The organism is Brevibacterium sp. XM4083 (assembly GCF_006489205.2).
Taxonomy (GTDB): domain Bacteria; phylum Actinomycetota; class Actinomycetes; order Actinomycetales; family Brevibacteriaceae; genus Brevibacterium.
The window spans coordinates 286,115-343,785 of the sequence record NZ_VFYR02000001.1 but is presented as its reverse complement, the minus strand read 5'-3'; the positions used below and the strand labels follow the sequence as shown (position 1 = coordinate 343,785).

Here is a 57,671-nt window from a genome sequence, read left to right as displayed (position 1 = left end):
GCACCCCGCATGCCGAAGTCGACGCGATCACCACGGCGAAGCGTCACGGCATCGATCTGACCACCTCGACGCTGTTCGTCACGCTCGAACCGTGCGCGCACACCGGTCGGACCGGGCCGTGCACGCAGGCGATCCTCGATGCCGGCATCCCCGACGTCGTCTTTGCGCTCCCCGACACGACCGAACCCGCCGGGGGCGGTGGGGCCATCCTCGCCGAGGCGGGGGTCCGGGTCCGCTCGGGCCTCGGCAGCGAGGAGTCGGCCGACCTCAACGCCCGCTGGCGAGCGGCGACGGCGCAGCGGCGTCCGTTCGTCACGGCGAAGATCGCCCAGAGCCTCGACGGGAAGGTCGCCGCCGCGGATCGCACGAGCCGGTGGATCACCTCGGCGGCCTCCCGGATCCATTCGCACAGTCTGCGCACCGAGGTCGACGCGATCCTCGTCGGCACCGGCACGGCGGCCGACGACGATCCGCGGCTGAGCGCCCGCGACGAGGACGGGGAGCTCCTCGACCCGCAGCCGATCCCCGTCGTCATGGGCCTGCGCGACCTCGCACCCGACTCATCGCTGGCGACCAACCCCGCCACCATCCACGTGCGCACCCGCGAGGTCGAGGTCGTGCTCGCCGAGCTCACCGCCCGCGGAATCCGGCACCTCCTCATCGAGGGCGGGCCGCAGGTGCTCGGTGCGTTCTTCTCCGCCGGCGTCGTCGACGAGGTGTACTGCTATCAGGCTCCGCTCCTCCTCGGGGAGGGCCTGCCTGGCATCCGCGGGCTCGACATCCCCACCCTCACCGAGGCGGTCGGGCTCATCCCCGACGACACCGCGGTCCCGGCGGTGTCCGTGCTCGGGCCCGACGTCCTTCTCCACTTCACGACGAGCAGCCCATGAGCGCCCCGCTCGCCGTCCACCACCCGTTTCGACCACAGGAGGAACCCGTGTTCACCGGAATCATCGAGGGCATCGGCACCGTCGTCGACCTCACCACACACGAGGACTCGGCAGTGCTCACCATCGCCGCCGGTGACGTCGTCGCCGATCTGCCGCCAGGCGGATCGCTCGCCGTCAACGGCGTGTGCCTGACCTCGGTCGTCGAACCGACCGCCGGAGGCGACGTCGGCTCAGCCGGGGGCGAGGCCGCGGGCGGAGGCGACGCCGTGTCTGCGGGTGAGGCCGCGGCTGCGGAGCCCGTCGTGTCCGTGGGCGCGGAGCCCGCCGCCTCAGAGACCTCGGCTTCGGGGCAGGGCACCTTCGTCGCCGAGGTGATGGGTGAGACCCTGCGGCTGACCGGGCTCGGTGCGCTGACTCCCGGCGACCCAGTCAACCTGGAGCGCTGCACCCCGGCGGCCGGTCGCTTCGACGGGCACATCGTCCAGGGCCATGTCGACGGCCTCGGCGAGGTCATCGCCCGCACCGACCACGCCGAGTGGACGACCCTGCGCATCGGCATCCCCGCCCACCTCGCACCGCTGACGGCGGTCAAGGGCTCGATCGCGCTCAACGGCGTCTCCCTCACTCTCACGGCGGTCTCCGAGGCCGTCCCGCCTGCGGCCGGTGTTCACGCAGAGAGTGTTCACGCTGAGGACGGCATCTCGGACGGTGAGGGCACCCCGCGCGCCTGGGTCGAGGTCGGCCTCATCCCGGCGACGCTGTCGCACACGACGTTCGGCCGTCTCCAGGTCGGCGACCCTGTCAACGTCGAGGTCGACGTCATCGCGAAGTACGCCGCGCGACTCCTCTCCTTCACCGCCCCTGACGCTTCGACGCCCCGGCCGCTTGCGACGACTGCGTCCGCAGACACCGCGGCCACCACGGAACCACCGGTCGCCTCGGCGCCGTCGATGAGCAATCCCATCCCTGTCACCACCCCTGCACCACAAGGAGCCGATCATGACTGAGACCGTTGCACCGCTCGGCGAGCCCACCGCCGGGCTCGACACGATCTCCCGCGCGATCGCCGAGATCGCCGCGGGCCGCCCGATCGTCGTCGTCGATGACGAGGACCGCGAGAACGAAGGCGACCTCATCATCGCCGCGGAGTTCGCCGACGCGGCGACGATGGGCTTCATCGTGCGGCACAGCTCGGGCGTCGTCTGCGCCCCGATGACGGCCGCACGGGCGGCCGCGCTCGACCTGCCGCCCATGGTCGCTGCGAACGAGGACCCCAAGGGCACGGCGTACACGATCAGCTGCGACGCCGTCGGAGTGACGACGGGCATCAGCGCGGCCGAACGTGCGCTGACCGGCCGGGTGCTCGCCGCCGAGACCCCCGACCCTGCCGCGATCACCCGCCCCGGTCATGTCTTCCCGCTCGTGGCGAAGGACGGCGGAGTCCGTGAGCGGCCCGGTCACACCGAGGCCGGCGTCGAGTTCGCGCGCCTCGCCGGGGCCCGTCCGGTGTCGATGATCGCCGAGGTGGTCCACGACGACGGCTCGATGATGCGCTTCGACGCCCTCCGCGAGTTCGCCGATGCGCACGGCCTCGTCATGGTCTCGATCGAACAGCTCATCGCCTACCTCGACGAGGATGGCGAGGACGCCGACGGTCCGGCTGCCGCGTCGGCCGAGGTCGGACCTGTGGGGCTCGGGCCGGTCGGCCCCGAAACGACCGCGGAGGCCTCCCAAGAGGTCCCGCTGCCGACGCGCTACGGCCGTTTCACGGCACGGGCATTCACCGTCGACGGGCTCGACCACCTCGGCGTCTACACCGGACTCGACATCGACGGCCCCGCGGATGAGTCGGAGAGCCCCGCTCCCCTCGTGCGCGTCCATTCGGAGTGCCTGACCGGGGATGTCTTCGGGTCGCATCGTTGCGACTGTGGTGAGCAGCTCGATCAGGCGCTGCAGACGATCGCCGAGGACGGCGGGGCGGTCATCTACCTCACCGGACACGAGGGCCGTGGGATCGGACTGCGCAACAAGATCCGCGCCTACGCCCTCCAGGACTCGGGGCTCGACACCGTCGATGCCAACCTCGAACTGGGGCTCAGCGACGACGCCCGGGACTACCGGGCGGCCGCGGCGATCCTCACCGAGATGGGGCTGACCCGGATCCGTCTGCTGACGAACAATCCGGCGAAGACGCAGGCGCTGGCCGACCTCGGGATCACCGTCGAGGCGGTCGTGCCGCTCGAGATCCCCGCGCGGCCGGAGAACTCGAAGTACCTCGAGACGAAGCGCACCCGCATGCACCACACGCTCCACCTCGCGTGCTGAGCGCCCACGCACCTGCACCGCGCCGTCGTCGGCGCGGCAGCGGCCCACCCATCGACCACTGACCCGACTCACCACCAGCCGGTTCACCACCGGCCCGAACCGCAACCTTTCGGCTCACGACGTGTCGACTCACGACTTGTCGACTCACCGGCCGACTCACCACATCGAGACCCACCACTGAGGAGCATCACTCATGGCACATCACGGAGCACCCGACATCACCCTGGACGCCACCGGCCTCAACGTTGCGATCGTCGCGGCGTCCTGGCACACGGAGGTCATGGACGGACTCGTCGCCGGCGCCGAGCGCGCGGCCGCGGAGGCACAGGCGACGACGACGCTCATCCGCGTCCCCGGCAGCTTCGAACTGCCCGTCGCCGCAGCCCGCGTCATCGAGAGCTTCGATGCCGTCGTCGCCCTCGGCGTCGTCATCCGCGGCGGCACCCCGCACTTCGACTACGTGTGCTCGGCGGCGACCGATGGGTTGAACCGAGTTGCCCTCGACTCCCGCAAACCCGTCGGCTTCGGAGTGCTCACCTGCGACAATGACAAACAGGCCAGGGACCGCGCGGGACTCGAGGGCTCTCGCGAGGACAAAGGACACGAAGCGATGACCGCGGCCCTGGCAACCGCCTCGGCGCTGGCGGACTACCCGGTCTGACCCGCCGCACCCGGCGCACCCGGCGGAGCGTCACGCCACCCGCGCAGCGATAAACCACCCTCGGAGCGTCACACCACCCGCGCAGGTCGCGAAAGGCACCTCAAGTGAGAAGTCGAGGACGCAGAGTGACGATTTCCGATTCGGATTTCGACACTCTGCGTCCTCGACTCTGCACGGCCGCCGCCGGAACGCCGCCGCCGGAACACCGACGCCGCAGGAACACCGCCGCCGCGCGGTCTCACCGACCGGCGGCGACTCCGGGCGTCAGAACAGCTGCCGGACGTTCGTGCGCGCGAGGTCGATGAGTTCGTCGCCCTTGCCCGAGAGCACCGTGCGGATGGCGTAGAGCGCGAAGCCCTTCGCCTGCTCAGCGGTGATCGACGGCGGCATCGAGAGCTCCTGGCGCTCGGTCGTGACGTCGAGGACCGCAGCCCCGTCGTGGTTGAGGAACTCGGTGACGACCGATGGGAGGTCCTTCGACTTCTCGACGCGGAATCCCTTGATGCCGACCGCCTCGGCGATGGTGGCGAAGTTGGGGTTCTCCAGGTCGGTGCCGAAGGTGACGAACCCGGCCGCCTTCATCTCGAGTTCGACGAAGTTGAGCGAGGAGTTGTTGTAGACGACGACCTTGACGGGCAGGTCGTTCTGGGTGAGGGTGATGAGCTCGCCGAGGAGCATCGCCAGGCCGCCGTCGCCGGCCAGCGCGATGACCTGCCGCCCCGGGTAGGCGGCCTGCGCACCGACGCTCTGGGACAGGGCGTTGGCCATCGACCCGTGGCTGAAGGAGCCGATGAGGCGGCGTTTGCCGTTCATCGTCAGATACCGGGCCGCCCACACGACGGGTGAGCCGACGTCGGGGATGAACACCGCATCGTCGGTGGCCGCCTCGTCGATGAGCTTCGTCAGGTACTGCGGGTGGATGGTCCGCTTCGACGGCGTGGCGAGCTCGTCGAGATCCTTGCGGGTCTTCGCGTAGTGCTTCGTCGCCGTCTTGAGGAACGAGCTGCTGCGGCCGGTCCTGATCAGCGGCAGCAGGGCGTTGATGGTGTCGGCGACGGTGCCCGTGAGCGCGATGTCGACCTTCGTCCGCTTGCCGATCTGCGACCCGCGCACATCGACCTGGATGACGGTCGCCTCGTCGGGGTAGAACTGCTGGTAGGGCAGGTCAGTGCCGAGCATGAGCAGCGTGTCGCACGACTTCAGGGCATGGTAGCCGGAGGAGAAGCCGAGCAGACCGGTCATGCCAACGTCGTAGGGGTTGTCGTACTCGACGAACTCCTTGCCGCGCATCGTGTGGACGATCGGCGCTTGGAGGGCGTCGGCGATCGCGAGGAGCTCGGGGTGGGCGCCTTCGGTGCCGGCGCCGGCGAGGATCGTCACCTTCTTGCTCCGGTTGAGGGCGGCGGCTGCGTCCTCGATGAGCGGTTCGGCCGGGGTGACGTGCGAGGGGAAGAACTTGATCTCCTCGGCGGCGGCGTCGATGTCGGCGAGGCCGACGTCGCCGGGGATGACGAGCACGGCGACGCCGCGCTTCTCGATGGCCTCACGCATCGCGATGCGCAATAGGCGCGGCATCTGCGAGGGGTGGGCGACGTGTTCTGCGTAGACGCTGCACTCGCGGAAGATCTCCGTCGGGTGGGTCTCCTGGAAGTAGTTCGAACCGATCTCTTCGCTCGGGATGTGCGCGGCGATCGCGAGGACCGGGACGCGGGAGCGCTGAGCGTCGTAGAGACCATTGATGAGGTGGAGGTTGCCGGGACCGCAGCTGCCGGCGCAGACGGCGAGCTCTCCGGTCAGGGCGGCCTCGCCGCTGGCGGCGAACGCCGCGCCCTCCTCGTGGCGGACGTGGACCCATTCGAGTTCGGGATTGACGCGCAGAGCGTCGGTGAATCCGTTGAGCGAGTCACCGGGGATTCCGTAGACGCGCTTGACCCCACTCGCGACGAGTGTGTCGACGATGTTTCTGGCGACGGTGGGCATGGTGCTCCTTCCGTGGAAACACGAGCACCGAAGCTCTGGCATCTGCCCCGGTGCGAGGCGTGGACTGCTGGTGCCAGTCTAGACTGGGGCCGCAGCCGCGGAACTGTGAGTGTGGCGACAGGATCGGTTGTGCGTCACACGCGGTGAAGAGGCTTGTCGGCTGCGTGTGATCGTCGACCGCGTCGGTGGGTGATTGCCGCTCTGCGTGCCTCCGGCAACGTGTAAAGCGAGTTTCCATGTCAGTGGAACGTGTAAAAGTTTCGCGATTGTTTTACACGTTTCACGTACGTGGCCGCTGTCCGACACATCGATCCTGCCGCATCTCAAGCAGGACATCACTCGTTTCTGGGCAGGCACCGCGACACCCGTTCACGTCCGCGCCGACAGGGCGGTGGCGGCGGTGAGGAGTGCCGCCATGGCGATCGCCATGAGCGAATATCCGCCGAGGAGGTCGGCCAGAGCCGGGCCCGCGACCGGGGCGAGTGCCGTGCCCACGGTGATGGGGGCGACGAAGACGCCGTTGACGGCCCCGAAGTTCGCCGTACCCCACCGGTCGGAGACCGCCGTCGCCTGGAAGAGCGTCATGCAGCCGCGGATGCCGCCGGTGATCATCGCGATGCCGATGATGAGCCAGAGCGGTCCGGGCACGAGCGCGAGCAGCCACAGGCCCACTGCGCCGGCGGCGAAGAGGAGCACCGTGCGGGAACGTGCGCTCGTGTGCCGTTCGATGCTCGGGTACCCGAAGCGGCCGGCGACCTGACCGAAGCCGACGAGACCGAGCGCGATCGCCGCGAGACCGTAGGCGGCACCGCGTTCGATGAGGACGGGGATGATGTTGATCGTCACCGCGAAGAGGGCGAACGTCGCAAGTGCCACGGCCAGCTGCAGGATGATGAAGCGCGGGCTGCGGGTGACCGCGCGGATCTCGGCCCGGGAGGGGCGCTGGTACCGCGCGGCGGCGTCGTCGGTCCAGCGTGCGTTGAGGAAGATGAGCTGGACGGGCAGGGCGATGACGGCGAGGATGCCCGCGAGGACGAGGTAGGTCGGCCGCCACCCGACCGTGCCGATGAGCCACGCGATGATCGGCGCGAACACGGTCGAGGCGAGTCCGCCGACGAGCGTGAGCATCGTCAGCGGTCTGACGCGCTGAGCCCCGTACCAGCGGGTGACGACGGCGAAAGCCGGCGGGTAGAGCGTCGTCGCCTGAGCGAAGCCCGCGAGCGCCCACGCCACGTAGAACACCGGCAGATTCGGTGCCACCGCGACGAGCAGGAGGGCCGCGACGCCGATGCCCGTGCCGGTCGCCATGATCGTCCGCGGTCCGTGCGCGTCGAGGAGGCGTCCCACGCGCACCCCGGCGACCGCCGAGACGATGAGACCGATCGTCAGTGCACCCGTCACCGTCGTCTCACTCCACCCGGTGTCCGCCGAGATCGGGGTGACCGCAACGGGCAGCGAGTAGTAGAGGAGTCCCCAGCAGACGAGTTCGGCGATGCACAGCCCGACGAGGCCGCCCCGAGGTCTGTCCGTCACACCTCCCTCACGCTTCTCTGCCGCCGAAGGTCGCCGGGTCGACCGGCCGATCCCGGCGCGGCATCTTCGCGACGACGAGGCAGTACGACTCGAGGACGAGATCGTGGAGGAGGTCCTCATCGAGAGCCGCCCGCGCCGAGGTGGTCCCCGGGTCGGTCCCGGCTCCGCCGTCATCGCCACCGCCGTCGCCGGTGGTTCCGCCGCCGGCTCCCGTGTCGGTTCCGTCGGCACCGCAAACAGTGATCCAGTGCCGCTTGTTCATGTGATAACCGGGCGTGATCTCCGCGTAGGCGTCGCGCAGCACCTCACCGTCGAGCGGGTCGATCTTCAGGTTCATGCTCGGCACTCCGCGCAGCTCGTACTGCATCATGAACATTCTGCCGCGGACCTTGAACACCGCGTACTCGGGCCCGAAAGGGTGCTCGATGACGACGGACGGATACTGCACCGCCTGGTCGTGGGCGAGTCGAAGCACGGTCACCGAGTCCATGCGTGGATGCTAGCAAAGGGCGATGACACGGGTTCCGTCCTGTCCAACGAACGAAGACGCGAGAACACTGTGGCCTCCGCGAGGCGACCCGCACGGTCAGCGGCGCTGATGCTCGCGGATAGTGCGCCGTTCGTCCTTGTTGATGATGGCGAGGAAGACCACCGCAATGAGACACAGCGCAATGAGCAGAGCGAAGGTGACGTCCCAGCCGAAGTGGTGGACGACGAGGCCGACTCCGCTTGAGGCCATCGTGGCTCCGAGCACGTACCCGAACAGACCGGTGAACCCGGCAGCCGTCCCCGCCACCTGACGCGGAGACAGGTCAAGTGCCTGGAGTCCGATGAGCATGACCGGCCCGTAGATGAGTCCGCCGATGACTGTGACCGTCACCAGCGGAATCCACAGCGGAACACCAGCCGGCGCCAGCCAGTACACAGCGGTCGCCGCAGCCACGCCGATCATGAACACGATGCCGGTGACCGATCGGTTCCCGCGGAACACCCTGTCGGAGAGCCATCCGCACAGAAGCGTTCCGACGATTCCCGCAAGCTCGAATAGCGAGAACCCGGCAATGCCTCCGGTCAAGCTGGCATGCCGGACTTCGGACAGGTAGACGGGAGTCCAGGTGAGAATCCCGTAGCGCAGTGCATAGACGCAGACGTTCGCGAGGGCCAACAGCACCATCGTGCGGTTGCGCAGCACGTACTTCTCGATCGCCTTCCACGTGCTCAGCGACTCCTGTTCGACGTCGTCGGCGTCCACCTTGGCCGGGTCGTCACGGTACTCCTCGATCGGCGGGAGACCCTGCGACTCAGGAGTGTCGCGGATGAGCAGATAAGCGATGAAGGCGATGACGAGAGCGACGATCGCCGGCAGCCAGAAGACCGAGCGCCAGTCATCTCCGGTCAGCTGCAGTCCGAGCGCGGCAAGGACTCCGACGAAGAAGCCGCCCACGTTGTGCGCGACATTCCAGATCGATGTCTTGGTTCCCCGCTCACTGGTGGAGAACCAATGGACGAGGACACGGCCGCTGGGCGGCCACCCCATACCCTGCACCCAGCCGTTGACGAACATGACGGTCGCGAACATCGCGATCGATGACGACAACACCGGCACACCGGCGAGGAGCAGGTTCGCGACGGCCGAGAGCGCCAGCCCGATCGGCAGGAACAGACGGGCGTTCGAACGGTCGGAGACGATCCCGGAGAAGAACTTCGAGAAGCCGTACGCGATGAGGGCGACGTTCGCGATGATGCCCAAGCCGACGGCGTTCATGCGGCCCTCATCGATGAGCAGGCTGCCCACCAGCGGCACGTTGTTGCGGATGAGGTAGAAGCCCGCGTAGCCCACGAAGATCCCGACGAAGACCTGGCCTCGCAGCCGCGGATAGCGTCGTGTGATCGTCTCCTCCGGCAGCCGCGGTGCGGGACCCGGTGCCGCGAGCCAATTCCACCCGGACTTCCGCCGCTCCTGCACTGCCTTGACGTCGCTCATGCCGATTATCGTCACCTATCCGAAGTTCACCGATTGTTCCGTTGTGGTTCACTCTGCATTCATTGAACCTCGAGATACGCTACACGACGTTGAGACGTCGGAATCATTCAGGCAGGGGCCAAGAGAAGAGCGCCCACGGCAGGCGGCTCCCCGGGGCCGAATCAGTGCAGCGCGGAATCAGCGCAGCGCCGCGTCGACGGCGGCGAGCGCCGTGTCCCAGGGGATCCGCTCCTGCTCGAGTCGCACATCCCCTTCGGAGCGCAGTCGGTCGAGCGCCCGCCGCTCCGACCCGGTGAGGCCCGGCAGGCTCCCGCGATGCGGCGTCGGTTCCCGCACCCACAGATCGCGGTGGGCCAGCAGCGTGTCCTCGTCCATGAGCAGCGATTCCACCCCGGGCAGATGCGCCCGCAGGCGGTTGAGGATGGCGAATCCGTGCGAGTCGAGATCGCCCCAGTAGACGACCCTCGCCGAGGCGGCCCATCCCAACCGTGCCACGACCCCGACCGTGTAGCCGGATCCGTGGATCGCGACGGTGCCGGGACGATCGGGCAAGGCGAGCACCGATTCGAGATTCTCGACGATGAGCACGGTCCGCGGCTTGAGGTCCAGCCGGGCCAGCTGGTCGACCGGGGCGGCGAGGTCCCGCAGCGGACCGAGCGCCATCGCCGGGTCGAGGAGACGCAACCGCACATGCGCCTCGGCGTCGAGGATGTCGAGCCCACCCGAGACACCCGTCAGTGAGAGCAGAGCGCGGACAAGTCCCCGGTGCGTGCCGAACCATTTCGAGTCGACGCCGCGGATCGGCAGCTGTCGAGGCCGCATCGTGCCGAGCGGATTCTCCGCCAGCCAGCTGACGACATCGATGACCTGGGCGAACTCGTCGTCACCGAGTTCGAGAAGACGCCTGGCCAGCGATCTCACGACTGCCGTGAACTCACCCGGATCCCCCGCGCCGCCGTGCGCAGCGGCCGTGAACTCGCCCGCAGCCGAGACCTCAGTCGGATCCTCTGCGACCCCGTCCGGTCCCACGGTCGTCTCGGCACCCTCAGATTCGGGAACGCCGTCGCTGCCGGGAACAGCGGAGTGCCCGCTCGTCTGCGGCCACCGCTGTCGGATCGCGCGCACCCGCGCTGAGAGCCGCCGCCAGTCACGCTCCGCACCTCCGCCGACGAACACCGCAACATCGTCCGGCATCGGAAACCGCACCCGCACCGGCACGTCCTGCCTGCCCACGGACTTCCACGCACGGGACTGCCAGTCGAGGTCGAGAGGGTGTGCGGCCGCAGCGGCCCGCCACGACCGCACCCAGGCCTCAGCGCCGGCGAGGTCGCGCAAGACCTGATTCTCGGTCGGCGGTTTGAGCCCGAGCTCGAATGCCGGTGAGCCGTGCTCCGCCTCGGCGGGTCGTCCGCCATGGACAGCGTCGACCTCGGCGAGGACCGCCTGCTCCCCTGCCCACTGGCCCATCCGGGTGCGCAGGCGCTTCTCGGCGAGCCGGCGCGCCTCGGCGACATCGATCATGGCCTCACCCTACCGAGCACTGTCCGCAACGAATCGAGCCCGGCTCGCACCCCTATCGACTGCCGACCCCGTCGTCTCCGGTCGCGATGGCCTCCCCTGTCGCGAGAGCGTCTGCTGTCGCGACCGTCTCCGCAGCCTCATCAGTCTCAGCGCCTTTATCGGCCTCGGTGCTCACACCCGGTTCCACGGTTGCACCCGATTCGGCCGCCGCACCGGACTCGACGAGGACAGGGTTGCCCTCCCCCGCCTCGGCGCCGGAATCAGCACCCTCCCCGTCGGCATCGTCACCAGCATCCTTCCCAACAGCACCATCCCCGTCGGTCTCCCACACCATGTTCGCGACGACGGACTTCGCGCGGGTGGGGTTGTCAATCGCCGCGGCGGCGCCGACGTAGGGCTCGATCGTCTGGAGGAGCTTCTGCGGGGTCGCGAGCACCATGTGGAAGCCGAACTCGACGAAGATGTTGAGCGCCATCCGCGTGTACCGCGAATCCGCCTTGTCGAAGGCCTCGTCGAGGATGATCGTGCCGTACTTCGCGACCGGTTCGTCCGGATCGGCGAGCTGGTAGCGCAGTGCCGCCGCGAGACAGAAGACGACGAGCTTCTGCTGCTGCCCGCCCGACATCGCCGCCCCGGAATCGTACGTCGCCTGCGGGGTGCCGTCGCGGTCGAGCTCCTCGGCGAGGAACGTCACGTGCAGCCGCGTGTCGAGGCACTGTGTACGCCACACGCGGTCGATGTGCTCGCTCGAGGCGAACCGGCGCATGATGTCGGCGAGGAGCTCGTACTTCATCTCCGCCGTCTCGAGGTCCTCATCACCCCAGCTGCCCTCGGAGATCGTCGCGAGGTCCCGCATGAACGCCTTGACCGTCTCACTCCGCCGGGTCTTCACGCGCAGGTGGAGGAAGCGATCCGTGTCGAACTCCGACCGCTGCAGCGAGGAGTTGACCGGGTCGACGCGGTCCTGGATCTCCCGCGGCGCCCCGAGGATCTCCCCGCGCAGCTCACCGATGAGATCCCGCGAGCGCTTCCGCAGCAGGTCGAGGAACCGTCCTTCGTGCTCGGGCAGACCATGGGCCTGGATCTCGGCGAGCATGTCGAGGAAGCCCTGCCGGTCCTCGACGTCGGAGGTGAGGTTCGCCGAGGCGGACGGCCAGGCCGCTTGGAACTGCGCTGCCAGCCGGGTGACGTCCTGTCCGGCCCCGGTCGCCCGGTCCGCGGCGGCGTCCCGTTCGTCCTGCAGCTGGGTCATGACGGCCTGTCCGACGTCGCCGAGGATGTCGCGGGTGATCTTGCGCCTGACCGCCCGGAACCGCTCCTCGAGCGCCGTGCCCACGGCCGCTGAGACCTCCGGGTACTCGCCGGCGGCGATCGCCTCCCGCAGGGCGTCGGCCGCGGCGGCGAGGCCGTCGCGGGTGGCGCGGGCGGTGCGCAGCCGGAAGCTCACGTCGTCGGCGCGGGTGCGCGCATCGTCGAGGGCGGTCTCCGCCTCGTCGCGGGCGCGGTTGGCGGCCTGGAGGTCGCTGTCGCCGGCCATGAGCTCGTCGAGGCGCGCCTGGAGGGTGTCGATCTCCTTCTGCGCCCCGTCGGTGTCGATGTCGCGCCACGTCTGTCGGCGGACTCCGGCGAGGAGGCCCCGGCGTTCGTTCGCCTTCGCGACGTCGGCCTCGGCGGTCTCGACGATCGTGCGCACGGCCTGCAGGTCCGCCTCGGCGGCATTGAGTTCGTCGATGAGGGCCTCGAGCTTCGCGTCCCGGTCCCCGAGCACCCACTGCGAACGGTCGTCGATGCGGCGCCGGTCGTCCTTCTCGTACCGGGTGCGCGAAGTCTTGATCTGACCGTTGATCGTCACGGCCTTGACGTGGTCGTCCATCTTGGACAGATGGTCGACGCACGCGTAGTCGTAGCGCTCCGACAGTGCCCAGCTCACCCACTCACCGACCCCGGTCTCCGCCACTCGCACCCGGTTGACCAGGGAGATCGAGCTCTTCGCGGGGCGCGGGGAGGCAGCGGTCTGCGGCACCTCCTCGAACACGAGGCGGGTCGTGATCCGGTGCGAGTCGACCCAGGATCGGACCGTGCCGAGGTGGTCGGAGCGGACGAGGAGCGTGAGCGCGAGCGGGCGGAGCACGCGTTCGATCGCCCCCGTCCACGCGGCGTGCTCGGGTTTGACCTCGATGAGCTCGGCGCCGAAGGGCAGCGCGGATTCGGGCAGGCCGACCGCCTCGGCGAGCATCGTGCGCACCTCGAGGAGATGACCGGGCACGGTGGTGCCGCTGCGGCGCAGGGCGGTGATCGCGGCTTCGGCGGCGGCGACGCGGGCGCGGGCTTTCGAGAACCGGTCGTGGTCGGCGTGGCTCGGGCCCGCCGGGGCCTCTGATCCGTCGAGGATGCGGGCGATCTCGGCCTGGAGTTCGGCGAACTCGGCGGCGGTCGTCGGGGCGTCGTCGATGCCCGCCTCGCTCAACTGCGTGCGCAGGGACTCCCAGCGGTTCTTCGCGGTCCGGCGGGTCTCCTCCCCGGCGCGGATCTTCTCGTGGAGGAACGCGGTCTCCGACCCGCCGAGCTCGAGGGCGGCGCGCTCGGCCCGCTTGAGGTCGTCGGCGGCGGCGCGCAGGGTGCGGTCGGCGTCGTCGGCCTCGGCGTCGAGGGTGGCGATGCGCTCATCAAGGGTCGAGCGCTCGGCGTCGAGGAGGTCGAGCTCCCGACGCTTCTGGAACGGAATGACGCTCGCGGCGAGTTCGCGCACCTCGGCGACGGCGGCGTGCGCGGTGTCGTATCTGGTCGCCGCGTCGCGCAGGTCGAGGAGGTGATCGCGCTGGTGACGGAGCTGGACGACGTGTTCGTGGGCGTCCTTGAGGTCGCCGAACTCATCAACGGCGGTGTCGGCGAGGGCGAAGGTCGCCGGCGGTTCGAGCATGTGCTCGCGGAAGAGCTGATCGAGGCTGTCGAGGTGCTTGGCCGACTGCGTCTTGTGGAGGAGCTGGAGCGCGGATTCGTGTTCGATGTCGAAGAGCGAGCGCATCCGGGCGTAGAACCGGCCGTGGGCGCCGTTCGAGGTGATGACGGCGTCGGGGTGGGCGGCCTTGAGCGCCCGGGTCTGGATCCCGCCGAGCGCGTATTCCTGCAGGTCAGCCAGGTCGATGCCGGAGCGGTCGAGGAGGCAGAGGTCGGAGACGTCGGAGTTCTTCGTCCCGCTGCCCTTGACGAAGAACAGGCGGGCGAGCGTCACCGGCGGATCGATCTCGTTCTCGAAGCGCAGGACGATGCCGCTCCACGTCGCGTGCGGGCGCAGGTAGCGGCTGACGACGCGGTCCTCCTCGGCGTCGGTCATCCGCGTCCAGGCCCCGCGGACGTAGCTGATGATGCTCCGCTGCTCGGTCCGCGCGCCCGCGGTCTGGGCGGCGACGTTGAAGCGCAGCCATTTGTCGGGCGTGAGCACCGAGGCGATCGCGTCGAGCAGCGACGACTTCCCGGAACCGGAGGGTCCGGTGATGAGCTGGCCCTGCCGGGAGACGGGGATCGTGTGGATCTCCCCGTCGAAGGTGCCCCAGTTCGCGAGCTGGATGCGGCTGAGCCGCCACTGCCCCGACAGCGCGGCCGTGACCTCGGCGTCGGGTTCGGGGACGCCGTCGAAGACCGAGCCGCGGGCGTCCTCGGGCAGGATCGAGAGGAGGTCGGTCTCGTTCATTCCGCGTCCTCCTCGGTGGTGGTGTCGGGGTCTGAGGTGTCGGGGTCAGGGATGTCGGGGTCTGTGGTGTCGGGGTCTGGGGCAGGATCGACCGCCTCGGCGCTTCCCTCATCACCGTCGCCGGCTCCGCCGTCCTCGCCGGCGGCGATGCGCCGGTACGTGGCGGCGAGTTCGCGGACGCGGTCCTCGTCGATGAGGAAGCGGACCATCGGGGAGATCTCGAAGCGCTCGTCGCCGACCTTGTGGAGGACGCGCAGCCGGTTCGACATCCGCGCCCACGCGCCGTTGAGGTTGCGGAGGAACGTCGATTCGTCGCCGGTGCGGTAGATCATCAGGGAGTCGTAGACCTCGTCCTTGCCGACGATGACGCGCCGTTCCCCGGGGGCGGCGAGGAGGAGCTGGCGGAGGACGAGGAGCATCGCGGTGTCGATGAAGGTGAGCCGTTCGCTGCGGACCGCGCTGGGGACGTCGATCTCCTCGGTGACGACTTTCCGGGTGAACGCGAATTCGTCGACGGGGTCGATGACGAGGTCGAGGAAGAGTTCGTGGAGGCGCGAGCGCACACTCGTCTCATCGGCGATGAGCGCGGCCCACAGGCCGGGGTTCTGGGCACCGGAGACGTAGGGGCCTTTGAGGAGTTCGAGGAGGACGCGGCGGGTGCGTTCGTGGAGGGCACCGGTGTCACCCGACCACAGACCGGTCCCGGCGGGCCGATCGTCGAGCGGCTGCTCGTCGGGATCGGCGAACTCCGTGCGAGGGGAGGTCACGTCGTCCCGGGCGGTCGCGGTCGCCTCGGTGCCGGCCGGAATCTCCTCCCGGTGCAGATCGTCCTGGCTCAAACGGGGATCTCCTTCGTGAAGAGGCAGCGGTGGGTCGCCGCGCGGCGGGGCACACCGTCGGTGCCGGTCCAGGTGAGGACGTCGGCGGTGGTGGGGTCGACGGTGCCGTGGGTGGTCGCCAGCGAGACCAGCCCGACCACGCTCGCCAGGCCCTGGCTGGCGGGGAAGCGGTCGAGCACCTCGGCGACGGTGATGTCGGTGGCACCGGCCAGTGCGGTGTTGACGTTGTCGGTGAGTTCGGTGAAGTCGATCTCGGATTCGCGGGCGACGCGGATGAGCTCGCCGAGGTCGACGGTCGATTCGCCGGCGGCGCTCAGGGCGACGCCGGCGTCGAATTCGTCCGGGTCGTGCAGCGTGACCTCGCCGAGCGAGGAGATCGGCACGGTCGAGAGATCGAGGGCGACCCCGGAGTCCGCGTAGGGTTTGCGCTGCTGGGCGGCGGGCACCGCCTCGGCGAGAGCGTCTTGGAGGAGGGTGCGCATGACACGGTCGCGCTGGAATTCGTGGGAGTGGACGTAGCGGCGCAGGCCGCGGGCGAAGTCGGACAGCGCGCTGTGGACCTCGCGGCTGCCGTCCTTCATGTCGCGCATGAGTCCGCGCAGGGTGCGTCGGGTGGCCAGGGGCAGGGAGCGGGCGAAGTCGCGGTCGAGGATCGCCGAGACGTCGTCGTCGAAGGCCGAGGACTGTTCGGGGTCGCGGACGAGTCCGGAGAACGCGGTGAAGGTGCGGCCCTCGTCGGAGGATTCGATGAGGTCGACGCCGCGGAAGATATCGTCGAGGACGTGGGTCTGGGCGTCCTCGGAGCTGAGGATGCTCGTGCGCAGGTCGTGGTTGAGCTCTTCGAAGCGGGCACGGACGCGGGCGAAGTCGGCGGGCAGACCCTGGGCCTGGCCGAGGATGTCGCTGACCCTCTCACCTGCGCGTCTGCGGTCGAGCGTGGTCGACATCGCGTCGCCGCGGCGGACGCGGGCGATCTCGGCGTCGATGCGGTCGCGTTGGGCTTCGAGGGAGCGCAGGCGCCGTGAGGTGTCGGGGTCGGTGTCGATCGCGAGCTGGCGGACGGCCTGGGCAAGGGCGACGAGGCGGGATTCGGTGGCTGTGCGGGGCGGGGTGCGCAGCTGTTCGAGGATGCGGATCGCGTCGAAGCCGGCCGCGGAGAGTTCGTAGGTCTCGCCGCGGGCGCCGGTGGCAGGGCGGCGGATGATGATGTCGGCCCGGCGCCAATCGTCGCAGTAGGCCTTCGCCGTGCGGGTGCCGAGGTCGAAGTGGTCGCGCAGCTCTTCGAGGTCGGCGTCGATCGCCTCGTGGACGTCGTCGGTGGACAGGCGGCTGCCCGGACTGCCGAGGAGGCCGCCCAGGGTTGCGGCCATGATCGCGAGGTTGTCGGCCCGCAGCATGCGCAGGGTCGCGTTGTCGTCGATGAGGCGACGGAACGCGAGCGCGGAGGACAGAGCGGACATGGCCTCCATTGTCCCGCGCGGTGCCGGGGCGGGGAAATCGGGGCTCGTGCCTCGCTAGACTCAGGAGCATGTCTGACCTGCCGCCTCATCTGCTCGTCGCCGCGCTCGGCGGCACCATCGCTTCGACCGCTGACGGCAGCGGAGGGGTGGCCCCGGCTCTCAGCGGTGCGGAGATCGCCGCGGCTGCGGGTCTCGATGAGATCTGGCCGGATCTGCGCACGGATTTCACGCAGGTCGCGCAGGTCTCGAGCGCGAACGTCACCCTGGACATGCTCCTCGACGTCGCGCAGCTCGCCCGGGAGACCGAGGCGCACGGCATCGTCCTCACGCAGGGCACGGACACCCTCGAGGAGAGCGCCTTCGCGCTGTCGCTGCTCAATGACTCAGAGGTGCCGATCGCCGTCACCGGTGCGATGCGCAATCCGACCCTGCCCGGTGCCGATGGTCCCGCGAACGTCCGGTCCGCAGCGCTGACGGCGCTGTCCCCGCAGGCGCGGCATCTGCCTGTGACGCTCGTGTTCAATGACGAGATCCACGATCCGCGGCATGTCCGCAAGGCGCACGTGTCGTCGACGGCGGCGTTCTCGTCCGGTCCGGTGCTCGGCGCGATCGGGTGGATCAGTGAGGACGTCGTCCGGGTCCCCCATGCCCCGGCCGTGCTCACCTCGCCGTTCGCCCGGCGGGATCGCCCTGAGGCGATCGCCCCGGTCGCGCTCGTCGAGGTGGGGATGGGTGAGCCCGCGGAGACGTTCGCCCACCTCGCCGAGGCGGGATTCGCCGGCGCGGTCATCGCCGGGGTCGGCGGTGGTCACGTGCCCGAGCATCTCGTGCCCGCGGTCACCGGCCTCGGCGCACAGATGCCCGTCGTCCTCGCCTCCCGACCGGGGGCCGGGGCGAGCCTCACCCGCACATACGGTTACATCGGCGGGGAGATCGGCCTGCTCGAGGCCGGTCTCCTGCCCGCAGGCGTCCTCGATGCGCGGAAGGCCCGGATCGCACTGACCCTGGCGCTGAGCTTCGACGTCGACCCCGCCGAGGTGTTCGCACAGTTCTGATGAGCCTCGGCGTCCTTACGGACTTCTGGTTCCGGCGGTGTCGGCGATGCGCTCCTCGTCCTGACAGCTTCGACCCTCCGTGACGTCCAACGCCGCCGCGTCATCAATGGCCGTTTTCGAAACCGAGCGCCTGAGCAGCTGAACGGGAAAGACGTCGATGTCGTCTCGACCCAACAGTATGCGGGTCTCCTCCATGAGCCCAGATGCGCATCAGCAGATTCCCGTCGGCAGGGTCCATATCGACGAGAATGTCGATGTCACTTCCCTCGACGGCGGTTCCCCGTGCGACTGACCCGAACAACCTCGGATTCGTCGCAGAAAACTTCGTCAGCAGCTGCTCGAACTCCTGACGTTTCACGTCGATCAGCTCGCGCAGGGCAAGCGATTCGGGTGTCACGGCGTTCGTCGACATGCACCCAGGAAACCGGGCACGACCGGACTGATCGACGAAATCGGCCGCCTCATCCGGCCGCCAGGAACCGAACCGCGCCGACGATCAGGACCGCTCACACCTCCGCCACCAGCCGGCAGAGAAGGAGTGGCCCCGAGCCCGGAGGCTCGGAACGACGAGCCCCTACTCCCGCTCCCCCACGGCGACGACCATCTTGCCGAAGTTGCCGCCGGTGAGGAGTTCGTTGAAGTACTCGGGCGCCCGGTCGAGACCGGATCGGATGTCCTCCCGGTAGCGGATCCTGCCCTCCTGGATCCATGTGCTCATGTCGTGGAGGAACTGCTCGCCGAGGCGGTCGACGAACTCCGACTGGATGAACCCGCGGAAGGTCAGCGACTTCCGCAGGATCGCACTCATGAGCAGACCCGTGCGATCGGGCCCCGGCGGGAGCTCGGTGAGGTTGTAGGAGGAGACGAGACCGCACACCGGCACGCGCGCGAAGGGGTTGAGCAGCGGCACGACCGCTTCGAGGACCTTCCCGCCGACGTTCTCGAAGTAGACGTCGATGCCCTGGGGCACCGCCTCGGCGAGTTCCTCCTTGAAGTTCGGGGAACGGTGGTCGAGGACGATGTCGAAGCCGAGCTCCTTGAGGTGGTTGACCTTCGCAGGCCCGCCGGCGATGCCGACCGCGGTGGCCCCGACGATCTTCGCAATCTGCCCGACGACCGACCCGACGGGTCCGGTCGCGGCGGCCACGGCTACGGTCTCGCCGGGCTTCGGCATCCCGATCTCGAGAAGCCCCGCGTATGCGGTGAACCCGGGCATGCCGAGCACCCCCAGGGCGGTGCTGATCGGCGCGATCTCAGGGTCGATCCTGCGCAGCTGCGACGCCGGCTCGATCGAGTACTCCTGCCATCCGCCGTAGCCGAGGACGATGTCACCGGGTTCGAAGTCCGGCGACTGCGACTCGACGACCTCGGAGACCGTCGCCCCGACCATCACCTCGCCGAGCTCGACGGGCTTCGCGTACGACTTCGCATCCGACATCCGTCCGCGCATGTACGGATCGAGCGAGAGATAGAGGGTCCGCAGCAGCACCTCGCCGTCGCCGGGAGACTCGACCGGCACCTCGTCGTGGAGGAAGTCCTCGGCCGTCGGGGCGCCCACGGGGCGGGAATTGAGGCGGATGCGGTGGTTCGTCGCCATGTCAGTTCAGTCCTCTCATCTGCTGTCCGGTCTCCTGTAACAACCGCTGGGGATACGCTGATGTTCCCGCTGACCAGGAGAAATTGTGCTCGCCGAGGCGGTGGTGCGGTCCGCAGTCTCCCTCGCCGAGGCGGTGGTGCGGTCCGCATCCGGCCCGGCCGCAGTGCGTGTGGCGGAGTCGTCGACTGTCGCAAGCCCCAGTCGCAGTCTCGCCTCCGGTTCGTGCGGACCGAACCCCGCGAGGTCGAGGGCCACATCCTCCCATCGGGGATCGAAGGCCCACCGGAACTCCTCGAGACGATCGAGGATGAGCGCCCCGTTGGCCCGGACGGTGTCCGACCACTGACGCGGCCAGTATCCGTACGCACCCGCCGCCGCGATCTCGTGGACATCCTTGAACACCGCGCCTCGGGCGCTGAGGCTGCCGTCGGGCCGGTGGAGGGGCTCATCGGCGAGCGGGAACGTGATGTCGAGGATGAGATCGCACGTGTAGACCGCCTCGGCGGTGCGTCGGTGGGTCGTCTCGAGATTGACGTACCACTCGACGCGGACCGACTCGGCCGACGAATCCTCCGCAGCCGATGACACGGTGGGGGCCGGTTTGACGAGCACCCACACGGAGAAGGGAGCGTTCGGCGGGGCGAGCTTGAGCACGCCGTGGCCCTGCCAGCGGGCGGGGACCATGATCCGCTCGGGGGCCTTCCCGCGGGGACGGAAGCGGACGTCGAGCGGGACGTCGTGGGCGCTCATGCCCTCCCACCCGACGAGACCAGTGTCGACGACCTCGGTGCCGCCGGGCATCCACAGCACCGCACCGTTCGGGCCGTCGTCGATGACGCGCATCGGCCGGCGCACCTCGACATGGTCGAGGTCGTAGTCGAAGCGCCTGTAGGTCCAGGTCACCGCCTGACCCGGAGTCCAGAACGGAGGCTCGCCGAGGCGCGTGGCAGCCGCGGGGACCGGGATCTCGAACGGGTCGCTGAACTCCATGATCGCAGTCTAGGGTGGCTCACTGCGCGCACCCTGGGGATGGGATTCGGCCGTCTGCGCGCCGCGTCAGTGCTGCACAGTGTCGGTCCCACGCCGCGTCAGTCCCGCGCCGCGTCAGTCCCGCGCCGCGTCAGTCCCGCGCCGAGTCAGGGCTGCACGGAGTCGGTCCCGCGTCGCGTCAGTGCTGCGCAGTGTCGGTACCCCGCCGCGTCGGTACCGCTGGGTAAGGTGGGGACATGATCGCACCACCCCGCAGCGACGCGGAGATCCCGACCTACGTCGAGGCGCTCGGGCTGCCTGGGCTCGCCGACATCCATGTGCACTTCCTCCCGCAGAACGTCCTCGACAAGGTGTGGTCGTACTTCGACGACGCCGAGGCGAACTACGGCCGGCCGTGGCCGATCCACTACCGCTATGACACCGACACCCGCCTGCGGATCCTCCGCGAGCTCGGCCTCCAGGCGATTCCCGCGCTCACGTACCCGCACCGACCGGGCATGGCCGCATGGCTCAACGACTGGAACCGTGACTTCGCCGCCGACCACCCGGACGTCATCCACTGCGCGACCCTCTTCGCCGAGCCCGAATCCGCCGACTACGTCCCCGCCGCCCTCGCATCCGGGGCCCGCCTGTTCAAGGTCCACGTCCAGGTCGGCGGGTTCGCCCCCGATGATCGGGTCCTCGATCCCGCATGGGCGGCACTGTCCGAGGCGCAGGTGCCCATCGTCATCCACGCCGGTTCCGCACCGCTGCCGGGCACCTTCACCGGCCCCGAGGCGATCGCGCGAGTGCTCGAGCGCTTCCCCGCGCTCAACTTCGTCATCGCCCACATGGGCATGCCCGAATACGAGGCGTTCGCGGGTCTCGCGGAGGCCTACAGCGGCGTCCATCTCGACACGACGATGTACGTGTCCGGGTTCTTCTCCTCCCCCGCCGAGGTGACCCCCGCCTTCCGCGAGCGCCTGATCTCCCTGCAGGACAAGATCGTCCTCGGCTCGGACTTCCCGAACATCCCCTACCCGTACGCGGATCAGCTCTCCGGGCTCGCCGGCCTCGAGCTCGGCGACGAGTGGATGCGCGCGGTGCTCTGGGACAACGGCGCGCACCTGCTCGGGCTGAGCGGAAGGGAGGCCTCCCTCGCCTGACCGCCCTCACCATCGCTGCCGACGGTGAGGGTCGGGCTCACGGCCGATCTCACCCCTCGCGCGGCACGCGGTCGGCTCCGACGACTCCGCGCAGCAGGTCCTCGTCGATGGGGGCCCCGCGCCGGATGACGCTGATCTGGCCGGTGGGTTCGAGGATGACGCACGCGACTTCGGACAGCTGCCTGATCCCTGCCAGTCGCAGCTTCGAGATCACCTCGGCGCGATCGACGTGCGCCCTGGCCATGGTGTCGGCCAGGAACTCGCCGCCGGCCATGAGCACGACCGCGGGACTGTTGACGACGCCGTCGATCCGGGCATACCGACGCGCCTGGCCGGTGAGCGCCTGGAGGATGAGCAGGGTCCCGATCGCGAGCACTCCGGCGGCGAGCGTCGGAGTGTCCCCGAGGATGGCCCGGCCGACGATCGCCCCGAGGGCGATGATCGCGGCGAGGTCGAAGCTCGAGAGGTTCGCCAGCGCCCTCTGCCCGACGATCCGGACGAGGACGATGATCCCGAGGTAGAAGACGATGCAGGAGACGACGATGCGGACGGCGTCGACGCCGTCGAGTCCGAATTCCATCCAGTCCATCGCGTGCTCCCTCCCTGCGCGATCCTACTCGGGAGAGGACCGGGCGGACGCGATGAGGTCAGAGGAGCTCGGCCGTCCTCACCGGGTCGCCAGCCACTCGTCGACGGTCACCGCCGACAGCCTCGGCGCGGGCGGGATGAGTCCGTCACCGGAGCTGGGCCCGGGCACCGGGATGGGCACGACTCGCCGCGGGCGGCGACCGGCGGCGTCGACACGGGCGATCTTCGCAGCGATCGCGGCGAGGTCGCTGATCTCCGGACCGGCGACCTCGACTGTGCCGCGCTCACCGGCGTCGATCGCCTCGGCCATCAGCCGGGCGGCTTCGTCGGCGGACAGCGCCCGCACCCGCATCTTCGGGGCGAAGATCACCCGACCGACGCTCACCGAGGTCGTCTCCGCGAGCTCGTACCACTGGGCGGACCGGAACATGAGCAGCTGGTCGGCGGGCACGAGCCGGCGGTACACGCGTTCCTGCAGGTCCTTGCCCTGGTAATAGGCGAAGAGCCTCGACTCGGCGACCTCCGGACGGAACGCGATCGACAGACACACCATCGCCGCGCCGGGATTCTCGGCTGCGGCCAACGCGATCGAGCGGGCGCTGCGGGAGAAGAAGTCGAGAGCCCGGTGGCGGTTGTTCGTCATGAGGTTGACGCAGTCGACGAGGACATCGCTGCCGACGGCCGCCTCAGTGACGCCCTCACCGGTGTACGTGTCGACGCCGATGCCGCGGTGTGCGGCGATGACCGAGTGCCCCAGCGCCCGCAGTCGGGTGACGAGGCGAGCGCCGAACGTGCCGGTGGCTCCGTAGACCGTGACCTGCATGTGACTGCCCTTCCGCACTGCCGCGCTCCTGACCCCCCGGGACTGATCGCGTGGACTCGTCGGACTCGCTCCGATGCTCGAGCCCCTAGTTCTGATCGATCGACACCGCTCCGGTGTCCGTGGTCACCGAGACCGGGATGATCGCCTTGCCTTCGGCTTCCTTCGAGTCCTTCCCCGACTTGTACTTCTCGAGGTCCTTCGCCAGGTCGACCTGTCCCTGGTCGGACTTCGCATCGATGCGGTAGAAGAGGTCCTTGACCTCGGCGTCGTCACCGTCGTTCGCGGTCGCCGCGGTCATGTTGTCCTTGACGAGTTCGAGGCGCGGCAGCTGGAGGTCGACGGTGCCCTCGTCAGCGCTGAGACTGATCCCGGCGGTGGGCACCATGTCGTTGGAGAGGTCGAAGTCGATCGTGCCCGTCGTCGTCTGGACGTCGAGGCGATCGCGCACCCGCAGGTCGGTGCCGTCGATGGTGCCGACCTCGGACTTGGCCTCGATCGTGCCGAACGTGCCTCGGAACTCCGTCTGACCCCACTGCGTCGACGTCTGCACGCGGTCGAAGGTGCCGTTGAGGTCGATCGATCCGGCGTCGGCGTTGGCCTTGACCTCGTTGAACTCGCCGGTGACGCCGACCTCGCCGAGACCGCCTGCGAAGTCGATGTTCGTGTCCTTCGACGTCGCCCGCGGCACGGTGAGTTCGAGCTTGGCGTTCTCGAACGTCGGTTTGTCCTCGATCGAGATGACCGACGCGCCGTCGATCTCGTCGACCCGCAGCTGGGGCACGTTGTCACGGGGGCCGGTGCCGGTGAGCGTGACCGCGGGAGCGGCGACGTCGTCGGTCCGCACGCTGATCGACGCACCCGTGTCGAGGTCGAAGCGGAAGTCGGTCGTCTCCGCGGGCAGATCCTGGCTCGACTCGACCTTCGTGTAGTCGAGCCGTGACGCACCGTAGGCGACGCTGGCGACGATGGGAATGAGGAGGGCGATGACGGCCGCGATGATGAGGACCGCGCGCAGGCCCGAACGGGCTGAGGGGCTGACGAGGACGGTGGCTGGCATTCTAGGCTCCGAGGAATGTGAGGACGGCGAGGACCCGGCGGTTGTCCGAGGTGTCCGCGGTGAGTCCGAACTTGGTGAAGATCGAGCTGATGTGCTTCTCGACGGCGCCTGCGCTGAGGAAGAGGGTGCCGGCGATCGCAGCGTTCGACTTGCCCTCGGCCATGAGCTGGAGGACTTCGAGTTCGCGGGGGCTCAAGGTGGAGAGCCCATCGGTCTTGCGGGTGCGCACGAGGATCTGGGAGACGACCTCGGGGTCGAGCACGGTGCCGCCGGAGGCGACTTCGTCGACGGCGCCGAGGAAGTCCTCGACGTCGGCGACCCGGTCCTTGAGCAGGTAGCCGAAGCCGCCGGTGTTCTCGGCGATGAGCTCGGACGCGTACTGCTCCTCGACGTACTGGCTGAAGACGAGGACCTTGACGTCGGGGTTCTGCTTGCGGATGAGGACGGCGGCGCGGATGCCCTCGTCGGTGAACGTCGGGGGCATGCGCACGTCGATGACAGCGAGGTCGGGCGGTGTCGTGTTGACGGCGGCGAGGAGTTCGTTCGCGTCGGCGACCGCCGCGATGACATCGTGTCCGGCGTCGACGAGGAGTCGTTCGAGTCCGGCCCTGAGGATGGCTGAGTCTTCGGCGATCACGATGCGCATGGCACCTCCACAACGATGGTAGTCGGCCCACCTGCGGGGCTGGTCAGGTTCAGTGTGCCACGGGCGGCTTCGACGCGGTCGACGAGACCGGCGATGCCCGTGTGCCGACCGGAGCGGTCGACCCGCGCCCCGCCGTGGCCGTTGTCGGTGACGACGATCTGCACCCCGGATTCGGTGGGGGTGATGAGGACCTTCGCGGCGGTGGCGCCGGAGTGCTTGGCGATGTTCGTCAGGCATTCGGCGACGACGAAGTACGCGACGGCTTCGGCTTCGCGTTCGATGCGCCCGCCGAGGCGGACGTCGACGTCGACGGGAATCGGTGAGCGTCCGGCGAGCGCGGAGACGGCGGCGTCGAGTCCGCGGTCGGTGAGCACCGCCGGGTGGATGCCGCGGGCGAGCTGCCGGAGCTCGCCGACGATTCCCTTCGCCTCGGCGTGGGCTTCGGAGATGAGCTCCTTGGCGCGTTCGGGGTCGGAGTCGATCTTCGACTTCGCCAGGCCCAGGGTCATCGTCAGGGCGACGAGGCGGGGCTGGGCTCCGTCGTGGAGGTCGCGTTCGATGCGGAGTCGTTCGGCCGACGCGGCGTCGATTCCGGCCATGCGCGCCCGGTCGAGTTCCGTGACTTCGGCCTGCAGCGCCGCGGTCCGCGCCGGCGGGAGCAGGCTGCGGTCGAGCGCGCGGTCGAGGTAGGGGGTGAACCAGAGGATCGCGAGCGAGGAGGCGAGGACGATGAGTGCGCCGATCGCCAGGCCGATGCGTCCGAGTCCGCCGGTGGGGCCGCCGAGGAAGAAGGTGCTGACACCGTCGGGATTGATCGCGGCGAAGACCGCGGTGATCGAGGCCGAGATGCCGGCGAAGGTGCCGCCGACGACGACGAGTCCGAGGAGCATCTTGATGTAGTGGTGAGCCGTCGAGCGCCAGAACGATCCGGAGGACACGAGCAGCCAGCGATTGTGGAGGAAGCGGGCGAAACCGGATTCGCGATCGCTGCGGGGAATGCTTGGAACGGGGATCCGGTCGCCGTAGACGAGTTCCGCGCGGTAGCGTTCGAAGACGTTGGCGACCTGTTGGACGAGGACCCACGCGACGAGCGCGAGCACCCCGAGTCCGAGCGCGAAGATGCCGCCGATGCCGGTGAAGAGAAGGCCGAGCGGGATCCACGCCCAGACGACAGCCATGACGGCGGCGAGGATGACGTTGGCGACGCCGACGATTCCCACGGGCCGCTTGGGCCATTCGACGGGCCCGTCTGCCGGGATCTCCGTGACATCAGTGCGAGTCAGCGGCATCGACCCGGTGACCGGCACGGAGGTCAGCGGTTCGGTGCGCGGTTTCCTGCGCCGAGGCGGCCGCTGGGGCTGCATCGCCTGCTGTGCTCCCGGCAGCGGCTGGGCATGGTGCGGGTAACGGGCGGCCTGCCGGGGATCGTGCGGCTGCGGCGACAGCGGCTGGTGAGGTCCCGGACGGTGGGACTGCGCACCGGCAGGCGGTGCCCCGGTGGGAACGTGCTGGGCCTGCGGTTCAGCTGGTCGAGGTTGGTGCGGGAGAGGCTGCGCAACCCGCGGCGGAAGCGGCTGGGCGCGTCGGCCGTGGTCGCCGTTTTGTCCGACGGGGGCCTCATGTCTGCCGAGGGACGGGTCGGTCGCGGCGACCGTCGGGAGGTGATGCGTCTGCGCCGGAGTCCCGAAGACCTGCGTCGGCGGATACTCTGCCGTCGGCAGCTGAGGCTGCGGGAACTGATCTGCCGCCTGCGGGGGCTCCGCCTGTGGGTGCTCTGCTGTCGGTCGCGGGTGGCTGCCGGGCATCTGCTCCTGCGCATAGACCCGAGTGTGCGGGTACTGCCGAGTGTGTCCGTCCGTCGCGGTCGGCGTCGAGAACGGAACGTCGAGGTCGAGCGGGGCGGTGCGGAACTGTCCGGCTTCGGTGGCCAGGGGACTCTGGTCGTGTGGTGCGGGTGCCGGGGCGCCCGCCGGCGGGTGCGCCGCTGCGTCGCTGCCGCCGGTGCGCTGGTCCTCAGCGCGGTCGGGGCCGGTCGGCTCCGAGTCCTGCGGGTGCTCGGGGGTCTTCTCACTCATACCGAATACGCTACGCGTCGCCGGTATCGGGCAACAGCAAGGTGACCGCCGAGACCACCTCGGGTTTTCCCCCGGCCGAGGTCCGCCGTCGACCGCGGACTTCTGCATCTCAGCCGCCGCGGACGGACCCGATTCCCCGTCACGTGAGGACACCCCAGGACGTTCTGGTCTGATTCCGCCGCGCAGAAACTGTCCAGAACGACCTCAGCTCGGCTGCCACCAGCGGGCAACCAGCCCAGCACTCCCGGTCGCCCCGCACACTGACGCAGTGGAGCGACATCTACGCGCCGAACCGACACTTCCGGTGCCCCGCCCTGCGCACTGACGCGGTGAACCGACATCGACGCGCCGAACCGACAGCTACGCACCGAACCGACGCTTCCAGTGCCCCGCGCCGCCGTTCTCCGGACGCAGAGTGTCGATCATCGAGTCCGAAATCGACACTCCGCGTCCGGAACTCCGGCCCAGGTGTTGGGGGCATGCTCCTTGCGAGCGCGACCCGGTGGCATCCCGATGGTGCACTGGACACCTGAACCTGCCCACGCAATTCCCTGCCCATTGCGTCCTGAAGGCGGAAGCCCTCACGTCTCTCACAGCGAAACGCCCCGTCGGGTGAGCGCTGTCGCCTGCCTGTGCAGAAGCAGGAGACAGCGCTCACCCGACGGGGCGCGCTGCGATGCCGACCGTCAGGCGCTCAGCGGGCCACCGTTCGGACTGCGCCGCCGCATCCTCATTGTGGGGCCCAGGGAAGCGGGTCACCGGCATACTTCGCCGCGCGCACATCGCCGGATCGCGCATGTCCTTCGAACGATTCGACACGAGCAGCACGTCCGAGCAGCCGGCCGAGTTCGGCGCTCGACGTCTCGTCCCTGACCTCCTGATAGGTCACCGTCTTGAGGTACTTGCCCACCCACAGGCCACCCGTGTAGCGGGACGCCTTCCGCGTCGGCAGGGTGTGGTTCGTGCCGATGACCTTATCGCCGTACGACACGCAGGTGCCCTCGCCGAGGAAGAGCGCACCGTAGTTCGTCATCGCCTCCAAAGCCTCGCGCGGCTCTGCGGTGAGCACCTGAACGTGTTCATACGCGTACTCGTCGGCCAGTGCATACGCTTCGTCGAGGTCGTCGACGACGACGATCTCGCCGTGATCGCGCCAGGCCGGTTCGGCGAAATCCCGCGTCGGCATTCCCGGGAGCAGCTTCTCGATGTGGGCGGCGACCTCATCGGCCAATGTCGCCGAGGTGGTGATGAGCACGGCAGGCGAGTCCGGACCGTGCTCGGCCTGGCTGAGCAGGTCGACTGCGACGATGAAGGGGTCGGCCTGGGCATCGGCGATGATGAGCACCTCGGTGGGACCCGCGAACAGGTCGATTCCCACTTCGCCGAAGAGCTGCCGCTTGGCCTCGGCGACGAACGCATTACCCGGGCCGGCAATGAGATCGACCTGACCGATCGACTCGGTGCCCACCGCCATCGCGGCGACTGCCTGGGTTCCACCGAGAAGGAAGATCTCGTCGGCACCTGCCAGGTGCAGCGCCGCGATCGTCGCAGCCGGAATCTCCCCCCTGATCGGAGGGGTGCATGCTGTCACGCGTTCGACGCCGGCGACCTTGGCGGTGGCCACCGTCATGTGCGCCGATGCCACAAGCGGGTAGCGACCTCCCGGCACATAGGCGCCGACCGCTTTGACCGGGATGTTCTTCTGTCCCAGGAAGACCCCGGGCTCGGTTTCGGCCTCGAAGTCCTGAAGAGAGTCGAGCTGGCGGCGGGCGAATCCGCGGACACGCTCCTGCACAGCCTTGATGTCCTCGATCGCCTGCTCCGGCACTGTCGCGATGATCTCGTCGATCTGCTCCTGAGAGAGTCGGAAGCTCTCCGGCGACCATTTGTCGAATTTCTCCGAGTACTCCCTGACCGCGGCATCTCCGCGCTCTCGCACATCGGCGATGACGTCGGTGACGACCGTCTTCACGGTCGCGGCTCGGTCGGTATCGGCTTGGGTGGGCTGTGACTGCTTGACGTAGGTCGCCATTGTCTTGTCTCCTTCGACGGGTACGATTAGCATGTTGTGCATACGTATACATTGCAAGGGAGGCGGACTCGCGAATGTCCCGGACGATCACCAGCTTCGATGTCGCACGCCTGGCCGGAGTGTCACAGGCGACCGTCTCGCGTGCGCTGCGCAATCTTCCCAACATCTCTCCGGCCACCCGCGAGAAGGTCGCGAGAGCTGCGGCCGAACTCAACTACGTCCCCCACGGTTCGGCGCGATCCCTGTCGACGAGGATCACCAGCCGCGTGGCGATCGTCTCCGAGGAGCTCACCAACCCCTTCTATCCCGCGCTCGTCGAACCGCTGCGCCAGCACCTCAGCGACAACGGCTACCGGACGATGCTCGTCACCGACGACGAGGACGACGCGCTGACGGCGAGCAATCTCACCGATGGATCCTGCGACGGGGTGATCATCACGACGGCGGCCCGCAACTCCCGACTGCCCGACGCCCTGCGCGCGGCCGGACTGCCGTGCGTGCTCGTCAACCGCACAACCGACTCGGACCGCGATGTCGCCTGCCAGTTCGCGAATGCGGCGGGTGCCGGCCATGTGGCCGAACTCCTCACCGAACTCGGGCACGAGCACATCGGGCTGATCAACGGACCCGAGACGATCTCGACGAGCGCGGAGCGTGAGCGCGGGCTCAAGGACGCTCTCGAACAAGCCGGGCGATGGCTGCCGAGCAGGCTCATCCGCCACGGAGACTTCACTGCTGAAGCCGGTCGACGCGGAGCTCTCGACCTGCTGGACGCGCCGGTGCGGCCCACCGCTCTCGTGTGCGGCAACGACTACATCGCCATCGGTGCCCTCAACGCCGCGAAGGAGCTCGGCCTCTCCGTGCCCGAGGACCTGACAGTGATCGGCTTCGATGACGTCGCCATGGCGTCATGGGAGCTCATCGACCTGACCACGGTCCACTGCGACCTCTCCGCCCTCGCCTGGGACGCCGTCGACTCTCTGCTCAGACTCATCGGCGACCGCCCGGCGGACTGCCTGCGCGTCACCGCTGTCGACCTCGTGCTCCGCGGCACCCATGCCGCCCCGCGCCGCGGCTAGGCGCGGACCGAGCTTCGGCATTTCATTTCATACGTATGCACAATACGCTGTCTCCAGCTAGTCAAAGGAGACGGAAATGAAGAGCCCTGCCACACCCACCGCGCAGAAGCGAGCAGTGCGATCACTGCAGTCCGGCACCATCGGCGCCATCGTCGAATGGTACGAATACACGATCTACGGCACATCGGCTGCCCTCGTGTTCGGAACCCTGTTCTTCCCCGAGCTCGCTCCCGGGGTCGGACAGATCGTCGCTTTGGCATCATTCGGCGTCGGATTCCTCGCCAGGCCACTGGGAGCGTTCGTCGCCGGCCACCTCGGTGACAGGATCGGCCGCAAGTCGACCCTCATCCTCACGTTCTCGATCATGACGGCCGCGACGGCTCTCATCGGCTTCCTGCCGACCTATGCCCAGATCGGAATCGCGGCCCCGATCCTGCTCACCGTCCTCCGGCTCGCCCAGGGCTTCGCCGTCGGCGGCGAGTGGGGCGGCGCCGCGATCATCGCGGTGGAGAACGCCCCGCGCGGCAAGCGCGGCTTCTTCGGCTCGTGGCCGCAGATCGGCGTGTCGGCGGGACTCCTCCTCGGCACCGCCGCAGTCTCGTTCTCGGCCTGGATCTCCGGCGACGCCTTCGAAAGCTGGGGATGGAGGCTTCCGTTCCTGTTGAGCATCATCCTCGCCGGCGTCGGTTTCTACATCCGCCTGCGGGCCTCGGAGAGCCCGGCATTCCTCGAAGAGAAGGCCCGCCAGGAAGCAAGCCAGGAAGAGCAGAAGGCGCCGTTGGCAGTGCTCTTCAGGTACCACCGGAAGCCGCTCCTCATTGCGATCTTCGGACGCTTCGCCGAAGCGGGCAACTACTATCTCTTCACCGTCTTCGTCCTCAGCTATGTCACGACGAACCTCGGGATCGACAGCAATGTCGGGCTGACCGCGTCGATGATCGGGGCCGCTCTCAACATCGCCGTCATCCCTCTCTACGGCGCGCTCTCGGATCGCATCGGGCGTCCGAAGACCTTCCTCATCGGCGGCGCGCTCATCATTCTCACCACCATTCCGATCTTCCTGCTGGTGCAGACCGGCACAGTCTGGGGCGTCGTCGTCGGCGTCTCGCTCTTCCTCGGACTCGGCCACGGCATGGTCTACGCTCCGATGCCGGCGATGTACTGCGAACTGTTCCCGACCGCGGTGCGCTACTCCGGCATCTCGGTCGGCTACCAGATGGCCTCGATCCTCCTCGCGAGCTTCACTCCGGCACTCGCTGCAGCGATGGTGCTCTGGAGCGGCGGCAGCCTCTGGCCGGTCATGGCGTTCGCGATCGTGTGCACGGCCATAGCGATGATCGCCATCCGCTTCGCCCCTGACCGCCGGGCCCTCGAACTCAACGAGATCCCCTGAACCTGGACCTCGGAGGCCGAGAACACCTTCAGGGCGCTGCGGCAGCTCACCCCTCCCGCAGCGCCCGGCCCGTCGCGGTGTCGCCGATTCCCGCGGTCGGCCCGGAATAGAGCACCTGCCCGCCGTGCCGGCCGGGCCCCGGCCCCAGGTCGATGAGCCAGTCGGCGGTGCGGATGACGTCGAGGTTGTGCTCGATGACGACGACGGTGTGCCCGTCGCCGAGGAGGTCATCGAGCACCGCACTCAGCCGAGCGATGTCGCTAATGTGGAGACCGGTCGTCGGCTCGTCGAGGAGGTAGATGCTCGGCTCGGTCGCGTCCCGCAGCTCCTTCGCGATCTTCACCCGTTGGGCTTCTCCGCCCGAGAGTGTGTTGAGCGGCTGCCCGAGCCGCAGGTACCCCAGCCCGACGCGGTCGAGGTGGACGAGGCGCGCGCGGATCGTCGGCTCGTCGAGACGGGCGAGCGCCTCGGTGACGGTGAGATGTTCGACATCGGCGATGGTGAGACCGTCCGCGGTGTGGGCGAGCGCCTCCGCGGTGAATCTCGTGCCGCGGCAGGTCGGGCACGTCGTCTCCTGGCCGTCCATGAATGCGAGGTCCGTGTAGATGATCCCCAGCCCCCGGCAGACCGGGCACCCGCCCTCGGAGTTCGCGCTGAACAGTCCTTCGGGCGCCCCGGTGAGCTTCGCGAAGCGCCGGCGGATGGCCGCGGCGATCCCCGTGTACGTGATCGGCGTCGATCTCCTGTTCGCCGACACCGGCTTCTGGTCGATCGTGATCGCCTCGTGCTGCGCGACGAGCTCACTCGCCAGGCTCGACTTCCCCGAACCTGCCACCCCGGTGAGGACGGTGAGCACGCCGCGGGGAATGTCGACGGTGATGTCGCCGAGGTTGTTCGTCGTCGCATTCGCGATCCGCACCCAGCCGTCCGGCGAGCGCGGGTGCCGCTGCTCTTCCCGTCCCGTCGCGAGGGCCCGGCCCGTGGGACCGTCCGAATCGAGCAGACCGTCGAAGGTGCCCTGGAAGACGAGTCGACCGCCCGCGCTCCCGGGACCAGGTCCGATCTCGATGACCTCGTCGGCTTGCGCCATCACCGCGGGGTCGTGTTCGACGACGAGGACGGTGTTCCCCCGGTCCCGCAGCTGTCCGAGCAGGTCGACCATCGCAGTGACATCATGCGGGTGGAGGCCGACGGTCGGTTCGTCGAATACGTAGAGCATCTCGATGAGACTCGAGCCCAGATGCCTGACGGCCTTGATGCGCTGTGACTCCCCGCCCGAGAGCGACCCGGTCGCCCGTGCGAGGTGGAGATAGCCGAGCCCGATCGTCTCCATCGCCGCCAGGCGATCGCACAGTGCCGTGACGACACTGCTCACCTCCGGGCGATCCATCCCCCGCACGATGTCCCGCAGCTCTGGGATCTCAAGCCGCGCGAGCTCTGCGATCGTGTGCCCGTCGACGGTGGCGGTGCGGGCGGCTTCGTGGAGTCGCTCCCCGCCGCAGTCGGGGCACAGAGCCGAATGCGTGAACTCGGCGATCGTCTTCCGCTTCCTCTCCGAGAGCGTGTCCGAAGTGCGCAGGTAGATCCGTTCGAAGCGCTCGACGACTCCCTCGTAGTCCTTCGGGACAGCGGCGATCACCGAGGCGATGTGGTCCCCGCCGTAGAGCAGGGCGTCGATGTGCTCCTGCGGCCAGTCACGCAGAGGCCGGTCGACGGCGAAGGCCCCGATCTCAGCGTACTTCCGGTACCAGTGCTGCCCCTCGCCGAAGCCGGGCAGTGCGATCGCTCCGTCCGCCAGGCTGCGATCGCAATCGAGGAACGATCCGACGTCGGGAACGACGACCTCGCCGATCCCCGAACAGGTGGGGCACATCCCGGCCGGATCGTTGAAGGAGAACGCCGAGGACTCCCCGACGTGCGGAACGCTGAGTCTGGAGAAGAGGAGCCGCAGATACGTCCACGTGTCGGTGATCGTCCCGACTGTCGACCGCGCATTCCCACCGAGGCGGCGCTGATCGATGACGATGACCGGCGACAGACCGTCGATGCCGCCGACCGCCGGTCGGGTCCATTTCGGAAGCCGATTGCGGGTGAAGGGCGGGAACGTCTCATTGAGCTCGGCGCCCGCCTCGGCGGCGATCGTGTCGAAGACCAGGGAGGACTTCCCCGACCCGGAGACACCGGCGATGACAACGAGGCGTCCACGCCGGATGTCGAGATCGAGGTGGTCGAGGTTGTTGGTCACGGCGTCACGGATGCGGATCGTCTGTTCGCTCATGATCGCGAGGCTACGGGCAGATCCGGCCGGTATCTGACCTCAATTCGTGCGATCATCGGGTCATGGCCGATGTCACCCGCCGGATGCTCGATCTGCTCACCCTGCTGCAGACGAAGCGCCGGTTCACGGGCGCTGAGCTCGTCACCCGCCTCGGCGTGAGTGAGCGGACCGTGCGCCGTGACATCGATCGGCTCCGCACCTACGGCTATCCGGTCGAGGCGAGCCCCGGGCCGGGCGGCCACTACGGGCTCACCGCCGGTCGGGCGATTCCGCCGCTGATGTTCGACGATGACGAGGTCGTGGCGATCATGCTCGCGTTGGCGGCGAACGCGAGTGCCGATCCGGGAGACCCCGGCAGTCTCGGCGAGGCGATGACCAGGGCGTACGGCAAACTCGATCAGGTGCTGCCGGCCAGGCTCGCTGTGCGTGCGACGACAGTGCGGTCCAGTCTCGAGGCCGAGGCTCTCCGGGCTCCTGCCGTCGGCATCGCCGATGCCATGGCCATCGCGTCCGCTATCCACGACCGCAGGGAACTCACGTTCGACTACCGCCGAGGCGAGTCGACGACCCATCGACGCGTCGAACCGCACCGCCAGGTCCACCATCTGCTGCGCTGGTACCTCGTCGCCTGGGATACCGAGCGCGGAGACTGGCGGGTCTTCCGCGTCGACCGGATGAGTGCGGTGCACGCGCGCACCGCGACGTTCGAGCCGCGTGCCCTGCCGGCACAGACCGCGCTCGATCTCGTCAAGGCCGGGGTGGCGCGAACGCGGCGGCACGCTGTGGTCATCGTCGAGACCTCAGTCGACGACGTCGCGGCGACACTGCCCTTTGAGGCGATGGAGCTCGAAGCGATCGATGAGGCCCGCACGCGCGTGACCTTCCGGTGCGAGGACTGGCATTGGCTGCTCCTCCACCTCAGCCACCTCGACTGTGCATTCACCGTCGAGGAGCCGACCGAATGGGCGGAGGAGATCAGCCGCTTCGCCGCCGCGGTGACGGAATCGCCAGGTCATTCTGGACAGGGACCCGGCTCGAAGATCTGATCAGAGTGACCTGAAGTCCGCCAGCCGAGGTGCCCGGGAGGCTCAGGCGTTCTCCAGGACCGTCACCGAGGCGCGCGTTGTGCTGAGGTCACCGAGAACGCTGCGCCCGACTCCGAGTGCGGCGCCACTCGTCAGTACACCGAGTCCTTCTGATCCGGCACGACGTCGCCGTCGGCGTCTTCGAGGGGCCCCTGAGTGCCGTCGGTTTCGATGCGACCCGTCGTTGAGCACGGGTAGGCGTCCTTCTGCTGCGGTTCGGGAGCGATGAACATCGGATTGACGATCCACTTGCCGTCGGCGTTGGCGTAGGCATTGCACATCAACTCCGTTTTGTTGCGATTGATCGCCAGACGCAGGCCGGTGGCGTCGCCGACGAAGGTGACGTCGGTGTCCGAGTCGCCGGCGGCGAAGACCTGACGCTGCGCCTCGGGGGCCGGCTCGAACGCCTGGGCTGGGGGGATGCCCAACAGCTGTTCATTGATGAAGCAGCGCTTGCCCTCGATGTAGGGCATCGCGGCCGCATCACCGCCGCACGAGGCGAGCGTGCTCGTGAGCTTGCCGCCGTTCTCGAGGGTCTGCACCCCGGTCACCTGATCGGCATCGACCCCGACCTCGGCGGCCCAGATCCTCACGGCCGGCTGCGATGACGCTGAGACGATGCGCACGTCGAAACCGGCGTCCTGCAGGGTGGTGATGAGGTCCTTGATCTGCGGGTAGATGCGCACCCATCCGGTCACCTCGGTGCCGCCGACCTCATTCATCGTGCCCTCGGCGGCATCGAGGTTCTCCTTCTTCGCCGCGGTGACGTATTCGGTCACCTGCTTGGGCGTCAGCCCCTCGAGCAGCTGTGCCGCGAAGGCGTAGGCCGGTTCGATTCGGCGGGCGTCGAACCCCTCAAAGGCAGCGGCCTTGTCCGTCGTCTCCCCCTCGGAGTACACCGAGAGGATCTCTGCGGCGCATTTCACACCGTCCTTCTCGCCGGTCGGCAGCGGGGCGCCCGGGTCGGCGAGGTCACCGCAGACCTCGTTGAGCCTGCCTGTCGCCTCGTCGGTGAGGTAGTCGCTCACCGTCGCCCAGTCCCGGCCCGCAGGCTGGAGCACCTTGCTGTTGCGCAGCATCCAGAACGTCGTCGCATCGCCGATGTCGTTCTTGACCACGGTGTTGTCCCAGTCGAACACCGCCATCGGCTGCGCTCCTCCCTCCGGGGTGGCTCCGTCGCACGTGGCGTTCGCGTCGATCATCTCCTGGAGCCGCTGCGCGTTGTCCCCGTACCACCCGTCGGCGACGGCAAGCCGCCCGCAGCTGCCGTCCGCGGACTCCTCCGGCGCGCTCCCTGCATCGCCTGTGGCACATGCTGAGGCGCCGAGGAGGAGCGCGGCGAGTAGGACGCCTGCGGCCGCACCCCGCTTCGGTCGGACCGTCCTGCGGTCGCTGTCTCTGACTCCGAGGTGCTTGATCGTCGTGCCCATGTTCATCCCCATCGATTCATTGGATCACTTTCAGACCTTTGGCCGGGGATCAATCTAATGGGGCCGCGACGACAGCGTCAAGAGTGTCGTCGGTCCTTCCGCCGCTCCGAGAACACCGCGCAGCACCGACGAGAGCGCATCTCAGACTGCCGGAACCCCGCGACTGCGAGAAGCGGATGCGCTGGTCAGGAGGTGCGTTTCGTCCAGCACCTGTTCGTTTCCGCCCGCAGCTGCACCGGACGGCCGGGCGGCCGAGGACTGCGCAATCTCGTCGCTCGCTGTCTCAGCTGGCGGTCATCGTACCGAGGTGCCGGGGAAGCTCAGGCGTTCTCGAGGACCGTCACCGAGGCGACTCCCGCCTGGGCGTCGGGCGCCGGCTTGGACTCTGGGGCGGCCTGCCCGTCAGGCGCCTCCGGGACCGCCCCGTCAGTCTCGGCTGCACCGATCGCCGCGTTCGTCGCCCCCAGTGCCGCGTCGAGGTCGGCGAGGATGTCCGCAATGTCCTCGATGCCGACGGAGAGGCGGATGAAGCGGCCGGAGATGCTCAGCTCGCAGTCGGCGACGGCGAGGTGCGTCATCGTCGCGGGGTGGTCGATGAGGGATTCGACGCCGCCGAGCGACTCGGCGAGGGTGATGAGCTTCGTGCTCCTCACCAGGGCCAGCGCCCGCTCCTCGGTGTCGGTGGAGAATGAGACGACTCCTCCGAATCCGCTCATCTGCCGCTTCGCGATCTCGTGCCCGGGGTGGGAGGGCAGACCCGGGTAGTAGACCTCGGCGATCTCCGAGCGCGCCTCGAGCCATTCGGCCACAGCCTGGGCATTCGCGCAGTGCGCAGCCATGCGCACCGGCAGCGTCTTGATGCCGCGCCTGGTCAGCCACGCGTCGAACGGAGAGATGCCCAGCCCCACGGATGCGAAGTGACTGGTCAGACGGTCGATCACCTCGGCGGCGCGAGGACAGGTCTGCCCGTCGCCGGCGAGCACGGCCCCGCCGATGACATCGGAATGGCCGTTGATGAACTTCGTCGTCGAATGGATGACGAGGTCGGCGCCGAACTCGATCGGACGCTGGAGGTACGGGGTCGCGAACGTCGAATCGACGGCGAGCAGCGCGTTCGCGGCATGAGCGATGCGCGCGGTCTCGGCGATGTCGATGACGTCGAGGCCGGGGTTGCTCGGGGTCTCCGCCCACACGATCGCCGTGCGGTCGGAGATCGCCGCCGCCAGCGCGCGCGAGTCGGTGAGGTCGACGGTGCGGATGCCGACTCCCCAGCGCGCGTACTCATTGACGAGCAGGCGATACGTTCCGCCGTAGACGTCGCGGGGGATGATGATCTCATCGCCGGGGCTCAGCAGCGCGGAGAACACCGCCACCTCGGCGGAGGTGCCGGAGTTGACGGCCGCCGCATAGGACGCGCCCTCGAGATCGCAGAGCACCTCCTCGAGGTCGCTGCGGTTCGGGGTGCCCGTGCGGGCGTAGTCGAAGCCGGCCCGGGTCTGACCCGGGACGTCCATCTGGAAGGTCGAGGTCTGGAAGATCGGGGCGACGACGGAACCGGTGTGCGATTCCGGGGCGGCGCCTGCGTGCACCGAGCGGGTCGAGACTCCGCTGCGGCCGGTCGAGCTGCGGTCTGATGCGCTCACGGCGTTTCCTTCCTTCTCATGAGACCCTCGACGTCGATGCCGAAGTCCCACCAGTCTGGGGTTGGATCGCGGCGGTGACGGAACCGCGCGTCCCGTGGAGTCACCGAGCGTCATCGGGCCGTCACGGGGTGTCATGATTCGTCATCCGGGGCGCCGGTTGCGCACCCCATCCACTTCCCTTCCGCCGCCGGACATGCGATGTTTGGCCTACGCCCGATCACTCATCAGGAGACCCCATGGCCCTCAGCTCCGACTCCGCCCGCGAACCCGGCCGCGACATCGACCCCGACCGGGACCTGCTCATCGAACGCGTCATCCGCGCGCCCCGCGAAGCGATCTGGGAGGCGTGGACGAATCCTGCCCAGCTGGTCCAGTGGTGGATTCCCAAGCCGCTCGTCCTGCGCGTCGACGCCCTCGACCTGCGTCCCGGCGGCGCGTTCGTCACCGGCATGAGCGAGGACGGCCAGACATTCGTCCCGCACGTCGACGCCGTCTTCCTCCGCATCGAGGAGAACGCACGGCTCGTCTTCACCAACGCCGTCGACAGCACGTGGCATCCCGCACTGCCCGCCCCCGTTGCGATGACCACGGAGATCATCCTCGGCGACGGGGAGGCCGGCACCGACTACCGCGCGATCGTCCGCCATGCCGATCCGCAGCAGCGTGCCGCGCATGAGGAGCTCGGCTTCTTCGAGGGCTGGGGCACCGTCACCGAGGCGCTCGCCCGGCTCGTCGAAGACTGACGTCCGCGGCCGCGGTGAGTTCTCCGCAGCCGGAACGAGATCCGGGCCCGGAGCGAGATCCGGTTCCGAAGCGACGTCCGCGGCCGGTCGGCGAAGGCCTGCGGCGAGGACGAGCCCGGCGAAGAGCAGCCCTGCTGCGAGGAGCGTCCAGACGAACGGCGCGAGACCGACGAGCAGGGCGATGCCGATTCCCGCCATGGCACACCCGACCGCGGACGCTGCCCGGACTCGCTCGGAGAGTCTCAGTCCCAGGACCGACTCGAGCCCCCGCCCCAGGCTGTCCAACCGTGCCGGTGCAGGCACATCGACCTTAGCCATCCCCGCCGCGACCACGGCGGCCAGTCCGCCGACGAGGACCACCCACGGCAGCCGCGTCAACCACCACCACGGGGATTCGACGGTCGGGACCACGACGCCGCTCAGCCATGTTCCGACGCCGGTTCCGGTGCCGGCGAGCGCACCGGCCGCCGCGCCCTGGATGCCGATGAGCGCGATGATGACACTCATGTGCCAGAGGTAGACGTGCATGCCGTTGGCGTTGCCCCACGCGATCACCCGTTCCCAACCCGGGCCGCGGTCGAGGGCGGCGGCGAAGCTGTCGTGGACCAGCCGCAGCAGACACAGCTGCACGAGTCCGAGGAGGACGAGGGCGCCCGTGGGCGGGTTGAGGTTGACGAGCATGTTCGGACTGTAGACACCGGCGGAGACGAGCAGGACCAGAGCACCGAGCGCCATCGCTGCGACCGCGGCGAGCCCGGTCGGTGCGACCGTGCGTCGGCGCAGGTCGTCATAGACGAACCCCAACTGCTGGATGAGCGGCCAGACGACGAGAAGATTGAGATAGCCCAGTCCGGTCAGTCCCGTGACACGGACGAGGCCGTCGACCATCGCGACGGCACCGGCGAGCACGACGAGGGTCCGCCTCGGCGCGCGCTCATGGAACTGCGCCATGAACGGCACGAGTGCAGTGAGACCGACGTAGACGGCGAGGAACCAAAGGGGCTGGCCGATGCGCAGGCTCGCCTCGGCGAGGAGACCGCGCGGCACGCCGGATTCGGAGGCCAAGGCGAGCCCGGTGCCGGCGCCGAGGACGAGCACGGTGACAGGGGCGACGAGCCTGCGGACGCGCACCCGCAGGTAGTCGGCCCCAGTGCCGCCGCCGGCGATCGTGCGCCGCCACTGCTGGAGGGCCGCGAACCCGCCGATGGCGAAGAAGAGCGGCATGATCTGAAACGCCCATGAGGCGAGCGCGAACCCGGTCGTGCCCGACAGCGCCACCGTCGGAACGATCGCACCGTCGGTGCCGAGCTCGACCCCGCTCATCATCGTGTGGAGGACGACCACGACGAGGAGGCAGCCGAAGCGCACGAGATCGAGAACCCGATCACGCGTGAATGGGCGGTCCGCAGCGATGGGCGCGGTTCTGCTGAGGGACATCGTGACTCCTGGTTCGACGGCGAGTGCCTGGCGGGAGCGACGTTAGGGAGCGGGTCCGGGAGTCCGCATCACCTCAGAGGTGCGACCTGGCGATCAGGTGTCATACCTGCGGGGGACGCGGCGCTGTCGGACAGCGCTCCCGAGTGCGAGAATGGCAGCAGACCCGACGTCAGGAGCAGCGACCATGACCATCGCCTTCGCGACCACCGCCCTGCCGATCATCGGCGCCCCCATGGCCGGCGGGACCACGACCCCCGACCTCGTCGCCGCCGTCGCCCGCGCGGGCGGGTTCCCCTTCGTCGCCGGCGGCTACCTCACCGCCGAGGCGATGGCCCCGCTCGTCGAGGCCGCGCGCGAGGAGACGGAGACGTTCGGAGTCAACCTCTTCGCCCCCAATGCCGTCGCACTCGACCGCGAATCCTTCGACGGCTTCGTCACCGCCCTCGAACCGCGGGCCGCCGACCTCGGAGTCGCTCTCGATCGCGACCCGGTCAGCGACGACGACCACTACCCGGCGAAGATCGACTGGCTCGTCGCGCACCCCGTGCCGCTCGTGTCGATGACCTTCAATCTCCCCACCACCGAGGTGGTCGACCGCCTCCACGCCGTCGGCACCCAGGTCGCCGCCACGGTGACTGCGGTCGACGAAGCCCGCGACGCAGCCGCTCGCGGTGTCGACGCCCTCATCGTCCAGGGCCCGAGCGCCGGCGGGCACACGGGCACCGCGGATCCGACTCGCGAGATCGAGGACCGTCCCACGGTCGATCTCGTCCGGGAGATCCGCGCCGAGGTGGACCTCCCCATCGCCGCCGGAGGAGGAGTCGACGGTGCGGAGGCCGTGGCCGCCCTCCTCGACGCCGGGGCGAGCGCGGTCGTCGTCGGGACCCTCCTGCTCCTCGCCGACGAGGCCGGCACGTCGGCACCGCACCGGGCCGCCCTCCAGGATCCGGCCGTCTATTCGCAGACCCGCCTGACACGGGCCTTCACCGGTCGGCCGGCGCGAGCCCTCGTCAATGACTTCGTCCGTGAGTTCGATCCGATCGCCCTCGACGCCTATCCGGCGCTGCACCATCTGACGAAGGGACTGCGGGCCGCGGCGAAGCAGGCCGGCGACCCCGACAACCTGCACCTCTGGGCCGGCACCGGCTACCGCGCGGCGCGACCGGAGCCGGCTGAGACGATCCTCAAGGGCCTCGGCGGCCGATTCGCCCGGTAGGGCGCCAGGGCGCCCTACCCTCCGGCGACGACGAGACCGGACTCGTAGGCGGCGACGACGATCTGCGTCCGGTCCCGCAGTCCGAGCTTCGCAAGGATCCGTGACACATGGGTCTTCACCGTCTGTTCGGCGAGGAAGAGGTCGGCGGCCACCTCGGCGTTCGTCCTGCCCTTGGCGACCAGCGTCATGACGTCGATCTCGCGTTCGGTGAGCTGGCCGAGCACGGCGGTGTCCTTTGCGACCGTCGGACCGCTGACGTATTCGGCGATGAGGCGTCGCGTCACCGACGGGGCGAGCAGCGACTCACCGGCGGCGACGACGCGGACGGCATTGATGAGATCCTCGGCGGTCGCATCCTTGAGGAGGAACCCGCTGGCCCCGGCGCGCAGAGCGGCGAAGACGTACTCGTCGGCGTCGAAGGTCGTGAGCATGATGACCTTCGGGTGATCACCGGGCATCGCGAACACCGCCCGGGTGGCGTCGAGCCCGTTGAGCTGCGGCATGCGGATGTCCATGAGAATGACGTCGGGCGCGGTGCGACGCACGAGGTCGACGACCTGCGCGCCGTCCTCGGCGCTGCCGACGACGCTCATGTCCGACTGGGCGTCGAGGAGCGCTCCGAACCCCTGACGGACCATCGCCTGATCGTCGACGATCGCGACGCGGATGGGGGTGGGCTGAGTGTCCGGCATGCTCTCACGCTACCCGACTGCAGGCAGCGGACCGTCGCACACACGGGCACCGCCTGGCGACGTCGGCCGCGAGGACCACCTCGGCGGCTGCCAGGTTCACCCCTGAGTATGATGCGCGACCGCAGACCGCCTCCCTAATGTGCCTCTCGTCGGCGAACCCCTCGTCGATCCGAGAACACAGAGGAGCAGCCTGATGAACACCTTCGCCGCGCAGCCACCGCACACCGTTGTCGCGCCCGCGTCCGCCGACCGACCACCGAGCGACCCGGCAGCGACACCCCACAGCCACGGCTCAGGGTGGTCGCGCCGGGTCCGCACCCTCGGTCGCGATGCTCGCCTCGTCGTTCCGGGTCTGGCAGTCTCGGTCGCGGCCGTCATCATCCTCATTCCGCTCTTCGCCCTGGCCCTGGGCACGGCGGTCATCTGGGTCGGCGTCCTTCTCCTTCCCGTCGTCCTCGTCGTCGCCTCGAGCTTCGCTGATCTCTCCCGCGCCCGTGTCAGGCAGTGGGGTGCCCCGCTCGCCGCTGTGCCTCATCGTCCTCGCGGGCACGGGCTGCGGGGGTGGCTGAGCATCATCGGCGACGGGAGGCGCTGGCTCGACCTGCTCTTCGAATCGCTCTTCGCCCTGCCCGTGCGCATCGTCACCTTCAGCGTCGCAGTGTCCTGGTTCTTCGGCGGGCTCGGCGGACTCACCTACTTCTGGTGGGGCCGCTTCCTCCCCGACGACGGATCGGGTCTGATCGACCTCATCGTCGCCGGATGGAACCGGTCACCCGTCGTCGATCTCGGCTTCACTGCCGAGGCGACCTTCCAGTTCGCCGCCGGTCTCGTCCTTCTCCTCACCTTCCCCTTCGTCCTCCATGCCATGGCGCTGCTCGAGGTCGCCGCGGTCACCGCGGGGCTCAATCCAGTCGTGACAGCGCCGACCCCGGCGAGTCGACCCGGCACCGCTGCATGGGGCACATCGACTCCTGCGTCCTCGTCGAGCGGCGTCCTGTCGACCCCCACTGCCTCGACTGTGTCACACGCCACTGACACGATGGTGGTGGACACCGCCCAGACGGTGTCACGATGACCACGCTCATCCGACCGCCGCAGTCCCCCACACCACAGCGATCGTCCGAATCGCAGGAGACCACTGACATGCACACGCCCACCGCGCCGCTCGAGCCTGCTGACACGCAGGAGCCCACCCAGTTGCAGGCGCTCATCGGTTCCGACGGCTGGTACTGGCTGACGACGATCCTCGCCGCCGTCGTGCTCGTGGCCGTCGGCTGGCCCGTCTTCGCCTCGGCGTACGGGATGTGGGTCGTCGTCGCGATGCTCATCGCCCTCGGTCAGGCGGTCGCCCCCGTCCTCGCGATTCGCCTGCCCACCCTCGCCGTCGTCGTCGGCGCGGTGTCCTCGGCCGCCGGCATCGCCGCGACTGCGCATACCTCCGGTCTCGTCTGGCCGTGGGCGGTGACGACGACGATCGCCCTCGGACTCACCTGCATCGTCCTCGGTCTCCGTCACCGCTGGCCCCACCTTGTGGCCGCCTGGGCGGTCAGCGCCGTCATCGGCGCGGGCAGCCTGCTCCTCCCGCACGCCGGGGCCTTCCAGGGAGCGTTCGCGAACGCGATCACGACCGCGGCGATCACCGCCGGGGTCGGAGGCATCGCCGTCCTGCTGCGCCTGTGGCTGACCGGACGCAGTCAGTTGGCCGCCGAACGTCGGCTCGGTGCCGCGGAGGCGGCCAAGCGCACCGAACTCGACAACCGCAACCGCATCGCCCAGGAACTCCACGACGTCGTCGCACACAGCATGTCCGTCATCAGCGTGCAGGCGACGACGGCGCAGTACCGGCTGCCCGACCTCGACCAGCGCAGCCGGGAGGAGTTCGATTCGATTGCCGGATCCGCCCGGCAGGCGCTCACCGAGATGCGCGGACTCCTCGCTGTCCTCCGCGGCAGCCACGACGCCGATCTGGCACCGCAGCCGACGATCGATGACATCCCCGGGCTCGTCTCGGCGACGCGGAGCACGGGCGCACACGTCGACCTCGAGTTCGCGCCCGATTCCGCCCGCGTCGCTCCGACAGCCGGTCTCACCGCCTTCCGTGTCGTTCAGGAGGGCCTGTCGAACGCGCTGCGTCATGCCGCGGGAGCGCCGATCCAGGTGGACGTCACATCCGTGGACGCCGGGATCGTCGTCTCCGTCGTCAATGGCGCGCCCAGCGCGCGGAACCGAACCGCTGCCGGCGCGGGGAACGGGATCGCACCGGACCCGCAGACTGCGGCCGGAGCGGGTTTCGGTCTCACCGGCATGCGAGAGCGGGTCGAGGCACTCGGCGGCAGACTCACCGTGGGACCCACAGAGGAGGGCGGCTTCGCCATCACCGCGGTCCTGCCGACGGTGTGAGCGCATCGGCGCCTCCACTCCGGGGGCCGGGCCCGCGACGCGAACCCGGCGGGAGATCCCCGTGACGCCACGGTCGGCCGCGACGTCAGATCCATCCGCCGAGGCTGTCCTCGACGACATCGCGACCGAGGTCGCCGCGTGGCGGAGGAACTTCACGGGGGTGCGCTTCACGGTGTGAGGGCAGTCCCGGTGCGGGCACGCCGGAGGGGGTTCCCGGGCCCAGGTCGCGATGGGCGCGGACAGGTCGTCGCGCAACTGTCGCACCGGGGCCGATCGCGCCGACTGTGCCTGCAGTCCGCGGCACCCGCAGTTCGGGACCACGACGACGGGCGTCGAGGATGACGACGAGCGCGAAGACGATCGGCGCGGCAGTGCCGACCGCGAGCACCGCCGGCGGCGTGTCCGTCGCATTGAGATCGGTGCCGGCGATGATGCCGAAGCCGAAGGCGAAGAGGTTGTTGACCGTGTGGAAGGCGATCGCCGCCTCGAGCCCGTTCGTCTTCAGCGTGAGCACACCCATGACGACGGCGAAGATCCCGACGCTGATGAGACCGGGCACATCATAGATGTGTCCGGCCACGAAGAGCGGGATAGGCAGGAGAAGTGCCCACGCAGGATGACGCATCCAGCTGCCGATGACGGTCATCGCAAGCCCGCGGAAGACGAGCTCCTCGCTCATCGCCTGGAGTGGGACGAGCAGCAGGACGAGGACCAGCTGCAGCGCGAGCTGGTGCCCCCATGCGACGCCGTGTTCGATGGCGACCGTTTCAGGCGCGATGATCCCGAGGACGACGAGACCGACCGCCCACACCACCAACGAGAGCAGAAGATACCGCCCCAGCAGCCGCCACCGCATCCCTCCGGGAACTGAGTTGGGCCGAGCGCGGGTCTGCTGAGCCCACGAGCCGTCTGCGCCGTCGCCCCTCCCGTCGAACCCCGTGCCAGCAGGGTCCGCCGCCGCATCGGCCCTCAGTCCGTCCGGGTCGGCCTCCGCACCAGCCGGGTCCGTCGCCGCAGCGGCCTCAGCGTTGACCCCTGACCCTGCTGCCCCGCCGCTCCTCCGCACGGAGATGAGCGGGAAGAACCAGCGCTGGTAGACGGTGAGCATCGCCAGTTCGAGGGTCGGCCACATGAGGATGACGGACAGCAGCATCGTGAGGAGACCCGTCACCGTGTTGAGATCGTCGATGCCGGCGACGGCGGTGTCGACATCGTCGGCACTGAGTCCCAACCAGACGGCGACGACGGTGAGGAGTCCGACGAGGAAGACGAGGTAGTACAGTGCGGCAAGCCCGACGAGGAGGGCGGGCTTGAACCAGCGGTTGCCCGGCAGATCGCGGAGCAGACGCAGATACGCGGTGGGGATTCGAGGGCTCATGCTCTCCACCGTTCCACGGTCCGCCCGTGGCCGCTGTCCGTCATCGGCATGGACATTCTCATCCTTTCGGCTGACCTCGCCGAGGCGACCGCCCGGGTATCGTCGAAGGGTGCCCTTTCGCGCCCGCCACCACCGTTTCTTCCGCGCCGCCCTCTGGACGACGATCTGCTTCGTCATCGGCGCACTCATCGTTGCCGGTCTCATTGCCGCCAACTGGTCGAACCCGAACGATCCCGCTGTCGACGAATTCAGCCGAAACGCCGAGATCACCATCCACATCGTCTTCGGGGCGATCTCCCTGGCCTGCCTGCCCATCGTCCTCTGGCTCGACGGGCGGACCGTTCCCCGCTCGACGCTGAGGCCCAAAGTCCTGGCGGCTGAGAAGCTCCGGGAATTCCTGTCGACGAGTGGCCGCGGAGGCGAGACGTTCCTCGACCGGGACGGATCGGTCGAATCCCTGCAGCGGCACACCGGAGGGTGGATTCCCGTCACGCTCGGTCTCATCGGCGTCGCCTTCGGAACCATCGGAGTCCTCGGAATCGCGTCGTCGGGGCTGCTGATGATCACGCTGTGCGCGCGGCGCAACTGGCTCCTCACCATCTCGACGCTCCTCGTCTCGATCGCCGCACTCACCTTCGCCTACGTCATCACCCCCACGGCCCTCGGCGGCTTCCAGCTGCCCGTCTACCTCTTCAATCTGTCGTCCCTGTCGATCATCGTCGTCATCGGCGTCATCCGCGGTGCCCGTGAGCAGGGCTTCATCGACTCCGCCGCCCAGACACTCCTGCGCGGGCAGTCCCGGCAGGAGCGGGCGATCGCCGAGGTGCGCCGGAGCATCGCCCGCGACATGCACGACTCCCTGTCACACCACCTCAGCGTCATCGCGATGTACTCCGGTGCGCTCTCCGTCCGCGAGGATCTCGACCCGGCGTCGGTGCGCGAGAGTGCCAGGCTCATCGCCGACAGCGCCCGCCGCTCCGGCGTCGAACTGCGCGAAGTGCTGACGATGCTGCGCGGCGACGACCAGGGCACCGTCGTCGATCCCGACCTCGAACCACTCGTCCGCGGCCGTGCGGACAGCGTCGACCTCGTCTACGAACCGCCGCTCACCGCCGCATCGCTCCACAGCCTCGGCGCCCTTGAACGCACGACGATCTACCGCTTCGTCCAGGAGGCGATGACAAACGCCGTCAAGCACGCGCCCGGCGCGCGGCTGACGATCACCGTCGCCGTCGACGCCACAGGAGACGCCCTGCTGCTCACCGCGAGCAACCCGGTGACGCGCCACCGTGCCGTCGGCGCCGGACGCAGCACCGCGGTGCCGCCTCAGATGTCGCCGATCGCCGGATCCGGGCTCGGACTGCTCGGCCTGCGCGAGCGGATGGAGGCGATGGGCGGCGACCTCACGGTCACCACCGGACCCGATTTCGTCCTCCGCGCGCGGATTCCCGCGCCCGGACTCAGCGCCTCACCGGATTCCGCACCCGCTGACGACAGCGCGCGGCAGACCCGCGACAGCGCCGACCCGGAGACCGAGGAGCACGGACGGTCGAGTCTCGAACGCGCGGTGCCCGACCAGCGGCCCACCGCCCGCCCCGCCTCCGCCCCGTCGACCGAGGAGACCGCATGAGCCTGAGGATCATCATCGCCGACGACGAGTCGCTCATGCGCTCGGGACTCACGCTCCTCCTCGGCGCCGCGAAGGACATAGAGATCGTCGCCGAGGCGACCAACGGCGAGGAGGCCGTCGCCCTCTCCCGTGAGCTCGCTCCCGATCTCATCCTCATGGACCTGCGGATGCCGGTCATGGACGGGCTCGCGGCGACCCGCACGCTCATGGCGCAGGCCGACCGCCCCGAGGTGCTCGTCCTCACCGCGTTCGGCACCGACGAATTCGTCCACGAGGCGCTGCGCGCTGGGGCCGCCGGCTACATCCTCAAGGACACCCCGCCCGATGAGCTCATCAACGCGGTGCGCGCCGCCGCCGGCGGCACGCGCACGCTCTCACCCGGAGTGATGGATTCGCTGCTCGACCAGGCGCGATCGGCTGACGGCCGCGCACCGCAGCGGCAGGACGGGGTCCCGACCGCCGGCAGCAGCACCGGCCGTGACGACGCGTTCCTTGCCGGAGCCTTCGGACGGTCGACCGGTCAGGGCGGCCCGGGCAGCATGCGGAATCCTGCCCAGCCGAATCGCCCCGATCCGCTCGCGGCGCTGACCGCGAGGGAACGGGAGATCGCCGAGGCGGTGGCGAGCGGCATGACGAACGCCCAGGTGGCGCGGTCGCTCTTCGTCTCGACAGCGACCGTGAAGACCCACCTCGCGAGGATCTTCGACAAGCTCGAGGTGAGCACCCGCGTCCAGCTCGCCCTGCTCGTCAACGAGTCCCGCTGACCTCAGATCACTTCGGCGCCATGCGGATCGCGCCGTCGAGGCGGATCGTCTCTCCGTTGAGCATCGGGTTCGCGACGATCGATTCGACGAGCTGGGCGTATTCGGCGGGCTTGCCCAGCCGCGCGGGGTGGGGCACGGACTTCCCCAGCGATTCCTGCGCCTCGGCGGGCAGTCCTGCCATCATCGGCGTCTCGAAGATGCCGGGGGCGATCGTGACGACGCGGATGAGCGAGGCGGCGAGTTCGCGCGCCATCGGAAGGGTCACCGCGGCCACCGCGCCCTTCGACGCGGAGTAGGCGATCTGTCCGATCTGGCCGTCGAACGCCGCGACCGAGGCGGTGTTGACGATGACGCCGCGCTCTTCGCCGACCGGCTCCTCCTGCTGCATTGCGGCGGCGGCGAGGCGGCAGACGTTGACGGTGCCGACGACGTTGATGGCGAGGACCTTGGTGAACGCGTCGAGGGGCAGCGGGCCCTTCTTCGACACGAGCTTGCCCGGGGTCGCCACGCCCGCGCAGTTGACGACGATGCGCAGGGAGCCGAGCGCGGTGGCCGTGTCGACGGCTGCCTGCACCTGTGCTTCGTCGGTGACGTCAGCGGCGACGAAGTGGGCACGGTCGCCGAGTTCGCGGGCCACCTGCTCCCCCACCTCGGCGTTGAGGTCGACCATGACGACCTGCGCCCCGCCGGCGAGCAGCGTCTCCGTGGTGGCGCGGCCGAGCCCCGAGGCTCCGCCGGTGACAAGGGCGACTGTGTCTGTGATGTCCATGGGATTCCTTCGCGTCGGGGACGGCGGGGATCACGGCGCCGGGTCCGGCGCTGAGCGATCGTTCACTGATCCGACCCTACCCCAGCGGTGTCGCCCAGATCACAGGGGGTCACTCGCCGAGGTGGTGCCCGGCCGCCCGCGGCCACCGGCGTTCCCGGCGCCGAGGTCCGGCCGCCTCGGCGAGGTCGTCCGGACACGACACAGCCCGCCGGCCGCGGACACGGCAGGCGGGCTGGGTGATTCGCTCAGACGGTGACGGAGGCGGCGTCCTCGCGGACGCCCTTGAGCGCGCCGCCCCAGGCGACGAGGTCATCGACCATCGAGGCGAACGGTGCGGCGGACACCTCGGTGGGCGTGAAGGTGCCGTCAGTGACATCGGTGAAGATGCTGAAGGAGGCCTGGTCGCGGACGACGGCGACCTTGTAGTTGGCGAGGATGTGGCGCAGGTGCTCGGCCGCGCGCACGCCCTTGTCGGCTCCGTAGTTGACGATGCCGGCGACCTTGTGGTTGAACTCGGCGGCGACGAAGTCGAGTGCGTTCTTCAGCGAGCCGGAGATCGAGTGGTTGTACTCAGGCGTGACGAAGATGAAGGCGTCGAACTCGTCGAGCTTCGCCGCCCAGGCCTTGGTGTGGGCGTTCGCGTACATCTGGGCACCGGCGGGGATGACCTCGTCGAGGAGGGGGAGGTCGAAGTCGGCGAAGTGGACGACCTCGGCGGTGATGTCGTCTCGGGCGTCGAGCTGGTCCTTGACCCAGGCGACGACCTGCGGGTTGAGGGCCTGGGGACGGTTGGTGCCGGGAATGATCGCGACCTTGAGCATGAATGTCCTTCGCTGTCTGTCGATGGTGAGCAGTGGACCGGCGACATCCGCCGCCGGAACCGGGCCGGCGCCGGAGATGACGACGGCTCCACCGACTGACAACATGCTTGAAACTTTAATCATTCCGAAGTTGCAGGGTGACGGTCCTCACAGTGAGGTTCTGCGGTATTGTCGAGGGGCGAGTGAACCCACTTGAAAGAATGTTCGATCCCCAATGACCGAGGAGCGTGGTCACGTGAGAGCAACGAACGGCCGCAACAACATCCTCCGGTCGGCCCGCGACACCTTCGCGACGAAGGGCTTCGACGGTGCGTCGATCCGCGATATCGCCCAGGCGGCGGGGCTGAGCCTCTCCGCCCTCTACTACTACTTCCCGTCGAAGCAGGAAGCCCTCTACGAACTCGTCCACGCAGCCTACACGTGGTACATCGAGCACAGTCGGGCCGTCATCGCCGAGGTCGACGACGATCCCGTCGATCAGCTCGCGGTCTCCGTGCGCTACCTCTCCCGCTACCGCATGGCCAACGTCTCCGTCTCCACGGTCCTGCTGCGCGACACCGAGCGCCTGGGCGGAGAGAACGCCGCCCGGATCAAGACGCTGCAGCGGGAGGCCAGGGACATCCTCGGCGACATCATCCAGGCGGGCATCGACTCGGGTGCGTTCCGGGTCAGCCACGCGCAGCTCGCGACCCGGGCGATCCTCTCGATCTGCAACTCCCTCTCGATCTGGTTCCGTCCCGGCGGTGAGCTCGACTCCGACCAGATCGAGCGCGAGTTCACGCTCTACGCGCTGCGCATCGTCGGCATCGACGCCGACGACGCCGAACTCGACCGTCTCCTCGCGCTGCCCGTCAACGAGGCGGGCATGCTCGACTTCATCTCCGACGGCAAGTAGGACCGTCCGCGAAGCAGCTCTGTTTCTCAGCAGCCCCGCCGCTCGACAACCCCGCCGCTCGACGACCCTGCCGCTCTGCCATTCAGCCGCCTTCCGGGCGCTGGGCCACACTGTGTGGTCCAGCGCCCGTAAAGCGGCTGCTGCGCTACGCCCCTGAGGCGACCCGCAGCTGCCGCGCGAGCTCGCGCCGCTCCTTCTGCTCGGCCGGGTCGGGCACCGGCAGGGACGCGATGAGCCGCTTCGTGTAGTCGTTGCTCGGCGCCCCGAGCACCTGCTCGCCGGTCCCCTCCTCGAGCAGTCGGCCATGGTAGAGCACGCCGATGCGATCCGAGAGCATGTCGACGACGGCGAGGTCGTGGCTGATGAAGAGCGCCGCGAAGTCGAACCGGTTCTGCAGCTCGACGAAGAGTTCGAGGACCTTCGCCTGCACCGACACGTCGAGGGCCGAGGTCGGCTCATCGGCGATGAGCAGCTCGGGGTCGAGCGCGAGACCCCGCGCGAGCGACGCCCGCTGCCGCTGACCGCCGGAGAGCTCGTGCGGGTAGCGCCCCGCGTACTCCGCCGGCAGCTGCACGGAGTCGAGGAGCTCGAGCACCCGGGACTGCCGATCGCGCGCGGTCATCTCGCGACGATGGATCGCGAACGGCTCAGCGATGCACTCCCCGATCGTCAGGTGCGGGTTGAACGACGCCGCCGGGTCCTGGAAGACGAACCCGATGCGTCTGCGGATCGGACGGAAGCCGCCCTCCTTGAACCCGACCATCTCGTGCCCGAGGACGCTGAGGCTCCCGCCGCTGGCCCTCGTCAGACCGGCGATGGCCCGGCCGATCGTCGTCTTGCCCGACCCCGACTCACCGACGAGGCCGTAGACCTCGCCGGCTCTGATGTCGAAGCTCACCGCGCTCACGGCATGGAAGTCCGGCCGCCCGATGCCGCCGGGGTAGACGATGTCGAGGTCCTTCGCGACGACGACGGGCTCCCTCGCCGAGGCGGTGGCATCGCCGTCGCGTTCGACCGAGGTGGGCGTGGACGCCGAGGCGGTCGCCGGGTCCCGCTCCTCCCCTGCGGCAGGCGCGGTCGCCCGGTTCCGCTCGTCGACGACGGCGGCCTTCCGGCTGCCGGCGACGGTTGAGCCGAGCTTCGGCACGGCGGCGAGCAGGTCGCGCGTGTACTGCTCCTTCGGGTCGCTGAAGAGCGTGTCCACCGGGGAGACCTCGATGAGGTCCCCGCGGTACATCACGGCCACCCGGTCGGCGAGGTCGGCGACGACGCCCATGTTGTGGGTGATGAGGACGATCGCGGTGCCCGTGGTGTCGCGCAGGTCGCGGAGCAGGTCGAGGATCTCGGCCTGGACCGTGACGTCGAGGGCGGTCGTCGGCTCGTCGGCGACGATGAGCTTGGCCCCGAGCGCCAGCGCCATCGCGATGACGATGCGCTGCTTCTGACCGCCGGAGAACTGGTGCGGATAGTAGTCGAAGCGGTGGGCGGCATCGGGGATCCCGACCTGCTCCATCGCCGCGATCGCCTTGGTCCTGAGCTCGGACCGGCTCGCCCGCCGATGATGGGCGCGCAGCCCCTCGGCGATCTGCCAGCCCACCGTGAACACGGGGTTGAGCGCCGTCGAGGGTTCCTGGAAGACCATCGCGACATCGGAGCCGCGCATCTGCCGCAGCTGCTCGGGGGCGACGCTGAGCACGTTGCTCCCCGAGAGCACGACGGCACCCGAGCGCTGCGCGGTCTCCGGCAGCAGCCCGAGGATCGAACGGGCGGTCACGGTCTTGCCCGAGCCGGATTCGCCGACGATCGCGAGCACTTCGCCGGGACGCACCTCGAGCGAGAGGTCCTTGACCGCGTGGACGTCACCGGCGTCGGTGGAGAAGGTGACGTCGAGGTGGTCGACGTCGAGGATCGGTCCCGACCCTGTCGTTCCGCTGCCTGTCTGATGGGCGCTCATGCTTCGGCCTTTCGATCGCGTGCACCGGCGGCGCCGGCCTTCGTCTTCGCCTTCCGCCGCACCCGCAGGCGCGGGTCGTTGAGGTCGTTCATCGACTCCCCGACGAGCGTGAAGCCGAGCACCGTGAGCACGATCGCCAGACCCGGGTAGACCGAGGTCCACCACACGCCGCTCGTGACGTCGGGCAGCGCCTTGTTGAGGTCGTAGCCCCATTCCGCCGCCGAGGTGGGTTCGATGCCGAAACCGAGGAACCCGAGTCCGGCGAGGGTGAGGATCGCCTCGGACGAGTTGAGGGTGAAGATCAGCGGCAGCGTGCGCGTCGCGTTGCGGAAGATGTGCTTGCCGATGATCCGCGTCTTCGACGCCCCGAGGACGATCGCCGATTCGACGAAGGGCTCGGCCTTCAGCCGCAGGGTCTCGGCGCGGACGACGCGGAAGTACTGCGGGATGAAGACGACGGTGATGGACAGCGCGGCAGCGGCGATGCCGCCCCAGGCGCTCGACTGTCCCCCGGAGATCGCGATCGCCATGACGAGCGCGAGCAGCAGGGTCGGGAACGCGTAGACGGCGTCGGCGATGACGACGAGGATCCGGTCGAGCCAACCGCCGAGGTAGCCGGAGATCAGGCCGAGGGCGACGCCGAGGAAGAGGGAGGCGACGACGGCGACCACGATGACGGCGACCGCGGTCTGGGCTCCCCAGATGACCCGGGAGAACACGTCATAGCCGCCGACGGTCGTGCCCCAGATGTGCTCGGCGCTCGGCGGCAGCGTGGCCCCGAAGTTCCCCTCGGAGGTGCCGAGCTGGTTGTAGCCGTACGGGGCGATGAGCGGGGCGAAGACCGCGCAGATGAGCACGAGCCCGCAGAGCACGAGACCCGTGATGAGCATGCCGCGCTGCAGGCCGACGGACTGACGCAGATGGGAGACGATGGGCAGCCGGTTGAACCACGACTTCTTCGCCTTCTCATCGAGGACGACGGCGGGGACACCGGTGCCGGGGGCCGCCTCGGCGAAGGTCTCCTGGGCGCTCTCCGGCGCTTCGGTGATCCCGGTCTTCTCCGGGTGGGATGCGGACATCAGTACCTCACTCGGGGGTCGATGAAGGCGGCGATGACGTCGACGAGGAAGTTCGTGAACGCCACGATGACGGCGAGGAACACGACGATGCCCTGGACGGCGACGAAGTCGCGGGCCGTGAGGTACTCGGCGAGCTTGAAGCCGAGGCCCTTCCATTCGAACGTCGTCTCGGTGAGCACGGCGCCGGCGAGCATGAGCGCGATCTGCATGCCCATGACGGTGATGATGGGGATCAGCGCGGGCCGGTAGGCGTGCTTCGTGACGAGGCGGAACTCGGAGATTCCACGGGAGCGGCCGGAGTCGATGTACTGCTGGCCGAGCGTGCCGATGAGGTTCGTGCGCACGAGACGGAGGAAGACCCCGGCAGTGAGGATGCCGAGCGCCACGGCCGGGAGGACCGCGTGGGCGAGGACGTCGCCGAGGACTTCGAAGTTGCCGATGCGGATCGCGTCGATGATGTAGAAGCGGGTGGGATCGACGACCCCGGACATGATGTATTCGGTCTCCGTCGTGCCCCGACCGGCCACCGGGAGGATCGGCCAGAAGACGCCGAAGACGAGCTTGAGGATCATGCCGGCGAAGAACACGGGGGTCGCATAGCCGAGGATCGCGAGGATGCGCAGCACCGCATCGGGGGTCTTGTCGCGCTTGTACGCGGCGATCATGCCGAAGGGGATGCCGATGATGAACGCGACGATGAGGGCGTAGAAGACGAGCTCGACGGTCGCCGCCCCGTAGGTGAGGAGCACCTCGGTGACGGGCTGGCCGTCGGAGACGGTGGTCCCGAAGTCACCGCGGAGCAGGTTGCCCATGTACTCGAAGTACTGGACGAGGATCGGCCGGTCGTAGCCGGCGGCGGCGACGCGTTCGGCCAGCTGCTCCCGGGTCAGGCGTCCGCCGAGTGCCGCGGTGATCGGGTCGCCGGTGATCCGCATGAGGAAGAACACCAGAGTGGTGAGGATGAAGATGGTCGGGATGATGAGGAGGAAGCGGATGAGGACGTAGCGTCCCAGGCCGCTCCCCGGGGCCTTCTTGACCGCGGCGGTCGGCTCGGCCGCCTCGGGTTGGCTGATGGCTGCAGACATGGTTCCTTCGAGATGTCGTCGTGACAGGATCGCCGTCGTGACTGAGCGGAGTCGCGGATGCGCCGCCGGGCGCACGCGTCACCGAGGTGCAGGCGAGCGGTCGGCTCACCTGCACCTCGGTGGCGACGGTCAGGGATGTGACCGTCGCTGCTCGGTGCCGCCTCGGCGCGGGCCGGGACGGGTCACGAGTCGCGTGGTGCTCACTTGCTCAGCAGCGCCAAGCGGAACTGGAACGCGGGGTCGAGGGTCTCCTCGACGCCCTTGACGTCCTTGCCGGACACGGCGATCTGGTTGCCCTGGAGCAGCGGCAGCGTCGGCAGCTGCTCGGAGAGCTGATCCTGGATCGTGCCGAGCTGCTTCTCGCGTTCGGCCTTGTCGGCGATCGACGCCTGATCCGTGAGCTCCTTGTTGATCTGGTCGTCACGGAAGTGGTTGGCGAGGAAGCTCGGCGTCTCATCCGTGTCGTAGAAGAACGGCACGAGGTAGTTGTCGGCGTCCGAGTAGTCGGGGAACCACCCGAGCTGGTACATCGGGTAGACGTCGGAGGTGCGGTCCTCGGAGTACTGGACCCATTCCGTCGACTGGAGGTTGACGTTGAACAGCCCCGTCTTGTCGAGCTGATCCTTGATGAGCGCGTACTCATCGCCCGAGGACGGACCGTAGTGGTCGGGGTTGTACTGGAGGTTGAGGTCGACGGGCGTCTGCACTCCCGCATCCTCGAGGGCCTTCTTCGCCTTCTCGACGTCCGCTCCGCCCTGGCCGTCGCCGTACGCGGACTTGAGCGCCTCGTTCGCCCCCGGCAGCCCGTCGGGGACGAAGGAGTAGAGCGGGGTGTAGGTGTCCTTGTAGACCTGGCTCGCGATCGCCTGACGGTCGATCGAGTCGGCCATCGCCTGGCGCACGGCCAGCGCCTTCTTCTCGTCGGGGTCGTCGGTCTTCGCGCCGAAGGGCATCGTGTCCATGTTGTAGACGATGTAGCGGATCTCCCCGCCGGGGCCCTTGTGGACGGTGAGGTTCTCGTCCTTGCCGAGATCCTCGATGTCGGTCGCCGACAGTGAGCGCCACGCGACGTCGATCGTGCCCTTCTGGACGTCGAGCTTCATGTTGTTCGCGTCGGAGTAGTACCGCATCTGCACGCTGTCGGTCTTCGCCGGCTCGACGTATCCCTGATAGTCCGGGTACGCCTTGTACGTGATGAGCTCGTTGAACTTGAAGCTGTCGATCGTGTACGGACCGGAGAACGCCTTGCCGTCGACGATCTCCTGGTCCGGGGTGAGCGCGTCGGGCGAGAAGACGTCCTCATCGACGATCGGTCCCGCCGCCGAGGCGAGCACGCCCGGCCAGGTCTGGTCGTTCTCCCGCTTGAGGTTGAACACGACCGTCTTGTCGTCGGGGGTCTCGACCGATTCGAGGCCGCCGAGGAGGGACGACGGTCCGTTGGGGTCCTGGATCTTGAGCTGGCGGTCGAAGGAGAACTTCACATCAGAGGAGGTGAGGTCGTTGCCGTTGGCGTATTTGAGCCCGTCCTTGAGCTTGACCTCGTACTTCTTCGGCTCGGTGAAGTCGGCCGATTCGGCGATCGAGGGATTGAGCTCGGCGGTGCCGGGCTTGTAGGCGAGGATGTACGGATAGATCTGCTGCTCGACGAGTGAGGAGCCGTTGTCGTACGCTCCGGCCGGGTCGAGTGCGACCACTTTGTCGGTGGTGCCGACTGTCAGCGCGCTGCCGTCGCCACCGGCGTCGCTGCCGGTGGTCGAGGTCGAGCATGCCGAGAGAAGCAGGGCGCCGGCGGCAGCGAGCGCTGCGGCCTTCACACCAGTTCGACGATTCATTGTGTTCCTGTCTTCCACGTGTGCTCTCCGTGTCGTCTTTGCTCGGAGAGATCCGGGTCACATCTTACGGATACCGTCCCAAATAGTGAACTGCCCCACAGAAAATGGTTGATGTCGAAACCATTTCGCAACCTCGCGATCCGCGAATCGACGGGCCTCACCGGCGAATTTGCGTCCCAGCTCACAATCGGCTTCACTTATGAGGTGGCTCACAGCCAAGCCACATCATTCTCTTGGGTAAGGTTCCTTGCGACGTGGCGCAGCTGCTGCCCCCGCCGCCTCGGCACCCGCCGACGAAACAACGATTGGAAGAACGTGTCCGCAGTCATCGAATGGCTCAATGGGATCATCTGGTCATCCGCACTCGTGTACCTCTGCCTCGGTGCCGGTGTCTACTTCACCATCCGGTCCCGCGCCGTCCAGATCCGCAAGATCAAGTCGATCTTCACGCAGATGTTCCGGGGCAAGAGCTCCGAGGACGGCGTCTCGTCGTTCCAGGCGCTGTCGATGTCGCTGGCCGGACGCGTCGGCGTCGGCAACATCGCCGGTGTCGCCACGGCGATCGGCTTCGGCGGGCCCGGTGCCGTCGTGTGGATGTGGATCTCCGCCCTCCTCGGCGCCTCGACCTCCTACGTCGAGTCGACGCTGGGCCAGACGTACAAGGAGAAGGACCCCAAGACCGGTGAGTACCGCGGCGGTCCGGCCTTCTACCTCGAGAAGTGCTACGAGTACACGCGCTTCGGGAAGTTCTTCAAGGTCTACGGCTTCATCTTCGCCGCCGTCACGGTCCTCGCGATGTCGTTCCTCCTGCCCGGCGTCCAGTCGCGGGCCATCGGCGGTGCGGTGACGAACGCATGGAACCTGCCGACCTGGGTCACGGCCCTCGCCCTCGTCGTCATCATGGCCTTCATCGTCATCGGCGGCGTCAAGCGCATCGCGCACTTCGCGTCGCTGGCCGTGCCGTTCATGGCCCTCATCTACATCATCGCCGCGATCGCGGTGACCTTCCTCAACGCCGACCAGATCGTGCCCGTCATCGAGCTGATCTTCAAGTCCGCGTTCGGCATCGACACGAGCACGCAGGCGGCCTTCGGCGGCATCATGGGCCTCGCCGTCCAGTGGGGCGTCCAGCGCGGCATCTACTCCAACGAGGCCGGTCAGGGCACCGGTCCCCAC

At 68.7% G+C, this 57,671-nt stretch carries 45 protein-coding genes and 1 pseudogene (2 of these 46 running past the window's edge); 17 read left to right on the top strand and 29 right to left on the bottom strand.

What is annotated here, in order from left to right:
• The 4 genes from ribD to ribH all read left to right on the top strand — a co-directional run.
• Positions 1-890: the 3' portion of a bifunctional diaminohydroxyphosphoribosylaminopyrimidine deaminase/5-amino-6-(5-phosphoribosylamino)uracil reductase RibD gene (gene ribD / locus FJ887_RS01455; protein ID WP_249356561.1), read on the top strand. The gene continues 145 nt to the left of window position 1, outside the view; 890 of the gene's 1,035 nt are visible here — the last part of the coding sequence; the start codon falls outside the window, past its left edge; its stop codon occupies positions 888-890.
• Positions 887-1,897 carry a riboflavin synthase gene (locus FJ887_RS01450; protein ID WP_249356556.1) on the top strand — a complete coding sequence of 337 codons (1,011 nt, stop codon included), beginning with the start codon at positions 887-889 and terminating at the stop codon, positions 1,895-1,897. The genes ribD and FJ887_RS01450 overlap by 4 nt, the downstream gene beginning before the upstream one ends.
• Positions 1,890-3,215 (top strand): 3,4-dihydroxy-2-butanone-4-phosphate synthase, encoded by a 1,326-nt coding sequence (ribB, locus tag FJ887_RS01445; protein WP_137824488.1) that lies wholly within the window; start codon positions 1,890-1,892, stop codon positions 3,213-3,215. The genes FJ887_RS01450 and ribB overlap by 8 nt, the downstream gene beginning before the upstream one ends.
• A gap of 193 nt (positions 3,216-3,408) precedes the next feature.
• Positions 3,409-3,876, top strand: a complete 468-nt coding sequence (gene ribH, locus FJ887_RS01440) for a 6,7-dimethyl-8-ribityllumazine synthase (RefSeq protein WP_137824487.1) — start codon at positions 3,409-3,411, stop codon at positions 3,874-3,876.
• 264 nt (positions 3,877-4,140) lie between these two features.
• Here ribH and poxB read toward each other — a convergent pair whose 3' ends face one another.
• The 8 genes from poxB to FJ887_RS01400 form a co-directional block, all read right to left on the bottom strand.
• Positions 4,141-5,856 carry a ubiquinone-dependent pyruvate dehydrogenase gene (gene poxB, locus FJ887_RS01435; protein WP_137824486.1) on the bottom strand — a complete coding sequence of 572 codons (1,716 nt, stop codon included), beginning with the start codon at positions 5,854-5,856 and terminating at the stop codon, positions 4,141-4,143.
• Between the two features lie 369 nt (positions 5,857-6,225).
• The gene (locus FJ887_RS01430) at positions 6,226-7,389 is read right to left on the bottom strand and encodes an MFS transporter (protein ID WP_137824485.1); all 1,164 of its coding nucleotides are present in this window, start codon (positions 7,387-7,389) and stop codon (positions 6,226-6,228) included.
• A gap of 7 nt (positions 7,390-7,396) precedes the next feature.
• Positions 7,397-7,879 carry an MmcQ/YjbR family DNA-binding protein gene (locus tag FJ887_RS01425; protein WP_137824484.1) on the bottom strand — a complete coding sequence of 161 codons (483 nt, stop codon included), beginning with the start codon at positions 7,877-7,879 and terminating at the stop codon, positions 7,397-7,399.
• 96 nt (positions 7,880-7,975) lie between these two features.
• On the bottom strand, positions 7,976-9,373 hold the full coding sequence (locus FJ887_RS01420; protein WP_137824483.1) for an MFS transporter: 1,398 nt from the start codon (positions 9,371-9,373) through the stop codon (positions 7,976-7,978).
• A 177-nt stretch (positions 9,374-9,550) separates the two neighbouring features.
• Positions 9,551-10,894: a Wadjet anti-phage system protein JetD domain-containing protein gene (locus FJ887_RS01415; RefSeq protein WP_137824482.1), complete on the bottom strand. Its 1,344-nt coding sequence runs from the start codon at positions 10,892-10,894 to the stop codon at positions 9,551-9,553.
• A gap of 52 nt (positions 10,895-10,946) precedes the next feature.
• A complete protein-coding gene (locus FJ887_RS01410; RefSeq protein WP_137824481.1) occupies positions 10,947-14,585 on the bottom strand; it encodes an ATP-binding protein in 3,639 nt (1,212 codons plus the stop codon).
• Positions 14,582-15,424, bottom strand: coding sequence for a DUF4194 domain-containing protein (locus tag FJ887_RS01405; RefSeq protein WP_249356553.1), 843 nt, complete (start codon positions 15,422-15,424; stop codon positions 14,582-14,584). The genes FJ887_RS01410 and FJ887_RS01405 overlap by 4 nt, the downstream gene beginning before the upstream one ends.
• Positions 15,421-16,884: a DUF3375 domain-containing protein gene (locus tag FJ887_RS01400; RefSeq protein WP_137824480.1), complete on the bottom strand. Its 1,464-nt coding sequence runs from the start codon at positions 16,882-16,884 to the stop codon at positions 15,421-15,423. The genes FJ887_RS01405 and FJ887_RS01400 overlap by 4 nt, the downstream gene beginning before the upstream one ends.
• Positions 16,885-16,952: 68 nt before the next feature.
• Here FJ887_RS01400 and FJ887_RS01395 point away from each other — a divergent pair, with 68 nt between their 5' ends.
• Positions 16,953-17,939, top strand: a complete 987-nt coding sequence (locus tag FJ887_RS01395; RefSeq protein WP_137824479.1) for an asparaginase — start codon at positions 16,953-16,955, stop codon at positions 17,937-17,939.
• Between the two features lie 103 nt (positions 17,940-18,042).
• Here FJ887_RS01395 and FJ887_RS01390 read toward each other — a convergent pair whose 3' ends face one another.
• The 3 genes from FJ887_RS01390 to FJ887_RS01380 form a co-directional block, all read right to left on the bottom strand.
• Entirely contained in the window at positions 18,043-18,351 is a 309-nt protein-coding gene (locus FJ887_RS01390) for a nucleotidyltransferase family protein (RefSeq protein ID WP_249356550.1), read from the bottom strand.
• A gap of 162 nt (positions 18,352-18,513) precedes the next feature.
• Positions 18,514-19,536, bottom strand: a complete 1,023-nt coding sequence (gene curA / locus FJ887_RS01385; RefSeq protein ID WP_137824478.1) for an NADPH-dependent curcumin/dihydrocurcumin reductase — start codon at positions 19,534-19,536, stop codon at positions 18,514-18,516.
• 15 nt (positions 19,537-19,551) lie between these two features.
• Entirely contained in the window at positions 19,552-20,526 is a 975-nt protein-coding gene (locus FJ887_RS01380) for a ribonuclease FAU-1 family protein (protein ID WP_137824477.1), read from the bottom strand.
• Positions 20,527-20,762: 236 nt separating this feature from the next.
• Between FJ887_RS01380 and FJ887_RS01375 the strand changes: the two genes are divergently transcribed.
• On the top strand, positions 20,763-21,671 hold the full coding sequence (locus FJ887_RS01375; protein WP_137824476.1) for an amidohydrolase family protein: 909 nt from the start codon (positions 20,763-20,765) through the stop codon (positions 21,669-21,671).
• A gap of 49 nt (positions 21,672-21,720) precedes the next feature.
• On the opposite strand, the gene FJ887_RS01370 is transcribed toward FJ887_RS01375, so the two are convergent.
• The 6 genes from FJ887_RS01370 to hisD all read right to left on the bottom strand — a co-directional run bounded on the left by FJ887_RS01370 (position 21,721) and on the right by hisD (position 28,892).
• Entirely contained in the window at positions 21,721-22,260 is a 540-nt protein-coding gene (locus FJ887_RS01370; protein WP_137824475.1) for a DUF421 domain-containing protein, read from the bottom strand.
• Between the two features lie 78 nt (positions 22,261-22,338).
• Complete coding sequence (locus FJ887_RS01365) at positions 22,339-23,082, bottom strand: SDR family oxidoreductase (protein WP_137824474.1); 744 nt, start codon at positions 23,080-23,082, stop codon at positions 22,339-22,341.
• Between the two features lie 85 nt (positions 23,083-23,167).
• A complete protein-coding gene (locus FJ887_RS01360; protein WP_137824473.1) occupies positions 23,168-24,139 on the bottom strand; it encodes a DUF4097 family beta strand repeat-containing protein in 972 nt (323 codons plus the stop codon).
• A gap of 1 nt (position 24,140) precedes the next feature.
• Positions 24,141-24,785 carry a response regulator transcription factor gene (locus FJ887_RS01355; RefSeq protein WP_137824472.1) on the bottom strand — a complete coding sequence of 215 codons (645 nt, stop codon included), beginning with the start codon at positions 24,783-24,785 and terminating at the stop codon, positions 24,141-24,143.
• A complete protein-coding gene (locus tag FJ887_RS01350; protein WP_137824471.1) occupies positions 24,773-26,860 on the bottom strand; it encodes a sensor histidine kinase in 2,088 nt (695 codons plus the stop codon). Before FJ887_RS01350 ends, FJ887_RS01355 begins: the two co-directional genes overlap by 13 nt.
• Before the next feature lie 730 nt (positions 26,861-27,590).
• On the bottom strand, positions 27,591-28,892 hold the full coding sequence (gene hisD / locus FJ887_RS01345) for a histidinol dehydrogenase (RefSeq protein WP_137824470.1): 1,302 nt from the start codon (positions 28,890-28,892) through the stop codon (positions 27,591-27,593).
• 74 nt (positions 28,893-28,966) lie between these two features.
• Here hisD and FJ887_RS01340 point away from each other — a divergent pair, with 74 nt between their 5' ends.
• Together FJ887_RS01340 and FJ887_RS01335 are read left to right on the top strand one after the other, a co-directional pair.
• A complete protein-coding gene (locus tag FJ887_RS01340) occupies positions 28,967-29,971 on the top strand; it encodes a LacI family DNA-binding transcriptional regulator (protein WP_137824469.1) in 1,005 nt (334 codons plus the stop codon).
• A 76-nt stretch (positions 29,972-30,047) separates the two neighbouring features.
• A complete protein-coding gene (locus FJ887_RS01335) occupies positions 30,048-31,364 on the top strand; it encodes an MFS transporter (RefSeq protein WP_137824468.1) in 1,317 nt (438 codons plus the stop codon).
• Positions 31,365-31,410: 46 nt separating this feature from the next.
• Here FJ887_RS01335 and FJ887_RS01330 read toward each other — a convergent pair whose 3' ends face one another.
• The gene (locus tag FJ887_RS01330; RefSeq protein ID WP_137824467.1) at positions 31,411-33,642 is read right to left on the bottom strand and encodes an ATP-binding cassette domain-containing protein; all 2,232 of its coding nucleotides are present in this window, start codon (positions 33,640-33,642) and stop codon (positions 31,411-31,413) included.
• A 62-nt stretch (positions 33,643-33,704) separates the two neighbouring features.
• Between FJ887_RS01330 and FJ887_RS01325 the strand changes: the two genes are divergently transcribed.
• Positions 33,705-34,688 (top strand): helix-turn-helix transcriptional regulator, encoded by a 984-nt coding sequence (locus FJ887_RS01325; RefSeq protein ID WP_140954839.1) that lies wholly within the window; start codon positions 33,705-33,707, stop codon positions 34,686-34,688.
• 131 nt (positions 34,689-34,819) lie between these two features.
• Here the strand turns inward: FJ887_RS01325 and FJ887_RS01320 are convergent, their stop codons facing one another.
• Positions 34,820-36,169, bottom strand: a complete 1,350-nt coding sequence (locus FJ887_RS01320; RefSeq protein ID WP_212743275.1) for a haloacid dehalogenase-like hydrolase — start codon at positions 36,167-36,169, stop codon at positions 34,820-34,822.
• Between the two features lie 308 nt (positions 36,170-36,477).
• Positions 36,478-37,800, bottom strand: a complete 1,323-nt coding sequence (locus FJ887_RS01315) for a trans-sulfuration enzyme family protein (RefSeq protein ID WP_249356544.1) — start codon at positions 37,798-37,800, stop codon at positions 36,478-36,480.
• A gap of 236 nt (positions 37,801-38,036) precedes the next feature.
• Here FJ887_RS01315 and FJ887_RS01310 point away from each other — a divergent pair, with 236 nt between their 5' ends.
• Complete coding sequence (locus FJ887_RS01310) at positions 38,037-38,543, top strand: SRPBCC domain-containing protein (RefSeq protein WP_171006962.1); 507 nt, start codon at positions 38,037-38,039, stop codon at positions 38,541-38,543.
• A 396-nt stretch (positions 38,544-38,939) separates the two neighbouring features.
• Here FJ887_RS01310 and FJ887_RS01305 read toward each other — a convergent pair.
• Positions 38,940-39,980, bottom strand: a pseudogene (locus FJ887_RS01305) (acyltransferase family protein); the annotation flags it as partial.
• Positions 39,981-40,164: 184 nt separating this feature from the next.
• Between FJ887_RS01305 and FJ887_RS01300 the strand changes: the two are divergent.
• Positions 40,165-41,196, top strand: coding sequence for an NAD(P)H-dependent flavin oxidoreductase (locus FJ887_RS01300; protein WP_137824464.1), 1,032 nt, complete (start codon positions 40,165-40,167; stop codon positions 41,194-41,196).
• Positions 41,197-41,210: 14 nt separating this feature from the next.
• Here the strand turns inward: FJ887_RS01300 and FJ887_RS01295 are convergent, their stop codons facing one another.
• Positions 41,211-41,888 carry a response regulator gene (locus FJ887_RS01295; RefSeq protein WP_137824463.1) on the bottom strand — a complete coding sequence of 226 codons (678 nt, stop codon included), beginning with the start codon at positions 41,886-41,888 and terminating at the stop codon, positions 41,211-41,213.
• Positions 41,889-42,081: 193 nt separating this feature from the next.
• On the opposite strand from FJ887_RS01295, the gene FJ887_RS01290 reads away from it, so the two are divergent.
• Positions 42,082-42,963 carry a sensor domain-containing protein gene (locus FJ887_RS01290; protein ID WP_137824462.1) on the top strand — a complete coding sequence of 294 codons (882 nt, stop codon included), beginning with the start codon at positions 42,082-42,084 and terminating at the stop codon, positions 42,961-42,963.
• 68 nt (positions 42,964-43,031) lie between these two features.
• Entirely contained in the window at positions 43,032-44,288 is a 1,257-nt protein-coding gene (locus FJ887_RS01285; protein WP_137824461.1) for a sensor histidine kinase, read from the top strand.
• Between the two features lie 85 nt (positions 44,289-44,373).
• Here the strand turns inward: FJ887_RS01285 and FJ887_RS01280 are convergent, their stop codons facing one another.
• Positions 44,374-45,666: a CPBP family intramembrane glutamic endopeptidase gene (locus FJ887_RS01280; RefSeq protein ID WP_171006958.1), complete on the bottom strand. Its 1,293-nt coding sequence runs from the start codon at positions 45,664-45,666 to the stop codon at positions 44,374-44,376.
• Between the two features lie 109 nt (positions 45,667-45,775).
• Here FJ887_RS01280 and FJ887_RS01275 point away from each other — a divergent pair, with 109 nt between their 5' ends.
• Together FJ887_RS01275 and FJ887_RS01270 are read left to right on the top strand one after the other, a co-directional pair.
• Positions 45,776-47,296 carry a sensor histidine kinase gene (locus tag FJ887_RS01275; protein ID WP_249356532.1) on the top strand — a complete coding sequence of 507 codons (1,521 nt, stop codon included), beginning with the start codon at positions 45,776-45,778 and terminating at the stop codon, positions 47,294-47,296.
• Complete coding sequence (locus tag FJ887_RS01270) at positions 47,293-48,060, top strand: response regulator transcription factor (RefSeq protein WP_137824458.1); 768 nt, start codon at positions 47,293-47,295, stop codon at positions 48,058-48,060. Before FJ887_RS01275 ends, FJ887_RS01270 begins: the two co-directional genes overlap by 4 nt.
• A 7-nt stretch (positions 48,061-48,067) precedes the next feature.
• Here the strand turns inward: FJ887_RS01270 and FJ887_RS01265 are convergent, their stop codons facing one another.
• Positions 48,068-48,829 carry a 3-hydroxyacyl-CoA dehydrogenase gene (locus tag FJ887_RS01265; RefSeq protein ID WP_137824457.1) on the bottom strand — a complete coding sequence of 254 codons (762 nt, stop codon included), beginning with the start codon at positions 48,827-48,829 and terminating at the stop codon, positions 48,068-48,070.
• A gap of 245 nt (positions 48,830-49,074) precedes the next feature.
• On the bottom strand, positions 49,075-49,755 hold the full coding sequence (locus FJ887_RS01260) for an NADPH-dependent FMN reductase (protein WP_349290509.1): 681 nt from the start codon (positions 49,753-49,755) through the stop codon (positions 49,075-49,077).
• Between the two features lie 130 nt (positions 49,756-49,885).
• Here FJ887_RS01260 and FJ887_RS01255 point away from each other — a divergent pair, with 130 nt between their 5' ends.
• Positions 49,886-50,545, top strand: a complete 660-nt coding sequence (locus FJ887_RS01255; protein WP_137824456.1) for a TetR/AcrR family transcriptional regulator — start codon at positions 49,886-49,888, stop codon at positions 50,543-50,545.
• Between the two features lie 145 nt (positions 50,546-50,690).
• Here FJ887_RS01255 and FJ887_RS01250 read toward each other — a convergent pair whose 3' ends face one another.
• The 4 genes from FJ887_RS01250 to FJ887_RS01235 all read right to left on the bottom strand — a co-directional run bounded on the left by FJ887_RS01250 (position 50,691) and on the right by FJ887_RS01235 (position 56,495).
• Positions 50,691-52,499, bottom strand: a complete 1,809-nt coding sequence (locus FJ887_RS01250) for a dipeptide ABC transporter ATP-binding protein (protein ID WP_137824455.1) — start codon at positions 52,497-52,499, stop codon at positions 50,691-50,693.
• Positions 52,496-53,578 (bottom strand): ABC transporter permease, encoded by a 1,083-nt coding sequence (locus tag FJ887_RS01245; RefSeq protein WP_249356528.1) that lies wholly within the window; start codon positions 53,576-53,578, stop codon positions 52,496-52,498. Before FJ887_RS01245 ends, FJ887_RS01250 begins: the two co-directional genes overlap by 4 nt.
• The gene (locus FJ887_RS01240) at positions 53,578-54,663 is read right to left on the bottom strand and encodes an ABC transporter permease (RefSeq protein WP_137824454.1); all 1,086 of its coding nucleotides are present in this window, start codon (positions 54,661-54,663) and stop codon (positions 53,578-53,580) included. The genes FJ887_RS01245 and FJ887_RS01240 overlap by 1 nt, the downstream gene beginning before the upstream one ends.
• 200 nt (positions 54,664-54,863) lie before the next feature.
• Positions 54,864-56,495, bottom strand: a complete 1,632-nt coding sequence (locus FJ887_RS01235) for an ABC transporter substrate-binding protein (protein WP_137824453.1) — start codon at positions 56,493-56,495, stop codon at positions 54,864-54,866.
• A 315-nt stretch (positions 56,496-56,810) separates the two neighbouring features.
• On the opposite strand from FJ887_RS01235, the gene FJ887_RS01230 reads away from it, so the two are divergent.
• On the top strand, positions 56,811-57,671 hold the 5' portion of the coding sequence (locus FJ887_RS01230) for an alanine/glycine:cation symporter family protein (protein WP_137824452.1). The gene runs 678 nt beyond the window's last position; the window shows 861 of its 1,539 coding nt (coding positions 1-861); it begins with the start codon at positions 56,811-56,813; its stop codon lies off the right edge, out of view.

What these genes read in the sequence shown, in the direction of transcription:
- FJ887_RS01450 (WP_249356556.1), top strand. Translation starts at nt 887, where the DNA reads ATGAGCGCCCCGCTCGCCGTCCACCACCCGTTTCGACCACAGGAGGAA.
- FJ887_RS01360 (WP_137824473.1), bottom strand. Translation starts at nt 24,139, where the DNA reads ATGCCAGCCACCGTCCTCGTCAGCCCCTCAGCCCGTTCGGGCCTGCGC.
- FJ887_RS01260 (WP_349290509.1), bottom strand. Translation starts at nt 49,755, where the DNA reads ATGTTGTCAGTCGGTGGAGCCGTCGTCATCTCCGGCGCCGGCCCGGTT.
- FJ887_RS01250 (WP_137824455.1), bottom strand. Translation starts at nt 52,499, where the DNA reads ATGAGCGCCCATCAGACAGGCAGCGGAACGACAGGGTCGGGACCGATC.
- hisD (WP_137824470.1), bottom strand. Translation starts at nt 28,892, where the DNA reads ATGGCGACCTACGTCAAGCAGTCACAGCCCACCCAAGCCGATACCGAC.
- FJ887_RS01235 (WP_137824453.1), bottom strand. Translation starts at nt 56,495, where the DNA reads ATGAATCGTCGAACTGGTGTGAAGGCCGCAGCGCTCGCTGCCGCCGGC.
- FJ887_RS01245 (WP_249356528.1), bottom strand. Translation starts at nt 53,578, where the DNA reads ATGTCCGCATCCCACCCGGAGAAGACCGGGATCACCGAAGCGCCGGAG.
- FJ887_RS01270 (WP_137824458.1), top strand. Translation starts at nt 47,293, where the DNA reads ATGAGCCTGAGGATCATCATCGCCGACGACGAGTCGCTCATGCGCTCG.
- FJ887_RS01400 (WP_137824480.1), bottom strand. Translation starts at nt 16,884, where the DNA reads ATGTCCGCTCTGTCCTCCGCGCTCGCGTTCCGTCGCCTCATCGACGAC.
- FJ887_RS01340 (WP_137824469.1), top strand. Translation starts at nt 28,967, where the DNA reads ATGTCCCGGACGATCACCAGCTTCGATGTCGCACGCCTGGCCGGAGTG.
- FJ887_RS01295 (WP_137824463.1), bottom strand. Translation starts at nt 41,888, where the DNA reads ATGCCGGACACTCAGCCCACCCCCATCCGCGTCGCGATCGTCGACGAT.
- FJ887_RS01320 (WP_212743275.1), bottom strand. Translation starts at nt 36,169, where the DNA reads ATGGGGATGAACATGGGCACGACGATCAAGCACCTCGGAGTCAGAGAC.
- FJ887_RS01410 (WP_137824481.1), bottom strand. Translation starts at nt 14,585, where the DNA reads ATGAACGAGACCGACCTCCTCTCGATCCTGCCCGAGGACGCCCGCGGC.
- FJ887_RS01290 (WP_137824462.1), top strand. Translation starts at nt 42,082, where the DNA reads ATGAACACCTTCGCCGCGCAGCCACCGCACACCGTTGTCGCGCCCGCG.
- FJ887_RS01335 (WP_137824468.1), top strand. Translation starts at nt 30,048, where the DNA reads ATGAAGAGCCCTGCCACACCCACCGCGCAGAAGCGAGCAGTGCGATCA.
- FJ887_RS01365 (WP_137824474.1), bottom strand. Translation starts at nt 23,082, where the DNA reads ATGCAGGTCACGGTCTACGGAGCCACCGGCACGTTCGGCGCTCGCCTC.
- FJ887_RS01310 (WP_171006962.1), top strand. Translation starts at nt 38,037, where the DNA reads ATGGCCCTCAGCTCCGACTCCGCCCGCGAACCCGGCCGCGACATCGAC.
- ribH (WP_137824487.1), top strand. Translation starts at nt 3,409, where the DNA reads ATGGCACATCACGGAGCACCCGACATCACCCTGGACGCCACCGGCCTC.
- FJ887_RS01375 (WP_137824476.1), top strand. Translation starts at nt 20,763, where the DNA reads ATGATCGCACCACCCCGCAGCGACGCGGAGATCCCGACCTACGTCGAG.
- FJ887_RS01265 (WP_137824457.1), bottom strand. Translation starts at nt 48,829, where the DNA reads ATGGACATCACAGACACAGTCGCCCTTGTCACCGGCGGAGCCTCGGGG.
- FJ887_RS01370 (WP_137824475.1), bottom strand. Translation starts at nt 22,260, where the DNA reads ATGGACTGGATGGAATTCGGACTCGACGGCGTCGACGCCGTCCGCATC.
- poxB (WP_137824486.1), bottom strand. Translation starts at nt 5,856, where the DNA reads ATGCCCACCGTCGCCAGAAACATCGTCGACACACTCGTCGCGAGTGGG.
- FJ887_RS01330 (WP_137824467.1), bottom strand. Translation starts at nt 33,642, where the DNA reads ATGAGCGAACAGACGATCCGCATCCGTGACGCCGTGACCAACAACCTC.
- FJ887_RS01395 (WP_137824479.1), top strand. Translation starts at nt 16,953, where the DNA reads ATGTCTGACCTGCCGCCTCATCTGCTCGTCGCCGCGCTCGGCGGCACC.
- FJ887_RS01350 (WP_137824471.1), bottom strand. Translation starts at nt 26,860, where the DNA reads ATGAGTGAGAAGACCCCCGAGCACCCGCAGGACTCGGAGCCGACCGGC.
- FJ887_RS01285 (WP_137824461.1), top strand. Translation starts at nt 43,032, where the DNA reads ATGCACACGCCCACCGCGCCGCTCGAGCCTGCTGACACGCAGGAGCCC.
- ribB (WP_137824488.1), top strand. Translation starts at nt 1,890, where the DNA reads ATGACTGAGACCGTTGCACCGCTCGGCGAGCCCACCGCCGGGCTCGAC.
- FJ887_RS01415 (WP_137824482.1), bottom strand. Translation starts at nt 10,894, where the DNA reads ATGATCGATGTCGCCGAGGCGCGCCGGCTCGCCGAGAAGCGCCTGCGC.
- FJ887_RS01380 (WP_137824477.1), bottom strand. Translation starts at nt 20,526, where the DNA reads ATGGAGTTCAGCGACCCGTTCGAGATCCCGGTCCCCGCGGCTGCCACG.
- curA (WP_137824478.1), bottom strand. Translation starts at nt 19,536, where the DNA reads ATGGCGACGAACCACCGCATCCGCCTCAATTCCCGCCCCGTGGGCGCC.
- FJ887_RS01300 (WP_137824464.1), top strand. Translation starts at nt 40,165, where the DNA reads ATGACCATCGCCTTCGCGACCACCGCCCTGCCGATCATCGGCGCCCCC.
- FJ887_RS01420 (WP_137824483.1), bottom strand. Translation starts at nt 9,373, where the DNA reads ATGAGCGACGTCAAGGCAGTGCAGGAGCGGCGGAAGTCCGGGTGGAAT.
- FJ887_RS01390 (WP_249356550.1), bottom strand. Translation starts at nt 18,351, where the DNA reads ATGTCGACGAACGCCGTGACACCCGAATCGCTTGCCCTGCGCGAGCTG.
- FJ887_RS01240 (WP_137824454.1), bottom strand. Translation starts at nt 54,663, where the DNA reads ATGTCTGCAGCCATCAGCCAACCCGAGGCGGCCGAGCCGACCGCCGCG.
- FJ887_RS01425 (WP_137824484.1), bottom strand. Translation starts at nt 7,879, where the DNA reads ATGGACTCGGTGACCGTGCTTCGACTCGCCCACGACCAGGCGGTGCAG.
- FJ887_RS01325 (WP_140954839.1), top strand. Translation starts at nt 33,705, where the DNA reads ATGGCCGATGTCACCCGCCGGATGCTCGATCTGCTCACCCTGCTGCAG.
- FJ887_RS01355 (WP_137824472.1), bottom strand. Translation starts at nt 24,785, where the DNA reads ATGCGCATCGTGATCGCCGAAGACTCAGCCATCCTCAGGGCCGGACTC.
- FJ887_RS01280 (WP_171006958.1), bottom strand. Translation starts at nt 45,666, where the DNA reads ATGAGCCCTCGAATCCCCACCGCGTATCTGCGTCTGCTCCGCGATCTG.